The 57671-nt window shown below is 60.4% G+C and carries 43 protein-coding genes and 2 tRNA genes (2 of these 45 running past the window's edge); 32 read left to right on the top strand and 13 right to left on the bottom strand.

What is annotated here, in order from left to right; genetic code table 11:
* Positions 1-381, bottom strand: partial view of a molecular chaperone gene (locus tag DXT77_RS24090; protein ID WP_119429458.1) — the 5' portion only. Its footprint begins 1374 nt before the window's first position; 381 of the gene's 1755 nt are visible here — the first part of the coding sequence; it begins with the start codon at positions 379-381; its stop codon lies beyond the left edge, outside the window.
* A 222-nt stretch (positions 382-603) separates the two neighbouring features.
* Between DXT77_RS24090 and DXT77_RS24085 the strand changes: the two genes are divergently transcribed.
* Positions 604-1005, top strand: a complete 402-nt coding sequence (locus DXT77_RS24085; RefSeq protein ID WP_065258757.1) for a lectin OAA — start codon at positions 604-606, stop codon at positions 1003-1005.
* Positions 1006-1065: 60 nt separating this feature from the next.
* Here the strand turns inward: DXT77_RS24085 and asd are convergent, their stop codons facing one another.
* The 3 genes from asd to DXT77_RS24070 are packed head-to-tail and all read right to left on the bottom strand — an operon-like array spanning position 1066 to position 4338.
* A complete protein-coding gene (gene asd / locus DXT77_RS24080) occupies positions 1066-1926 on the bottom strand; it encodes an archaetidylserine decarboxylase (RefSeq protein ID WP_065258758.1) in 861 nt (286 codons plus the stop codon).
* A gap of 18 nt (positions 1927-1944) precedes the next feature.
* Complete coding sequence (locus DXT77_RS24075) at positions 1945-2760, bottom strand: rhodanese-like domain-containing protein (protein ID WP_119429457.1); 816 nt, start codon at positions 2758-2760, stop codon at positions 1945-1947.
* A 39-nt stretch (positions 2761-2799) separates the two neighbouring features.
* Positions 2800-4338, bottom strand: a complete 1539-nt coding sequence (locus DXT77_RS24070) for an HDOD domain-containing protein (protein WP_119429456.1) — start codon at positions 4336-4338, stop codon at positions 2800-2802.
* 166 nt (positions 4339-4504) lie between these two features.
* On the opposite strand from DXT77_RS24070, the gene motA reads away from it, so the two are divergent.
* Together motA and motB are read left to right on the top strand one after the other, a co-directional pair.
* Entirely contained in the window at positions 4505-5356 is an 852-nt protein-coding gene (gene motA / locus DXT77_RS24065) for a flagellar motor stator protein MotA (protein WP_114881205.1), read from the top strand.
* Positions 5357-5359: 3 nt separating this feature from the next.
* On the top strand, positions 5360-6436 hold the full coding sequence (gene motB / locus DXT77_RS24060) for a flagellar motor protein MotB (RefSeq protein ID WP_114881206.1): 1077 nt from the start codon (positions 5360-5362) through the stop codon (positions 6434-6436).
* 48 nt (positions 6437-6484) lie between these two features.
* Here the strand turns inward: motB and rsgA are convergent, their stop codons facing one another.
* Entirely contained in the window at positions 6485-7516 is a 1032-nt protein-coding gene (rsgA, locus tag DXT77_RS24055) for a small ribosomal subunit biogenesis GTPase RsgA (RefSeq protein ID WP_085711151.1), read from the bottom strand.
* A gap of 107 nt (positions 7517-7623) precedes the next feature.
* On the opposite strand from rsgA, the gene orn reads away from it, so the two are divergent.
* The 6 genes from orn (at position 7624) to DXT77_RS24025 (ending at position 17903) form a co-directional block, all read left to right on the top strand.
* Positions 7624-8166: an oligoribonuclease gene (orn, locus tag DXT77_RS24050; RefSeq protein ID WP_065258764.1), complete on the top strand. Its 543-nt coding sequence runs from the start codon at positions 7624-7626 to the stop codon at positions 8164-8166.
* A 144-nt stretch (positions 8167-8310) separates the two neighbouring features.
* Positions 8311-8922 (top strand): trimeric intracellular cation channel family protein, encoded by a 612-nt coding sequence (locus DXT77_RS24045; RefSeq protein WP_064379088.1) that lies wholly within the window; start codon positions 8311-8313, stop codon positions 8920-8922.
* 124 nt (positions 8923-9046) lie between these two features.
* Positions 9047-10078: a hypothetical protein gene (locus DXT77_RS24040; protein WP_119429455.1), complete on the top strand. Its 1032-nt coding sequence runs from the start codon at positions 9047-9049 to the stop codon at positions 10076-10078.
* A 363-nt stretch (positions 10079-10441) separates the two neighbouring features.
* Positions 10442-11812, top strand: a complete 1371-nt coding sequence (locus DXT77_RS24035; RefSeq protein WP_119429454.1) for a leucine-rich repeat domain-containing protein — start codon at positions 10442-10444, stop codon at positions 11810-11812.
* A gap of 291 nt (positions 11813-12103) precedes the next feature.
* Positions 12104-13051 carry a hypothetical protein gene (locus DXT77_RS24030; protein ID WP_119429453.1) on the top strand — a complete coding sequence of 316 codons (948 nt, stop codon included), beginning with the start codon at positions 12104-12106 and terminating at the stop codon, positions 13049-13051.
* A gap of 118 nt (positions 13052-13169) precedes the next feature.
* Positions 13170-17903: an RHS repeat domain-containing protein gene (locus DXT77_RS24025; RefSeq protein WP_178083489.1), complete on the top strand. Its 4734-nt coding sequence runs from the start codon at positions 13170-13172 to the stop codon at positions 17901-17903.
* Between the two features lie 22 nt (positions 17904-17925).
* Here DXT77_RS24025 and queG read toward each other — a convergent pair whose 3' ends face one another.
* A complete protein-coding gene (queG, locus tag DXT77_RS24020; protein ID WP_119429451.1) occupies positions 17926-19008 on the bottom strand; it encodes a tRNA epoxyqueuosine(34) reductase QueG in 1083 nt (360 codons plus the stop codon).
* A 63-nt stretch (positions 19009-19071) separates the two neighbouring features.
* Between queG and DXT77_RS24015 the strand changes: the two genes are divergently transcribed.
* The 12 genes from DXT77_RS24015 (at position 19072) to DXT77_RS23960 (ending at position 34067) form a co-directional block, all read left to right on the top strand.
* The gene (locus DXT77_RS24015) at positions 19072-20571 is read left to right on the top strand and encodes an NAD(P)H-hydrate dehydratase (RefSeq protein ID WP_119429450.1); all 1500 of its coding nucleotides are present in this window, start codon (positions 19072-19074) and stop codon (positions 20569-20571) included.
* Positions 20559-21029, top strand: coding sequence for a tRNA (adenosine(37)-N6)-threonylcarbamoyltransferase complex ATPase subunit type 1 TsaE (gene tsaE, locus DXT77_RS24010; protein ID WP_119429449.1), 471 nt, complete (start codon positions 20559-20561; stop codon positions 21027-21029). Before DXT77_RS24015 ends, tsaE begins: the two co-directional genes overlap by 13 nt.
* 51 nt (positions 21030-21080) lie before the next feature.
* Positions 21081-22466: an N-acetylmuramoyl-L-alanine amidase gene (locus DXT77_RS24005; protein WP_371320912.1), complete on the top strand. Its 1386-nt coding sequence runs from the start codon at positions 21081-21083 to the stop codon at positions 22464-22466.
* On the top strand, positions 22463-24370 hold the full coding sequence (gene mutL, locus DXT77_RS24000; protein ID WP_119429448.1) for a DNA mismatch repair endonuclease MutL: 1908 nt from the start codon (positions 22463-22465) through the stop codon (positions 24368-24370). Before DXT77_RS24005 ends, mutL begins: the two co-directional genes overlap by 4 nt.
* Complete coding sequence (miaA, locus tag DXT77_RS23995) at positions 24370-25341, top strand: tRNA (adenosine(37)-N6)-dimethylallyltransferase MiaA (protein WP_119429447.1); 972 nt, start codon at positions 24370-24372, stop codon at positions 25339-25341. The genes mutL and miaA overlap by 1 nt, the downstream gene beginning before the upstream one ends.
* 93 nt (positions 25342-25434) lie before the next feature.
* Positions 25435-25695, top strand: coding sequence for an RNA chaperone Hfq (gene hfq / locus DXT77_RS23990; protein ID WP_007902656.1), 261 nt, complete (start codon positions 25435-25437; stop codon positions 25693-25695).
* Between the two features lie 12 nt (positions 25696-25707).
* Positions 25708-27009 carry a ribosome rescue GTPase HflX gene (hflX, locus tag DXT77_RS23985; RefSeq protein WP_064379099.1) on the top strand — a complete coding sequence of 434 codons (1302 nt, stop codon included), beginning with the start codon at positions 25708-25710 and terminating at the stop codon, positions 27007-27009.
* Positions 27010-27105: 96 nt separating this feature from the next.
* Positions 27106-28278, top strand: coding sequence for an FtsH protease activity modulator HflK (gene hflK, locus DXT77_RS23980; RefSeq protein ID WP_085711157.1), 1173 nt, complete (start codon positions 27106-27108; stop codon positions 28276-28278).
* Positions 28278-29147: a protease modulator HflC gene (gene hflC, locus DXT77_RS23975; protein ID WP_027611416.1), complete on the top strand. Its 870-nt coding sequence runs from the start codon at positions 28278-28280 to the stop codon at positions 29145-29147. The genes hflK and hflC overlap by 1 nt, the downstream gene beginning before the upstream one ends.
* Before the next feature lie 313 nt (positions 29148-29460).
* A complete protein-coding gene (locus DXT77_RS23970; protein ID WP_114881212.1) occupies positions 29461-30648 on the top strand; it encodes an ATP phosphoribosyltransferase regulatory subunit in 1188 nt (395 codons plus the stop codon).
* Between the two features lie 54 nt (positions 30649-30702).
* On the top strand, positions 30703-31992 hold the full coding sequence (locus DXT77_RS23965; RefSeq protein ID WP_085711159.1) for an adenylosuccinate synthase: 1290 nt from the start codon (positions 30703-30705) through the stop codon (positions 31990-31992).
* Between the two features lie 140 nt (positions 31993-32132).
* Entirely contained in the window at positions 32133-34067 is a 1935-nt protein-coding gene (locus DXT77_RS23960; RefSeq protein ID WP_119429446.1) for a methyl-accepting chemotaxis protein, read from the top strand.
* A 40-nt stretch (positions 34068-34107) separates the two neighbouring features.
* Here DXT77_RS23960 and DXT77_RS23955 read toward each other — a convergent pair whose 3' ends face one another.
* The 4 genes from DXT77_RS23955 to DXT77_RS23940 form a co-directional block, all read right to left on the bottom strand.
* Positions 34108-35673, bottom strand: a complete 1566-nt coding sequence (locus tag DXT77_RS23955; RefSeq protein ID WP_119429445.1) for an iron ABC transporter permease — start codon at positions 35671-35673, stop codon at positions 34108-34110.
* Entirely contained in the window at positions 35673-36683 is a 1011-nt protein-coding gene (locus DXT77_RS23950) for an extracellular solute-binding protein (protein WP_119429444.1), read from the bottom strand. The genes DXT77_RS23955 and DXT77_RS23950 overlap by 1 nt, the downstream gene beginning before the upstream one ends.
* Before the next feature lie 188 nt (positions 36684-36871).
* Positions 36872-36958 (bottom strand) — tRNA-Leu (locus DXT77_RS23945).
* Between the two features lie 181 nt (positions 36959-37139).
* A tRNA-Leu gene (locus tag DXT77_RS23940) sits at positions 37140-37226 on the bottom strand.
* A gap of 225 nt (positions 37227-37451) precedes the next feature.
* On the opposite strand from DXT77_RS23940, the gene rnr reads away from it, so the two are divergent.
* The 7 genes from rnr to dnaB all read left to right on the top strand — a co-directional run bounded on the left by rnr (position 37452) and on the right by dnaB (position 44751).
* On the top strand, positions 37452-40082 hold the full coding sequence (gene rnr, locus DXT77_RS23935; RefSeq protein ID WP_119429443.1) for a ribonuclease R: 2631 nt from the start codon (positions 37452-37454) through the stop codon (positions 40080-40082).
* The gene (rlmB, locus tag DXT77_RS23930) at positions 40079-40846 is read left to right on the top strand and encodes a 23S rRNA (guanosine(2251)-2'-O)-methyltransferase RlmB (protein ID WP_007950704.1); all 768 of its coding nucleotides are present in this window, start codon (positions 40079-40081) and stop codon (positions 40844-40846) included. Before rnr ends, rlmB begins: the two co-directional genes overlap by 4 nt.
* A gap of 305 nt (positions 40847-41151) precedes the next feature.
* Positions 41152-41580, top strand: coding sequence for a 30S ribosomal protein S6 (gene rpsF / locus DXT77_RS23925; RefSeq protein WP_007950702.1), 429 nt, complete (start codon positions 41152-41154; stop codon positions 41578-41580).
* A 28-nt stretch (positions 41581-41608) separates the two neighbouring features.
* Positions 41609-41839, top strand: a complete 231-nt coding sequence (gene rpsR / locus DXT77_RS23920; RefSeq protein WP_002551829.1) for a 30S ribosomal protein S18 — start codon at positions 41609-41611, stop codon at positions 41837-41839.
* A 37-nt stretch (positions 41840-41876) separates the two neighbouring features.
* Complete coding sequence (locus DXT77_RS23915; protein WP_085711164.1) at positions 41877-42767, top strand: hypothetical protein; 891 nt, start codon at positions 41877-41879, stop codon at positions 42765-42767.
* A 19-nt stretch (positions 42768-42786) separates the two neighbouring features.
* A complete protein-coding gene (gene rplI / locus DXT77_RS23910; RefSeq protein WP_003186385.1) occupies positions 42787-43233 on the top strand; it encodes a 50S ribosomal protein L9 in 447 nt (148 codons plus the stop codon).
* A 120-nt stretch (positions 43234-43353) separates the two neighbouring features.
* The gene (dnaB, locus tag DXT77_RS23905; protein WP_119429442.1) at positions 43354-44751 is read left to right on the top strand and encodes a replicative DNA helicase; all 1398 of its coding nucleotides are present in this window, start codon (positions 43354-43356) and stop codon (positions 44749-44751) included.
* 6 nt (positions 44752-44757) lie between these two features.
* Here dnaB and DXT77_RS23900 read toward each other — a convergent pair whose 3' ends face one another.
* Positions 44758-47337 (bottom strand): hypothetical protein, encoded by a 2580-nt coding sequence (locus tag DXT77_RS23900; RefSeq protein ID WP_147407024.1) that lies wholly within the window; start codon positions 47335-47337, stop codon positions 44758-44760.
* Positions 47338-47498: 161 nt separating this feature from the next.
* On the opposite strand from DXT77_RS23900, the gene DXT77_RS23895 reads away from it, so the two are divergent.
* From DXT77_RS23895 to DXT77_RS23880, 4 genes are all read left to right on the top strand, one after another.
* Positions 47499-49811, top strand: a complete 2313-nt coding sequence (locus DXT77_RS23895; protein WP_119429440.1) for a YgiQ family radical SAM protein — start codon at positions 47499-47501, stop codon at positions 49809-49811.
* A gap of 210 nt (positions 49812-50021) precedes the next feature.
* Complete coding sequence (locus DXT77_RS23890; RefSeq protein ID WP_119429439.1) at positions 50022-53297, top strand: DUF2126 domain-containing protein; 3276 nt, start codon at positions 50022-50024, stop codon at positions 53295-53297.
* A gap of 88 nt (positions 53298-53385) precedes the next feature.
* On the top strand, positions 53386-55872 hold the full coding sequence (locus tag DXT77_RS23885; protein WP_119429438.1) for a circularly permuted type 2 ATP-grasp protein: 2487 nt from the start codon (positions 53386-53388) through the stop codon (positions 55870-55872).
* Positions 55872-56765 (top strand): transglutaminase family protein, encoded by an 894-nt coding sequence (locus tag DXT77_RS23880; protein WP_119429437.1) that lies wholly within the window; start codon positions 55872-55874, stop codon positions 56763-56765. The genes DXT77_RS23885 and DXT77_RS23880 overlap by 1 nt, the downstream gene beginning before the upstream one ends.
* Before the next feature lie 126 nt (positions 56766-56891).
* Here DXT77_RS23880 and DXT77_RS23875 read toward each other — a convergent pair whose 3' ends face one another.
* Entirely contained in the window at positions 56892-57071 is a 180-nt protein-coding gene (locus DXT77_RS23875; RefSeq protein WP_085648078.1) for a hypothetical protein, read from the bottom strand.
* A gap of 68 nt (positions 57072-57139) precedes the next feature.
* On the bottom strand, positions 57140-57671 hold the 3' portion of the coding sequence (locus DXT77_RS23870) for a TIGR00730 family Rossman fold protein (RefSeq protein WP_119429436.1). Its footprint extends 56 nt past the window's final position; only the last 532 of its 588 coding nucleotides appear in the window; the start codon falls outside the window, past its right edge; the stop codon is at positions 57140-57142.

The following is a 57671-nucleotide window of genomic DNA, read 5'->3' as shown; positions in this document are numbered from 1 at the left end:
TTTGGGGGCGATCCGCAGAACGATCTGCTTGTAACCGATGGCCAGATGACTTTGCAGGGCCTGACAGAGGTTGCTGATCTTGCGTGAGCGTTCGTCGAGCATGATCGCCTGATGCAGAAAGTGTCGCTCAAGGTGCTGGCAGACGAAGTACACCTCGGGTCGCAGCAGTTCCAGCAGGTGCAGGCGGTTGTCGCTGGGCGTCAGCAATTGATTGAGTTCACCGAGGCCCTGATAGAGCTGACGTGCGGTTTCGCCGATGTTGGCCTTGGGCAGGCCGGCGATCCAGCGCTTGAGGTCGCGTGGAGTCGCTTCGCAGAAAGACAGGCGCAACTGCGTTGGCGTCGGTGCGCTCAGTTGCGGTTGGAATCGAGGCTCACTCATGCCGTGACCAGCTCCGGCGGCGAATAGGGCAATGCCAGAAACTCTAGCAGTTGTGGTCCGTTTCGCAGGCGCTTGTCGGGCTTTTTTACCGTTGGTCTGCTGGCCTGATGCCATTTCGGCAGGCGCTACTAGGCTCTCTGGCGTGCGATCGGAAACGCACGGTTGCACGGCTTGCCGCCAACTTCGGGCAGGTCTCTGAAAAACTTCAAGGAGATGAGGTTCATGTCTAAATACGCAGTGGCAAACCAATGGGGCGGTAGTTCGGCACCTTGGCATCCGGGTGGAACCTGGGTTCTGGGCGCGCGGGACAACCAGAAAGTCGTCGCCATCGACATCAAGTCCGGCGACGGCGGCAAAACCTTCACCGGCACCATGACCTACGCCGGCGAAGGCCCTATTGGCTTCAAGGCTCAGCGCACTGGCCAGAACCAGTACAACGTCGAGAACCAGTGGGGCGGCAATGATGCTCCATGGCATCCAGGTGGCAAATGGGTGATCGGCGGTCGGGATAACCAGAACGTTATCGCGTTGAATGTCACCTCGAGTGACGGCGGGAAAAACCTCAGCGGCACCAATACCTACGCCAACGAAGGGCCGATCGGCTTCCGTGGGCAGATAGAGTAACGGCGCCGTTCAGGTCGTGTCCGCCCCTTCGCAGACGTGCGCAGGGGCGGATCAGCAGGTTCAGGCGTTCGACAGTGCCAGGGCCTGACCCATCTGTACCGGCGAGCCGGCTTTCAGTTCTTCAACCCATTTCACCTGATCCGGCCCGAACAGCACGATCGCGGTCGAACCCAGCTTGAAGCGACCCAGTTCCGCACCTTTTTCCAGGTGGATCGGCGCACGGGCGGCTTCGTCGTAGCGGAAGGTTTTCAGCTCACGCTTCGGCGGCGTGACCAGACCGGCCCACACGGTTTCGATCGAAGCCACGATCATCGCGCCCACCAGCACCACGGCCATCGGCCCGCGCTCGGTGTCGAAGATGCACGCTACACGCTCGTTGCGGGCGAACAGCTCAGGGACGTTTTCAGCGGTGGTCTGGTTGACCGAGAAGATCCGGCCCGGGATGTAGACCATCTCGCGCAGGGTGCCGGCCAGCGGCATGTGCACGCGGTGGTAGTCCTTCGGCGACAGGTAAACGGTGGCGAATTCACCACCCATGAACGGCGCGGCGTTGGCTGCGTCGCCACCCAGCAGTTCCAGCACGCTGAAGCTGTGGCCCTTGGCCTGGAAGATACGACCGTGCTCGATCGGGCCGAGCTGGCTGATCGCACCGTCGGCCGGGCTGAGGATCGCGCCCGGCGTTTGGTCCAGCGGACGGGCACCGTCTTTCAGCGCACGGGTGAAGAAGGCGTTGAAGTGCTCGTAAGCGGTGACGTCTTCAACCAGCGCCTGGGACATGTCCACCTGATAACGCTTGGCGAACCAGGTGGTAAAGGCATTCTTGAACCAGCGCACGCGGCACTCGGCGATGCAGCCGGCCAGGCGCGACAGCAAGTGGTGAGGCAGCAGGTACTGGCTGATGATAAACAAACGCTCTTTCATGACTGTCCTTAAAAATCCTTAAAGCTCGACGGGGGTGTCGGGGTGGTTGCCCCATTCGCCCCAGGAACCGGCGTAGCCCTTGACCCGCGGATAACCGAGGGCCTTGGCCACCAGATAAGTGAAACCGGACCGGTGATGGGTCTGGCAGTGAGTGATGATTTCTTTGTTCTTGGTGATCCCGAGGTTTTCGAGGATCTGCGGCATGTCGGTACGGATGCGCAGCTGACGCGTCTGATCCATGCCGGCCGTCCATTCGAAATTGACTGCGCCGGGGATGTGCCCACCCTTGGCCGCCAAGACTTTCTCGCCGGAATATTCCAGTGGACCGCGAGCATCCCAGATCGCCAGATCGGCGGCACCGAGTCGGCTTTGCAGGTATTCGCGGGTGGCGGTCGGTTCGTCGTGCAGGGTCAGGGCCACCGGGCCGCCGACCGCTGGTGGAACCCGGATCGACATCGGCGAACCTTCCGCCAGCCACGCCGGCAGGCCGCCGTCGAGGTAGTGGTACTTATCGTGACCGATCACGTCGAGCAGCCAGATGAAGCGCCCGGCCCAGCCGCCGCCTTCGTCGTCATAGACCACGTAGACCGCGTCCTTGTTGTGGCCCAGTTCACCGAACAGTTCCTCGAGTTTTTCTTTTGTCGGCAACAGGCCCGGAGCCGGTGCCTGGCCCAGCTGGGTGCGCTTCGGATCGACGAAGTGTGCGCCGGGAATATGACCCTCGGCATAGCGGGCGGCGCTGGTCAGATCCACCAGAATCAGGTTGCGGGCATCGAGGCGCGGGAGCAGGTCGCTCGGCTCGATCACCAGCGCCAGGCCAGAGAAGTCAGACATGTGAGGTCTCCAGAGCACAAAGGGGAAGGATTGTAGCTGTCATTGGCCGCGCTGGCTAAAGCTGTGCAGGGCTTTCTCGATGCACTGCGCGGTTTTGCCGAAGGCTTGCACGGTGATGTCGGCGAACGGTCCGCCACCCTGGTCGGTGACCACGATCATGATCACCCGGCCGTTATGGACCAGCGAGCGCAGAAACAGATGTTCGCCACGGAACAGCGTACGCAGGGACGGCGGCAGCAGGGCGGAAAACTGGGCGTTGTTGTCCGGGGTGATCCGCACCTGTGCCTGCTGCGCGAGCAAGCGCTGCAACACGGTGCTTTGGCTGACGATGAAGTTCAGCGCGGCGGCTTCTTTCGGCAAGCCGGAAATCTGATGCACACGCAGACTGGACTGGGTGCGGTCGGCCATCAGGATCATCACCCGGCGCATGCCGCTGGCCACCAGCGCGTCGCGGGCGGCGATGGTCAAGTGCATGGCGTTGGTGAAACGGCTCGGCTCGGCCAGCAGCTCGGCGCATTGTCGGCGCCATTTGGCCAGATCTTCGGCGTTGGGTGCGGCGGCCGGCAGCATGCCGGCGGGCAGGCGCCGGGTGCCCCAAGGCCACAGCAGTGAAACCGCCGGGTGCCACAGATCCGGCATCGAATGCCGGCGCGCACTGTTGGCGGCCTGCTGGTGCAGCTGTTGTTGCACTTCGTCCATCGGGATTTGCAGATAGAGGCTGGTCAGGTATTGCCAGCGCTCGCTGTGCGGACTGTCCCAGGCCTGTTGCGCCGACAGCGCCAGACCATTGGCCAGCAGCACGGTATTGGCCGGCTGATTGAGCCAGTTGCGCAGGGTCGGGTCGTCATCCAGGCGATTCTGTTGGCGCAACGGATGATCGACATCGCGAGCGATGCGCAGGACCTTGACCAGTTCGCGCTGCTCGGTGAGCAGCAATCGATATCCCTGCTGCACCCAGATCGGCAGGCGCCAGGCTTCGACCAGTGCCGCACCGATCTTCAGCAGGCGCACGCCGAACAATTGTTTTTCCACGTCGCGGGCCGATTCGCCCTTGTGGATGACCCGAACTTCCCATTCCTCGAGCAGTTTGGGAAAGGTCAGCGCCAACGGCCACAGCGGCGACAGAAACAACAGACTGCCCCAGTGAATGTCCTGCCACAGCCGCGCCAGGCGACTGGCAAAAAAACCGTTGGCCTGCTGCGTGGCGTGCTGACTGATCATCTGTATCTGGCGCAAGGCCTGGGGAATTTGCGCCTGCGGTTCGGCGGGCAGGCGTGCCAGCAGTTCTTCGGTGCGGGCCAGACCCAGGCGATTGATCGCCACCTCAAGGTTTTCCGCCGGTGCGGTCAGGCTGCCCTGTGTATGGCGGTTGGCTTCGCGGATGATGCTCAGGGCCAGCGCCGGGCTGTCCTGCATCAGATCGGCAATGTCGCGCAACGAGCTGCGATTGTCGCGGATCGCCCGGCAGACCTTGTCATGGGCCTCTTGCGGCACCGGCAGGCGCACGCCGTCGAGCAGCTTCACCCAGCCATCGAGTGTGGTCGGTCTTGCGTGTGGGACGTTCGTTTCATTAGCCATGTCTGGACGGGATCTTGATCTGCTGTAGACGCGCCCGGCACGGGCTAAATTGGCTTTTCGCCTGAACTGGCTATAGTCTGGCGCAGTTTTGCCGATAAGTAGAAGAAGAGATTTTTTAACTTCCGAATATGACCTTGAACCCGACTTAAACAAGTACTTTCTACCTATGGCTAAAATTATCGGCATCATCGTCGTATTCGCGAGCGTGCTCGGCGGATACGTGCTCTCCCACGGCAAGATTGCCGCCCTGATCCAGCCCTTCGAGGTGATGATCATCGGCGGTGCGGCACTCGGAGCATTCCTCCAGGCCAACCCCGGTTACATGACCATGCACGTGCTCAAGAAATCCCTGGGCATGTTCAGCTCGCGTTTCAGCCACACGTTCTATCTGGAAGTGCTTGGCCTGATCTATGAAATCCTCAACAAGAGCCGCCGTGAAGGCATGATGGCCATCGAAGGCGACATCGAAGATGCCGCTGCGAGCCCGATCTTCGCCAAGTACCCGGCGGTGCTGAAAGACGAGCGCATGACCGCGTTCATCTGCGATTACCTGCGCATCATGTCGTCCGGCAACATGGCGCCACACGAACTCGAAGGCCTGTTCGACATGGAGTTGTACAGCCTCAAGGAAGAACTGGAGCATCCTTCCCACGCGGTCAACGGCATTGCCGACGGCATGCCCGGTTTCGGTATCGTCGCGGCGGTACTGGGTATCGTGGTGACCATGGCGTCCCTGGGCGAGGGCGACCAGAAGTCCATCGGTCTGCACGTAGGTGCGGCACTGGTCGGTACCTTCTTCGGTATCTTGGCGGCCTACGGCTTCTTCGGCCCGCTGGCGCATTCCCTGGCCCACGATGCCAAGGAAGAACTCAACGTTTATGAAGCCATCAAGGCTTCGCTGGTGGCTTCGGCTTCCGGCATGCCGCCGTCGCTGGCCGTGGAATTCGGGCGCAAGGTTCTGTACCCGGCTCACCGTCCTAGCTTCGCCGAGCTGGAACAAGCGGTTCGCGGTCGCTAAGTCATGGAAAATAACCAGCCGATAATCATCAAGCGCGTCAAGCGCTACGGTGGCGGGCATCACGGCGGGGCGTGGAAGATCGCCTTTGCCGACTTCGCGACGGCGATGATGGCGTTCTTCCTGGTGTTGTGGCTGCTGTCCACCGCAACGCCGGAACAGAAGATCGCTATTGCCGGCTACTTCAAGGACCCGGTCGGCTTCTCCGAGAGCGGCACGCCTTACATCATCGATCTGGGCGGTACGCCGACCCTGGCGCCGGAAAATACCCTCAACCCTGAAGTGAAGTCTCAGCCGCAACCGGACAAGGTCACGGTCGACACCGATCAGGTTGAAGGCATGGCTGAGCAGGTCGAGAAGGAGCGTCTGGAACTGTTGCTGCAGGAACTGCAGAACAAGGTCGACGAGAACCCGCAACTGCAGAAGTTCAAGGACCAGATCCTGTTCGAGATCACGCCGAACGGCTTGCGCATCCAGATCATGGATGCCGAGAACCGGCCAATGTTCGACTCCGGTTCTGCACGCCTGAAGCCGTATTTCGAAGACATCCTGCTGGCCATGGCCGACACCATCAAAGCGGTGCCGAACAAGATCAGCATCAGCGGTCATACCGATGCCAAGCCGTACACCGGCACCGGCGACTTCGGTAACTGGGAACTCTCGGCCAACCGTGCCAACGCCGCCCGGCGTGCATTGGTGGCGGGCAGCTATCCGGACGGCCAAGTGGCGCGGGTGGTGGGTTACGCCTCGTCGGCACTGTTCGACAAGGAAAACCCGTTCAACCCGGTCAACCGCCGTATCGACATCGTGGTGTTGACCAAAAAGGCCCAGGCCGCCATCGAAGGTTCGCAAGGCGCTGAGCCGGCGAAACCGGCCGAAGGGCAGAACGGCGCAGATCCGGCCAAACCGGTCGACCCGAACGCCTTGCCGGCGGATCAGCAGCCAGTGCCGGCCCACGAGTTGCGCGAACGGCTGAACCTGTTCGACGACCCGCTGCCGAAACCGGCCGAGCCGGGCAGCGCGGCGCCAGCCCCGGCGCCTGCCGCACCGGCCACTGCACCGGCACCCGCGCCGAAGCAGTGACCTACAAAAAAGCCGCGAGATGATCGCGGCTTTTTTGTGTCTGGCTGTTTAGTAGCCGTTTTCGGGAAGGCTGGCGATGATCGAGCGGTAGCTGTTCATCCGCTGTTGCTGGATGCGCCCATCCTCAAGGGCCTTGAGCAAGGCGCAACCCGGCTCGCGGTCATGCTTGCAGTCGCGGAAGCGGCAGGTGCCGAGCAGGTCGTCGAACTCGATGAACCCCGCCTCGACATCGGCACGGCTGACGTGGCCCAGGCCGAATTCGCGGATGCCCGGGGAGTCGATCAGTTCACCGCCGCCGGGGAAGTGGAACAGTCGCGCAGTGGTCGTGGTGTGGGTGCCCTGGCCGGACCATTCGGACAGCGGGCCGACACGGGTTTCGACGTCCGGCAGCAGGCTGTTGACCAGCGACGACTTGCCGACACCGGACTGACCGACGAACACGCTGATGCGTCCGTCGAGCAGCGTTTGCAGTTGCTCCATGCCGTTGCCGTGGTGCGCCGACACTTCCAGCACCGGATAACCCAGGGTGCGGTATACCGCCAGCAACGCGTTCAGGGCCGGGGCGTTTTGCTCGTCGATCAGGTCGAATTTGTTCAACAGCAGCAACGGGCGGATGCCGGCGTGCTCGGCCGCGACCAGATAGCGGTCGATCAGGTTCGCATGGGGCTCGGGCAGCGGGGCGAAGACGATGACGATCATGTCGACGTTGGCGGCCACCGGTTTGAGCTGACCACGGCTGTCCGGACGGCACAGTTCGGTGGTGCGCGGCAGTTGCGCGACAATCACACCGATGCCCTGGTTGCCGGCGCGCCAGACCACGCGGTCACCGGTCACCAGCGCTGGCAGGTTGGCCCGCAAGTGGCAACGGAAGACCTGGCCGGCCAGTTCGCCGTCAACGGCCTCGACCTCGACCTGCACACCGAAGTGGGCGATCACCAGGCCGTGCTGTTCCGGGCCCAGGTCGCCGCCTTCGAGCGCCTCGACAGCCGAGGACTCGCGTTTGGCGGCGCGGGCGGCGCGCTCGCCCTGAATCTTTTCGATGCGCCAGTTTTGACGACGATTGAGTTGGCGTTTGGCCATGGGTGTTCCGTCTGAAGAATGCAGCGATTAGGTAAAACGGCCGCGAGTTTAGCACGCCCGGGCACCGCCCTAGGCTAAACTGCGCAGCATTGCCTAGGAGCCGAAATATGCAAAACCCGCAGAACCTGATCTGGATCGACCTGGAAATGACCGGTCTGGATCCGGAAAACGACGTCATCATCGAAATGGCCACCATCGTCACCGACAGTGACCTGAACACCCTGGCCGAAGGCCCGGTGATCGCCATTCACCACAGCGACGAAGTCCTGGCCCGCATGGACGAGTGGAACACCCGCACCCACGGCAACTCCGGTTTGACCCAGCGTGTGCGTGAAAGCCGCGTGAGCATGGCCGAGGCTGAAGCCGAAACCATCGCCTTCCTCGAAAAGTGGGTGCCGAAGGGCAAGTCGCCGATCTGTGGCAACAGCATCTGCCAGGATCGCCGCTTCCTTTATACCCACATGAAGTCGCTGGAAAGCTATTTCCACTACCGCAACCTCGACGTTTCCACCCTCAAGGAACTGGCCGCGCGCTGGGCGCCGGACGTGCGCGACAGCTTCAAGAAGGGCAGCACTCACCTGGCGCTGGATGATATCCGCGAGTCCATCGCCGAGCTGCAGCACTACCGCAAGCATTTCATCAAGTTCTGAGATCGGCGACCTTGTGGCGAGGGAGCTTGCTCCCGCCTGGCTGTGCAGCAGCCAGATCCCCTCGTCACAGACGTTCAGCAAAACGCACTTCTGGTGCCGCCCTGAAATGGCTAGACTGCGCGCCTTCCTGCCAGGACCGCCACCATGTTGCTGATGCTCTACCTCGTCGCCATTACTGCCGAAGCCATGACCGGCGCCCTGTCTGCGGGCCGTCGCGGCATGGACTGGTTCGGTGTGGTGCTGATTGCCTGCGTCACCGCATTGGGCGGCGGTTCGGTGCGCGACGTGCTGCTCGGGCACTACCCGCTGACCTGGGTCAAACACCCGGAATACCTTGTGCTGACCACGGTCGCAGCGATGATCACCGTGTTCACCGCGCGCTGGATGCGCCATCTTCGCTCGCTGTTTCTGGTGCTCGATGCCGTCGGTCTGGTGGCGTTCACCCTGATCGGCTGCATGACCGCCCTGGAAATGGGCCACGGCATGCTGGTGGCCTCGGTCAGCGGCGTGATCACCGGGGTGTTCGGCGGCATCCTGCGCGACATCTTCTGCAACGACATTCCGCTGATCTTCCGCCGCGAGTTGTACGCCAGCGTCTCGTTCGCTGCGGCGTGGTGTTACATGCTTTGTCTGTATCTGAATGTGCCGAGCGAACAGGCGATTCTGATCACCCTGTTCGGTGGCTTTCTGCTGCGGTTGTTGGCGATTCGCTTCCATTGGGAAATGCCGAAGTTCGTTTATAACGACGAGCATTGAGAACTGGCTACAGCTTCTTACACTTGAATTCAAGTTCGCTTTTGAATGACGTGATATTGATATTCGGCTCCGCCCAATAAAGTGCGGGTGCATCGGAACTGATGTCAGTCACAGGAGTGAAAGAATGAGTGAGTTTAATGAGCTGTCTGCAGAGCGCTCGATCAATTCGGCTTCTCTGGAAAGTATTGAATTGAAGGTGAAGTTCGATTCAGGGGGCGCAACGCGAAGCAAGGTGTTGTTTGGCAACGGGCGTATGCAAGTTAAAGTGCAGGTGCTGGTCTCCGGTTTCGATGAGGGCGGTCAACATATTTCTGTACCGGCTGATGTACTGAATACAGTAGAACTTATTCATTACAATACCGGGAGAACATTGCGGGACGGCTGGAAAGCCAGTGCCGAACAGGGACGATATACACTGGAGGCTCCTGTCTCTACAGATTTGATGGACGCATCGGACGATGAGTCGCAATACCATGCCCATCCTCACGTGCGCACCTTCTGGGTTTCATCGGCGGGGGTTGGTACCACACAGATCGCAGCGCGTGTTTTACTCAACGGAACCGTTATTCAAAGCAACGGTACTGGTCTGATCGATCGTCAGGACAGCAGTATCACGCTGGATGCGCAATTGCCGATCAGCTACTCGCTTGAGCAGTTTCACTTGAAAAGCGTAAGGCGCGGGAATGAAGAACCAGGTAACCGGATCTCCAATTACTACCTCGGACTCAATCATCAGGGGCAGCAAATAAAACTGGTGGACTGGGTGGCTTCGCGGGGTACAGGCAATTTGGTTTTTGCTCACGGTAACTGGCTGGGTGCCCCTGCGACCAATTATCTGATCGGTATTCTGGCAAGTCCGGATCAGGCTGATGTGACTGTAAAGTTGCCTGTCAATGACAACAACTTTTTAGACGCCGTATTTTCAGGCCCAGCCAGTGTCTCTTCTGAGATGAGTAAGGAATATCCTGTACGGGTCAGCGACCGTCACGGTGAATTGACTATTGTGCAAGCCATTTCCGAGTACACGTACAGCTACGCCAAGTATACGGTGGATGAGGCGTTTCATTTTTCCGCGATTGATCAATACGGGTCTGAACACAAACTGGCCATTCGAACCGACGCTACGCAAGGTTTGTTCATTCTTGAGCGGGGGTAAATCTGCGTCAGGGCAATAGATATATAAGCTCGCTGTAAAAGAATAAGTCAGTAAGCTGCCATATCGATGATCCCTGCCGGTATTTCGGCAGGGACACTATTGTCCGTCAGTTCCTTACCGTAAAGGGGCTGACTCAATATCGCTCAAGGATGAGAATTGATGCTCAAAAAACCACCAAGGGATTTTGCTCCAGCACCTTCCCCGAACCCACCTGCTTCCCGCACTCCAAGTCATGAAGCACCGCCGCGAGCGGATGTCGACGTGCCAGGTGTGTCACGTCGCGCTGCATTGCCACCTGCGACAACAGACCCTGGCCATTCAGGCAGGCAGGATGCCCCTCCCTCGCCTGTTGTCGAGAACAGCATGATTGTTTCCGAATCTGCATCCCGGGTGCCTGCAACCGCACCGATGCCTCCGGTGTTGGCCGATTTCTGGATCAGCGCTGCAGCTAAACTGCCCGCACCCGATGCTCAGGGATTCAGAATCATCAAGCAGCGCCGGTACATCGAATTGACCGACGGGCATTTTGTCCAGGTTGCCAAGGACCCCGTTACGGGGGATTGGCGAGCAATGCTGGCAAGTGAGCTTGTTCCTTCCGGGCCGTTACTGTTGCCTGATCAGCACCGCCGTTACTGGCACCCGAAAGACAGCAACGGGGCGCATAAGATTACCGGTGTGGACGAAGCCGATGTTGAAACCTTCGCGCCGGGACCTTCCTCGGCACTCTCAAGCCGGCTGATTTCGCAAGCATCTGTCGAGCGTCGAGTGCGAGCGCTTTATCCCGGGCTTGCGGACGACGAAGTGAGTGCTTTCATCGGAGACCGTTTACACAGTGATCCGCACTCCGTTCTTGTACGACTGGAAAAAGAGTCTGTCGCGTTGCGTGAAGAACTGAAGGACTGGTTAGGGAGTGCACGTTCAACTCATCCCGGCGCTGAGTCCGGATTGAGTGCTGAAGCCCTCGCCAGCCAACGACAGAAGCGTGAAAAATTCAGTCAGGATCTTCTGGCAATCTGGCGACGTGAGTCAGTGCCGGGCCAGGGTTCTGCCGATCACAGCTTTTCGACGTTCATCGATTTCTCCGGGGAATTGCCACACTTGTCCGCCCGCTTTGAATGGGTGACAGAGCTGGTGCTGACCGCTCGTAATACAGAAGTATCGTCGGGTCGGTTTTTAGACAGTTTTCCCAATGTTCGCTACCTGATTCTGGAGTCTGTGCGAATGGAGGAGTTTTCTCCGGCGATCTTCCGGATGCGGGATTTGCAGCACCTGATATTGAACGGAAATTCACTTCGTCTCTCCGAGAACAGTGCCGAGGGCCTGTCCCGGATCGAAACCCTCACGTTGCTGGATTTGAGGGAAAACCCTTTGGGCATAGCCCCGCCTGTGGGATTCATGCGGGGGTTGCGAGAGTTGTTTCTGCGTGATTGTGCGATCGACGAGCTTCCGTCCGGTATGGAGCGGTTGCCAGCACTGACTCGCGTGGATTTGCGAGAGAACGACATTTCCATCATCGGCGAAGAGTTGTTCGACATTCCGGACACGCAGAATCTTTACCTGGATTTGAGGGACAACCCGCTCGGCGTGGTGGCGAGGGAGCGAATCACCCACTATCTGGAAAATGCCAGTCTTGATCGTAAAGTGCAGATTCGCTCGGATGAGGACGGTCTTGATGTCGCTGATTCTTCCGAATCAAGCGACAGTTCTGATAGCGGGGTCGAGTCAGACACCTGATAAATACCGAGCAGCCGTTGTCTTGCAATGAGTCTGGTTGTAAAAAAATAGATGGCCCACTTTTCTCTTTGTCTTTTTGGCTTTGAAGGGAGTGGGCTTTTTTTGTTGTGGTTTTTATATTTCAGAGGGCAGGTTTAATAGTTTGTGTTTCAGGTTGGTGCTTTCGGGTGCTCTGCTTACATGTTGTCAGCTATTGCTGCTGTTATAGACTTTTGTGATGTGTTTAATATTTGATCGTGCCCTGAATTGTCTGAAAAGGGGTCAATTGAATATTTATACAGGAAGTTATTGATGTTTGAAGAAGTCGTCAGTATTCAGAGGCTCGAAGTCAAATTTGATTCGGCACCCACACTTCGTCATAAGCAACTTTACGCCAACGGTCGGATGCAAGTACGGGTTCTGGTCTTGATTTCGGGTGGCGATGCCCAGGCCAACGAAGTGTCTCTGCACGGGCATCCGGCCATGCAGACCCTTCGCCTGATCTCCTACAACGGCGCGCGGCCGCTCTCGGGAGACTGGAATGTCGAGACCCGGGAAAATCGCTACGCCCATGACATGGCGGGCGGCATCGCCCGGGCCACTCCACTGGTGCCGGCAGCGCATAACCGCATTACCGACCCTGCCGAACCCGTTCAGGTCTATGAGTTCTGGGTCAGCAGCTCCAGGCCGGGCTCACTGCAAATTGCCGCCGAAATCACCTTGGGCGATGAAGTGTTTCGAAGCAACGGGCAACTGGGGAGCGACAGCAGCGTGACGTTGGAGGCGATATCGACGGTCAAGTATCCAGTGAGCCACTTTTCTCTGGAAAAGGTCAGTGAAAGCGTCATTGATCGTTTCGACGCGATTCATCGATACAGCCTGGGTCTTTATGCTGACCGTCGTTCCATTCATCTTCTGGATTGGACCAGCACGCAAGTACAAAAGGATGACGAGTACGCGACGTTGTTCTTTGCTTCCGGAAATATTGATGATTCCCACCCGGGAGGAAGAACTTATTGCGGCTACATGGCGCCGGTCTATGGTGCCAGTGCGACCATTCGCGGTCCGAAAGGGTATGTCGGGACGCCAGTCAATCAGCAGCCGGGTAATCTGACGCTATTGAGCTATCTCTCTCCCGACTATCAGAGTCAGCCGGTTCGGGATCAGGTTTTTGAACTGACAGTATTCGATGAGTTCGGTACGGCGCACTGGATTCGTATAAAACCGGATTTTTCCGCACGCGCATTCAAGCTGGTTTGAGCGGCGATTTTTTAGCAGATTGTCGCGAGCTTCTTTTGTTCGGTTTCAACGCAGTCGGTTTGAACTTCGAAGTTCATCGAGTGGGTTGGTTATTGTGTGGTGAATAAGGAATTTATATATGGAGAACAAATCTCCGGGCTCCGTGCATTCCAATGCATTCAATTTTGGTGAGTTTGTAACGGGCGGTGTTGATCCTCGGACAGGCTTGTATACCTGTTCCTTGTCTTTGGGGGCTGTTCGATCTGCGGGTCTCAACGGACCTTCGTTCGGACTCGCCCTGGGGTTCAACCCGCTTGATACCCGAAACACCGGATTCGGGCTGGGCTGGTCGCTGGCCACGACCCGATACGACGCGCGCAGCAAGATGATGACCCTGTTCAGCGGTGAGCGTTACAAGGCCGTCGAAACGGTCGCGGGTCTCCAGTTCAGGGAAATGAAGCTGGAAAGCGTCAAGGTCGTGAAAACCGGTGCCGGACGTTTTGATGTTCATTACAAGGACGGGCACCGGGAAGAGTTGACGGTGCAGGCTGGCAGTCCGGTTGCAGTCCCGACGCGGATCGTCGCGGCCAACGGCGCAGGCATCACACTGCTGTACAAAGTGGTCAATCAATACCCGGAGCTGATCGAAGTCAGGGATGACCAGCGGACGCTGCTGAAAATATCCCGCAAGGGCTCTTTGGTTACGTTGAGCCAGAACCCGGACACGGCATCCACGGCTGACTTCACAATGAAGCTCGATAGCAACGACCGGGTCGTGGAGATCGGTTTGCCAGAGGGCCGGGGCTGGGATCTCGAATATTTGCACATCGATGAAGTCGGTTACCTGAAGCGGGTCGTGACACCGTTGGGGGGCGTCGAAATCATTCGCTACAAGGAGCAAGGACATCTGCTGCCCGCCAGCGACGCCGGTGCGACGTTGGCGCTGCCTCATGTCATGGCCCATGACATTTATCCGGGTCACGGTCAGCCGAAAACGAGCAGAACCTACACGTTTTCGGACCGTAATTTTCTTGGGCATGGTTTGTCGGTGGAGCCATCCGACGATGGTGATCCGCTCTACTCGGCACCCTGGACTTACCAGTATGCGTCCGAGGAGCGCCTGGTGGTCGATGGCAAGGTGCACAGTCACATTAAACGGACGTACAACAAATTCCATTTGCTGGTTGCGCAGGTGACGACGTGCGGGGAGGCGGTCACTTCGCAGTTCACCGAGTATCACCTCGCAACAGGAAAGCCTTTCAACGAGCAACCGGCAAACTTTCGTCTGCCCCGGGTCCAGAGACTGAAGTTCGAAAACCGTCTCGGCAAAAAGCAACGGGAGGAGACGACGATCACCGAGTTCGATGCGGTGGGCAACCTGCTCAGGCATGTGGGGCCCGACGGGGTCACGACGCTGTCCGAGTTCTATCCGGCGGTCGAGTCGCCGGACTGTCCGGTGGATCCGCTCGGCTTTGTCCGTTTCGAGAAGCAAAGGACGGTCATCGCCGCACCCGACGGCGGGGCCTCGACCTGTACCCGTTTTCGCCATGCCTTGCACCCGGCATTGCAAGGCTCGACGCTGGCCAGCGTCGTGCTCATCGAAGAGCAGTTTTTCGAAAAGGTGGAAGACACGGAGGTTCTTCGTTCAAAGGTCGAGCACAGTTATTTCGATACACCGGCGGACCGGCTCCGACATGGTGCATTGCAGGAGCAGCGCATTACCCGGAGCGGTCGCGCCACCCGAACGGCGTTTTCCTCTCGGCTGGAAGGTGCTCGCCTTCATCTGACCCACACTGTTCACGGTTTCGATGGTACTTCGCAAAGCACGACGCAAGTCCTGTCGACATACAGCGGATTGACCTTGTCGGAGACCGACAAGGACGGTGGCCGGATCGACTATGAGTACGACGCCATTGGTCGATGCGTGCGCAAGACGCTCTCCCCGGACACCGCCCATGCTGCTTCGACGACCTGGGTTTATCAGGAGGCAAGCAGCACTTCGCCCGCGACAGTGACCGTCACGGATCCGGCGGGAGGTATGCAAACAGTCACTCATGACGGTTTGGGGCGTGTGATCGGCATTAAGGAGCTTGATTGCGACAATACAGATGAGGGAGCGTCGCAAGAAAGTCTTATGCGCACGGTGTACTCCGCACTTCACGACAAGGCGGGGCATCTGGTGGAGCAGACCCGCACAGACTGGTGGGAAGGCATTGCCCGTCCGGCCATTACCCGATGGGTCTATGACAGTTGGGGACAAGTGAAACAGACGCGTCATGCTGACGGGCGCGTAGAGCATCGCGAATTCGATCCGGTCGCTCTCCGGGAAACCCTCTGGCAGGAGGGAATGGGCAAGACAGTCTCGGTCTTCAATGCATTCGGCAAGCCGAAAAGTATTGAGATGCTCGACCGGAAGGGGGAGAGCCTGGGCAAGTCGGTCCTTGAGCATGACGGTTACGGCAGAACCCGCAGCCGGACCGATCAGGAAGGCAACAGGACGCTCTACCACTACGACGTCTTTGATCGATTGGTTCGCAGCGAATTGCCGGACGGGCATGCGGTCGAGACAGAATATGCCGATCACAGCGCCGAAGCATTGCCGACAAGGATCAAGGTCGACACGCTGGAGTTGGGCCGACAGGCATTCGACGGGCTGGATCGCCTGACTGAAAGTACGGCAGGCGGGCGCACATCCACAACGGGGTATGTGTCGGGCTCCAGCCAGGCCGGATGGCAAATGGGGGCTGACGGTAAAAAAGTCGAATTCACCTGGTCGCAGGGAGTGAGCAGGCTGGCTGAGCGCAAGGCTGACGGATTGCTTGCGCGCTTCACCTACGACGCCTTGCATGGCAAGCCTGAAACCTGCATCGAGCAGGGGCGTGAACATAGTTTCGTCTACTATCCTTCCGGACGCTTGAAGTCCGAAACGACCGTGTACGGTGAACATCGCCAGACAACATCCCACACTTGGTCGCTGGGTGGGCGGCCGCTGACTTTCATCGATGGACTTGGCAACGAACACAAGTCTGAATATGACAGTTGGGGGCGCAAATCCGCTTTCACCCAGGGCAGCTTGCGGTTCGAATACACCTATGACGCCGCAGGCTTGCTGGCGCTGATCGATGCCCGGGATACATCGACCGCCCTGCGCATGAAGACCCATCTGAGCTACGACGATATCGGGCGTGAAACGACCCGCCGGTTTGAAGTCGAGGGTCAGGCAAGTCAGACGCTGACCTCGAGTTACACCCCCTCCGGCAAGCTGGCGCAGAAAGTCTTGAAACGCGGCACTCAAGTCCTGCGCGATGAGCGCTTTACCTATGACGTGCGTGGGCGACTGAGCCATTACACCTGTGAGGGCACCCAACGGCCACGGGATCCCTACGGCAAGGAAATCGTCGAACAGACATTCACCTTCGATGCGCTGGACAACCTCCTCACGCTGCAAACCCGTTTCCCCCAGGGCGTCAATCTGACGACTTTCAGCTATAGCAAGGTCGATTTCACCCAGCTCACGGATATCAGTCATTCCCACGCGGATTACCCGCAACCGGTCACTCTGCAATACGACGCCAATGGCCGGATGATCAAGGATGACCAGGGTCGTACGCTGACGTACGACACGCTTGGGCGTCTGACAGGTGTCAGCGATGCGCAAGGGCAGAGGGTGCGGGGCTATCAGTACGACGGCTTTGACCAGTTGATGGCGCTGTCGCAGCCGGGTAGCGCGGACACTCAGCGTTACTATCGCGGTGGACGTGTCATCAACGATGTGCGTGGCAGCGATTCGTGCAGTGTCGTGCGCCACGAAGGCCTGTTGCTGGGGCAGTTCAAGGTCGGAGCTGATGCGGGTGTACGGATGTTCGGCACCGATCAGCAACAAAGCGTGCTGACACAACTGCAGAATGGCCGGGTTACCGATATCACCTACAGCCCGTATGGGCATCGGGAGGCGGAAGGCGGAATATTCAGTCTGCCAGGTTTCAATGGCGAGCAGTTCGATCCCGTCACCGGTCTGTATTTGCTGGGCAATGGCTATCGGGCCTACAGCCCGACCCTGATGCGCTTCATGTCACCCGACAGCATGAGTCCGTTCGGGGCAGGAGGGGTGAATGCCTATGCGTATTGCCTGGGGGATCCGGTCAACCGTGTCGATCCGACCGGGCATTTTTCCTGGCAGTCGATTCTGGGGATTGCGCTGGGGGTCATCGGGGTTGCCGTGAGTATTGTGACCCTTGGAGCGGCTACCCCTCTGGCGCTGCTTGCCATGGGGCTGGGTGTCGCCTCGGGGGTGACGGGTATTGCCAGTGAGCTGGTCAATGAGTGGGCGCCGGAGTCGGAAGCCGCATCAATACTCGGTTGGGTAAGCCTTGGATTGGGCGTGGCTTCGGCGGGCGCAGGGTGGCTGGCAGCCCGGCAAATCATCACGCGGGGCGGACGGATGCTGGGCAAGAACTTCAAGGGGCTTGCCGACGAACCACCCGTCGAGTACTACGCTCGAGGAAAGAAAACCAAGTCATCCGGCGCAAGCGGTCAGGAGCCACCGCCTCCACCGGTACGCTGGACATTGACGGAGGACTTTGCCGCGCATGATTACATTCCCAACGGCAAGCCGGGCAACGTTGCGCGGGCCAAATACGCGGAGTTCAGAGATGACATTGCGGTCAACAACAAATCGCCTTATGACGCTGCCAAGAGTTATCCCGGCAGTAAATTCGATCCTTATCCCAACTATGCGCCGGCTAAGCCGTTTACAGGTTATGAGCATGCACATACCCGTCTCTCGCAAGCGGACCGGGTGTTTTTCCTGACCAACAATGACACCCGGCACGTCATCATCAAACAGGTGGGGAGTCATGATCCTGCCTGGTAGCGGATAACACCCATTCGTCGGGCTATTCGTGATTCTGGAGATCGCGTTCCGAGTGTTGCTTGAGTGCCCACTCCACATGTTCACGAACCAGCTCCGACGGATAATCCCGTCGCGCCTTCAATGCTTCCAGCACCGGAATCGTTGAAGGCGCATTCCCCAGCCCGACCGCCAGATTGCGCAGCCAGCGCTCGTAACCAGCCCGGCGCAGAGGCGAGCCCTCGGTGCTGCTCAAGAACTTTTCTTCATCCCACAAAAACAGCTCGGCCAGCTCGGCGTTATCCAGATTGTGCCGTGGCTTGAAATCGCTTTCGCCGGACGGGCGGGCGAAGCGGTTCCACGGGCAGCAGATCTGGCAATCGTCGCAGCCGAACACGCGGTTGCCGATCAGCGGTCGCAGGTCCTCGGGGATGGCGTTCTTCAGTTCGATGGTCAGGTAGGAAATGCAGCGCCGCGCGTCCAGCACATACGGGCCGACGAAGGCGTTGGTCGGGCAGATGTCGAGGCATGCGGTGCAGCGTCCGCAATGTTCGGTGCTGTGGGGTGCATCCACCGGCAACGGCAGGTCGACGAACAGTTCGCTGAGAAAGAAATAACTGCCGGCCTTGCGGTTCAGCACCAGTGTGTTTTTGCCGATCCAGCCCAGTCCCGCCTGTTCGGCGATGGCTTTTTCCAGCACCGGGGCGCTGTCGACGAAGGCGCGGAAGCCGAACGGGCCGATTTCGGATTGAATCTTGTCCGCCAGTTGTTGCACGCGTTTACGGATCAACTTGTGATAATCGCGGCCCAAGGCATAACGCGAGATGTAGGCTTTTTCCGGTTTCGCCAGCATTTGCGCCATTTGCGTATCGCCTGGCAGGTAGTCCATGCGCAGGGACACCACGCGCAAGGTGCCCGGGACCAACTCCTCGGGGTGCGAGCGTTTGCTGCCGTGGGCGCCCATGTACTCCATTTCGCCGTGGTAGCCGGCCTCGAGCCAGCGTTGCAGGTGCTGCTCGTGCTCGGCCAGGTCCAGACCGCTGATGCCGACTTGCTGGAAGCCCAGCTCGCGGCCCCAGTCCTTGATGGATTGGGCGAGGGCGGGAAGATCTGTGGTAATGGCGGACATGAGGCGAGAGAAACCGGAGCTGAGGTGCGTATAATTCTGCCAGACATCGGAGCCCGAAGACGCATGCCGCACACTAAAGATCAATTACCCGACGCGCTGTACCGCGCCGCGCAGGTGCGGGCACTCGACGCACGGCTGATTGCCGCCGGTACGCCGGGCTTCGAATTGATGCAGCGTGCCGCCCATGCCACCTGGCGCGCACTGGTGCGCAAATGGCCTTCAGCCAGCGCATTGACCGTATTGGCCGGGCACGGCAACAACGCCGGGGACGGCTATCTGGTGGCTGCGCTGGCCCGTCGTGCGGGTTGGACGGTGCAGGTGCTGGCTGTCGGCGATCCGCAACGGTTGCAGGGCGATGCGGCCCTGGCGCATGCCGAAGCGGTGGCCGAAGGCGTTGCGATTGCTGAGTGGACGGTTTCCAGTGAACTGCGCGAAATTCTTGTCGATGCGTTGCTTGGCACCGGTTTGAGCGGCGAAGTGCGCGAGCCGTACGCTTCTTCCATCGCAGCCATCAATGCCAGCGGCCTGCCGGTGGTGGCGGTCGATATCCCTTCCGGTTTGTGTGCCGATACTGGCCATGTGCTGGGGCGGGCGGTGTGTGCCGATCTCACGGTGACCTTCATCGGCCTCAAGCTTGGCCTGTTTACCGGGGACGCGGCGGATCACGTCGGCAACCTGCTGTTCAACGATCTGCAAGCGCCGGCCGAAACTTACAGTGACATTGCCGCCGCCGCGCGCCGGCTCAACGCCGCTAATCTGCCGCGTCTGCCGGCCCGGGCGCCGGCTGCGCACAAGGGGCGTTTTGGCCATGTCCTGTTGATCGGTGGCGATCACGGTTTTGGCGGAGCGATTCTGCTCAGTACCGAAAGCGCCTTGCGTAGCGGGGCGGGGATGGTGTCGCTGGCGACCCGACCGGAACATGTCCCGGCGGCATTGAGTCGGGTGCCGGAAGCCATGGCGTTGGGCACCTCGTCGGCCAATCAACTGATGGGGTTGCTGGAAAAGGTGTCCGTATTGGTGGTCGGGCCAGGACTTGGACAGGCGAGTTGGGGCCGGGCGCTGCTGTCGGCCGCCGCCAATGCGCCGCTGCCGCAAGTATGGGATGCCGATGCATTGAATTTGCTGGCCTCCGGCTTCGTCCGTCTGCCCAAGGATTGCGTGATTACGCCGCATCCGGGGGAGGCGGCGCGACTGTTGGGGATCAGCACTGCCGAGGTGCAGGCGGATCGGCCGGCGGCGGCGCTGGCGTTGAGCAAAAAATACACAGCGGTAGTGGTGCTCAAGGGCGCTGGCAGTCTGATCGCTCATCCCGACGGGCGTCTGGCGTTGTGTCATCAAGGCCATCCGGCCATGGCCACTGCGGGTCTTGGCGATGTGCTGGCCGGTCTGGTCGGCGCGTTGCTGGCTCAGGGCATGAATGCGTTCGACGCGGCGTGCCTGGCGGTCTGGCTGCACGCCAACGCCGGGGCGCAACAAGGTAAATTCGGCCGTGGGCTGGCGGCCAGTGATCTGATTCCAGCCATTCGTCAGTTGTTGGAGGAGCATGCACCGTGTCTGAAGTAACCCTGTACCTGGCCGATGAACAGGCGATGAGCGACTTTGGCGCACGGATCGCCCGGGTGACCGGCGGCCATGGTCTGATTTTTCTCGAAGGCAACCTCGGCATGGGCAAAACCACGCTGTCGCGGGGCATCATTCGCGGGCTGGGGCATGTCGGTGCGGTAAAGAGCCCGACCTTCACCCTGGTTGAGCCCTACGAGATCGGTGACGTCCGCGCCTTCCACTTCGATCTGTACCGCCTGGTGGATCCGGAGGAGCTGGAGTTTCTCGGCATTCGCGACTATTTCGAAGACGACGCCCTGTGCCTGATCGAGTGGCCCGATAAAGGTGCAGGCTTTTTGCCAAAGCCCGACCTGACCATTACCATTAGCCCGCAAGACAGCGGGCGTTCGCTGACTATTTTGTCCCAGGGCTCGCGTGGCGAGGCCTGGTGTGCCGCTTTGGCGTTGGAATCCAAATAAATGATGGGGTTAGGTATGCGCTTTCGCGCGTTGGTGGCTGCCGCTGGACTGATGTTGATGGCAGTAACCGTCAACGCTGTGGCCGAGACGAAGGTCAACAGCGTGCGCCTGTGGCGGGCGCCGGACAACACGCGCCTGGTGTTCGACCTGACCGGTCCGGTGCAGCACAGCGTCTTCACCCTTACGGCACCGGATCGACTGGTGATCGACATCAATGGCGCCACCCTTGGCGCGCCGTTGAAAGTCTCCACCGCCAACACACCGATCACCGCCATGCGCTCGGCCCAGCGCACGCCGACCGACCTGCGGGTGGTCATCGACCTGAAGAAAGCCGTCACCCCGAAAAGCTTCTCGCTGGCGCCGAACGCGCAGTATGGCAACCGTCTGGTGGTCGACCTGTTCGATAACCCGGCCGATGCCGCGCCGCCGCCAACACCGGCTCCGGCACCGACGGTCGCCACTGTTCCGGCCGTTCCGGTAACTCCGGCCGAGCCTGCGATCAAACTGCCTCCGGCCCCGGCCGGCAAGCGCGACATTATTGTGGTGATCGACGCCGGTCACGGTGGCGAAGACCCGGGTGCGTCCGGCTCACGCGGTCAGCGCGAGAAAGACGTGGTGCTGCAGATCGCCCGAGAATTGCAGCGTCAGGTCAACGGCATGAAAGGCTTCCGCGCCGAACTGACCCGTACCGGTGACTACTTCATCCCGCTGCGCGGCCGTACCGAAATCGCCCGCAAAAAGGGCGCCGACCTGTTCGTCTCGATCCACGCCGACGCCGCGCCATCTGCAGCGGCCTTCGGGGCTTCGGTGTTTGCCTTGTCCGACCGTGGCGCAACGTCGGAGACCGCCCGTTGGCTGGCCGACAGCGAAAACCGTTCCGACCTGATCGGCGGTGCCGGCAACGTCAGCCTCGACGACAAGGACCGCATGCTCGCCGGCGTTCTGCTCGACCTGTCGATGACCGCCTCGCTGACCTCCAGCCTCAACGTCGGGCAGAAGGTCCTGACTAACATCGGCCGGGTCACGCCGTTGCACAAGCAGCGCGTGGAGCAGGCCGGGTTCATGGTGTTGAAGTCGCCGGACATCCCGTCGATCCTGGTGGAAACCGGCTTTATCTCCAACGCCAACGAAGCGAACAAACTCTCCGCTTCTAGCCACCAGCAGGCGCTGGCGCGTTCGATCAGCAGCGGCGTGCGTCAGTTCTTCCAGCAGAACCCGCCACCGGGCACTTACATTGCGTGGCTGCGTGATTCGGGCAAGATTGCTCAGGGCCCGCGTGATCATCGGGTCAGCCCCGGCGAAACTCTGGCCATGATCGCGGTGCGTTATCAGGTGTCGGCAGCGACCCTGCGCAGTGCCAACAACCTCAGCAGCGATGAGCTGAAGGTCGGTCAGCACTTGACCATTCCGGGCACCGAACTGGCGTCCAAAGAATGAATCAGGTTCTGAACGCAGCGCGCATCGAACTGCTCAGCCCTCGGCTGGCGAACCAGATTGCCGCCGGCGAGGTGGTTGAGCGCCCGGCCTCGGTGATCAAGGAGTTGCTGGAAAACAGCCTCGACTCCGGCGCCAGACGCATCGACGTCGATGTCGAGCAGGGCGGCGTCAAGCTGCTGCGAGTGCGCGATGACGGCAGCGGCATTTCCGCCGATGACCTGCCGCTAGCGCTGGCCCGTCACGCCACCAGCAAGATCCGCAACCTTGAAGACCTCGAACAGGTGATGAGCCTGGGTTTCCGGGGCGAGGCACTGGCGTCGATCAGCTCCGTGGCGCGCCTGACCCTGACTTCCCGAACCCGCGACGCCGATCAGGCCTGGCAGGTCGAGACCGAAGGCCGCGACATGGCGCCCCGCGTTCAGCCGGCGGCCCATCCGGTCGGCACCTCGGTGGAAGTCCGTGACCTGTTCTTCAACACCCCGGCACGGCGCAAATTTCTCAAGACCGAAAAAACCGAATTCGATCACCTGCAGGAAGTGATCAAGCGTCTGGCGCTGGCGCGTTTCGACGTGGCGTTCCATTTGCGCCACAACGGCAAGACCATCCTCAGCCTGCACGAGGCCCACGATGATGCGGCCCGCGCCCGGCGTGTGGCGGCGATCTGCGGTTCGGGCTTCCTGGAGCAGGCACTGCCGATCGAGATCGAACGCAACGGCCTGCACCTGTGGGGCTGGGTCGGTCTGCCGACGTTCAACCGCAGTCAGGCGGACTTGCAGTACTTCTTCGTCAATGGCCGCGCGGTGCGCGACAAACTGGTAGCCCACGCGGTGCGTCAGGCTTATCGCGATGTGCTGTTCAACGGTCGGCATCCGACGTTCGCGCTGTTTTTCGAGGTCGATCCTGCAGCGGTCGACGTCAACGTGCACCCGACCAAGCACGAAGTGCGCTTCCGTGACGGGCGCATGGTGCATGACTTCCTTTATGGCACGCTGCACCGTGCGCTGGGCGATGTACGACCGGAAGATCAGCTTGCCGGCTCTGTCACTACTGCCATCGTGCGACCAACCGGTCTCGAGGCCGGCGAGTTCGGCCCGCAGGGTGAAATGCGCCTGGCCGCCAATGCGTTGCTGGAGCAACCGCAAGCGCAACCGGCGTTCAATACCTCGTCGGGCGCGAGCGCTGGCGGCGCCTATCAGTATCAATACACGCCACGTCCGCAACCTGCCGTCCCGGCTGCCGAGGCTCAGGCCGCGTATCGCGAGTTTTTCGCGCCGCTGCCCGAGGCAAATGCCAATGCTTTGCCGGCCGGTCAGGAAGACATTCCGCCGCTGGGCTACGCACTGGCGCAGCTCAAGGGCATCTACATTCTGTCCGAGAACGCCCATGGCCTGGTTTTGGTGGACATGCACGCGGCTCACGAACGGATCATGTATGAGCGCCTGAAGATCGCCATGGCCAGCGAAGGTTTGAGCGGCCAGCCGTTGCTGGTGCCAGAGTCGCTGGCGGTCAGTCAGCGCGAGGCCGATTGCGCCGAAGAGCATGCGGCGTGGTTCCAGCGTCTCGGGTTCGAGTTGCAGCGTCTGGGCCCGGAAACCCTGGCGATCCGGCAGATTCCTGCCCTGCTCAAGCAGGCCGAGGCCAACCGTCTGGTGGGCGACGTGCTGTCGGACTTGATGGAATACGGCACCAGCGACCGGATCCAGGCGCACCTGAATGAACTGCTCGGCACCATGGCCTGCCACGGCGCGATCCGCGCCAACCGCCGCCTGGCCTTGCCGGAAATGAACGGCCTGCTGCGCGACATGGAAAACACCGAGCGCAGCGGTCAATGCAACCATGGCCGACCGACCTGGACCCAACTGGGCCTGGACGATCTGGACAAACTGTTCCTGCGCGGTCGTTGATGAGCCAGCTTCCTCCAGCGATTTTCCTGATGGGCCCGACCGCTGCGGGCAAGACCGACCTGGCCATCGAGCTGACCAAGGTGCTGCCGTGTGAGTTGATCAGCGTCGATTCGGCGCTGGTTTATCGCGGCATGGACATCGGCACCGCCAAGCCATCGAAAGAGCTGCTGGCCGAGTATCCACACCGCCTGATCGACATTCTCGACCCGGCCGAGGCTTATTCGGCCGCGGATTTCCGCCGCGATGCCCTGCAAGCCATGGCCGAAATCACCGCACGCGGAAAAATTCCGCTGCTGGTGGGCGGCACGATGCTCTATTACAAGGCTTTGGTCGAAGGTCTGGCAGACATGCCAGCGGCGGATCCCGAGGTTCGCGCACAGATCGAAGAAGAGGCTGCACGCCTTGGCTGGCAAGCCCTGCACGATCAACTGGCAGTGATCGATCCGGAATCGGCGGCGCGTATTCACCCGAACGATCCGCAACGCCTGAGTCGTGCGCTGGAAGTTTATCGGGTCAGCGGTCAGAGCATGACTGAACTGCGGCTGAAACAATCTGTACAAAGTACCGAAGCGGCGGCATCGGGACGGCAACAATTGCCCTATACTGTCGCGAACTTGGCCATTGCTCCGGCAAATCGTCAGGTACTGCATGACCGCATTAAACAAAGATTCACAAATATGCTGGAACAGGGATTCATCGACGAGGTCGTAGCCCTGCGTAATAGAAGTGACCTGCATGCCGGGTTGCCGTCTATACGTGCGGTAGGCTACCGCCAAGTCTGGGATTACCTGGATGGCAAGCTGACGGCGGCCGAAATGCAGGAGCGAGGCATCATCGCCACGCGCCAATTGGCCAAACGCCAGTTTACCTGGCTGCGCAGCTGGGACGATTTGCACTGGCTCGACAGTCTGGATTGCGACAATCTGCCACGCACCTTGAAATACCTTGGGACCATCTCCATATTGAGCTGAGTCCTTGCAATTGCCGTCTATCCTTGGGGGTGTGGCGGCAAAAGCCATCTGATTACCTATTTTTTATATTGAATCCTTAAAGGAGTGCGGCACATGTCAAAAGGGCATTCGCTACAAGACCCTTACTTGAATACTTTACGTAAAGAGAAAGTTGGGGTTTCCATCTACCTGGTCAACGGTATCAAACTGCAAGGCACGATCGAATCGTTCGACCAGTTCGTTATCCTGCTGAAGAACACCGTCAGCCAGATGGTTTACAAACACGCTATCTCTACAGTCGTGCCGGTTCGTCCAATTCGTCTGCCAAGCGCAACCGAATCCGAAGCAGGTGACGCTGAGCCAGGTAACGCCTGATAGGAGTCTCCTTTGTTCTTTGAGCGCCACGGTGGTGGTGAGCGAGTCATCCTCGTTCACTTGGATGGACAGGACCCTGAGGCGCGCGAAGATCCGCAGGAGTTTCAGGAACTGGCAAATTCGGCAGGCGCCGAGACCGTTGCGTTTTTCAACGTGCCGCGTCATCGGCCAACCGCCAAATACCTGATCGGCAGCGGCAAGGTCGAGGAACTTCGCGACCTGGTACACGCCGAAGAAGCCGATCTGGTGATCTTCAATCACACCCTTACGCCGAGTCAGGAACGTAACCTCGAACGTGTGTTCGAGTGTCGCGTGATCGACCGTACCGGTCTGATTCTCGATATTTTCGCCCAACGCGCCCGTACCCATGAGGGCAAGCTCCAGGTAGAGCTGGCCCAGCTTGACCACATGAGCACCCGGCTGGTTCGCGGCTGGACTCACCTTGAGCGACAGGGTGGCGGTATCGGCATGCGCGGCCCGGGTGAAACCCAGCTTGAAACCGACCGACGCCTGCTGCGGGTTCGCCTGCGCCAGATCAAGGGCCGGCTGGAAAAAGTGCGCAGTCAGCGCGAACAGTCGCGTCGCGGCCGTTCACGTGCGGATATCCCTACCGTGTCTCTGGTGGGATATACCAACGCCGGTAAATCCACGCTGTTCAATAACGTGACGAAGTCCGAGGTGTATGCGGCCGACCAGCTGTTCGCCACGCTGGACCCGACCCTGCGCCGTCTGGAACTGGACGACCTCGGGCCGATTGTCCTGGCCGACACCGTGGGTTTCATTCGTCATTTGCCGCACAAGCTGGTCGAGGCATTTCGGTCTACGCTCGAAGAGTCGAGCAATTCCGACCTGCTGTTGCACGTGATCGATGCGGCCGAACCGGATCGCATGTTGCAGATCGAGCAGGTGATGGTGGTGCTGGGCGAGATTGGTGCCCAGGACTTGCCGATCCTCGAGGTCTATAACAAACTCGATTTGCTTGAAGGCGTTGAGCCACAAATCCAGCGCGACGAGAACGGCAAGCCTCAACGGGTCTGGTTGTCGGCGCGTGATGGCACTGGTCTGGAATTGCTTGAGCAAGCCATTGCCGAATTGCTGGGCAGTGATTTGTTTGTCGGAACCTTGCGTCTGCCCCAGCGGTTTGCGCGTCTGCGTGCACAGTTCTTCGAACTGGGCGCGGTACAGAAAGAAGAATACGACGAAGAAGGTGTCAGCTTGCTGGCCATTCGATTGCCGCGCTCGGAGCTCAATCGACTGGTCAGTCGTGAAGGCGTTGTGCCGACGGAGTTCATCGAGCAACACACTTTGCAATAAAAGCCTGAAAAAGCGGTTGTGCCGCAACGGCAGGCATTCTGTAGCATTGGTCGGCGCGCCGTGGGTGCGTCTTTGCTTTATCAGATGGAGAGCGCTATGGCTTGGAATGAGCCGGGTGGCAACTCGAACAATCAGGATCCTTGGGGTGGCAAGCGCCGCAATAACGGCGACCGCAAGGGACCACCAGATCTCGACGAGGCCTTCCGAAAGCTGCAGGAAAGCCTGAACGGGTTGTTCGGTGGTGGCAAGAAACGGGGTGGTGATGACGGTGGCGGTTCGGGCAAGAGTGGCGGCTTCGGCGGCCTGCTCGGCATCGGCCTCGTCGTGCTGGCGGCCGTGTGGCTGTACAGCGCGGTGTACGTGGTGGACGAGCAGGAGCAGGCCGTGGTGCTGCGCTTCGGCAAGTACTACGAGACTGTCGGCCCGGGCCTGAACATCTACTTCCCGCCGATCGACAAGAAGTACATGGAAAACGTCACGCGCGAGCGTGCCTACACCAAGCAGGGCCAGATGCTGACCGAAGACGAGAACATCGTCGAAGTGCCGCTGACCGTGCAGTACAAGATCAGCAACCTGCAGGACTTCGTGCTGAACGTCGACCAGCCGGAAATCAGCCTGCAACACGCGACCGACAGTGCGCTGCGCCATGTGGTGGGTTCCACCGCGATGGATCAGGTGCTGACCGAAGGTCGTGAGCTGATGGCCAGCGAGATCAAGGAACGTCTGCAACGTTTCCTCGATACCTATCGCACCGGTATCACCGTTACCCAGGTCAACGTGCAGAGCGCAGCCGCACCGCGTGAAGTGCAGGAAGCCTTCGATGACGTGATCCGCGCCCGTGAAGACGAGCAGCGTTCGCGCAACCAGGCTGAAACCTACGCCAACGGCGTGGTGCCGGAAGCCCGTGGTCAGGCCCAGCGCATCCTCGAAGATGCCAACGGTTACCGTGACGAAACGGTCTCCCGCGCCAAGGGTGAGGCTGATCGCTTCACCAAGCTGGTTGCCGAGTACCGCAAGGCACCCGAGGTCACTCGTCAGCGTCTGTACCTGGATACCATGCAGGAAGTCTTCAGCAGCACCAGCAAGGTGCTCGTGACCGGCAACAAGAACGGCCAGAGCAACCTGCTTTACCTGCCGCTGGACAAGATGATTCAGAACAGTTCGGGCAGCAGTGCACCGGTCACCGGTTCCGCCGCCGCCAGCAACAACACGGATGTCGTGCCGCATGTCACTGACCTGCCGCAGACACGTACAAGGGAGACCCGCTGATGAGCAATAAATCGCTGATCGCCCTGATCGTTGGCGTTGTTGTGGTACTGGTTGGCTGGAACTGCTTCTACATCGTGGCTCAGACCGAGCGTGCGGTGCTGCTGCAGTTCGGTCGCGTGGTTCAGGCCGATGTTCAGCCGGGCCTGCATGTGAAAGTGCCTTACGTTAACCAGGTGCGTAAATTCGACGCACGTCTGATGACGCTCGATGCACCGACACAACGCTTCCTGACGCTGGAAAAGAAAGCCGTGATGGTCGATGCCTACGCCAAGTGGCGCGTGAAAGATGCCGAGCGCTTCTACACCGCGACTTCCGGCCTCAAGCAGATCGCCGACGAGCGTCTGTCCCGTCGTCTGGAATCGGGCCTGCGTGACCAGTTCGGTAAGCGCACCCTGCACGAGGTGGTGTCCGGTGAGCGCGATGCGCTGATGGCCGACATCACGGCGTCGCTGAACAAGATGGCGGAAAAGGAGCTGGGTATCGAAGTGGTCGATGTCCGGGTCAAGGCCATCGATCTGCCGAAAGAAGTGAACCGCAGCGTGTTCGAACGTATGAGCACCGAGCGTGAGCGTGAAGCTCGCGAGCACCGCGCCAAGGGTAACGAGCTGGCCGAGGGCATCCGTGCCGACGCCGATCGTCAACGCCGCGTGCTGCTGGCTGAAGCCTATCGTGAATCCGAAGAGATTCGCGGTGACGGTGACGCCCAGGCCGCTGCGATCTACTCCAAGGCCTACGGTCAGGACCAGGAGTTCTACGGTTTCTACCGCAGCCTGCGTGCCTACCGTGAAAGCTTCGCGAACAAATCCGACGTCATGGTCCTCGACCCAAGCAGCGACTTCTTCCGTTACCTGGAAAAGTCCAAGCCTTGATACGACGTTGACCTGAATCATTCCGCCCGGCGGCTAAAACCTCGGGCGGGGTGATCCTTTCGGAAAACGTGTGTATGATGCGGCAGCCGGGAAATTCCCGGCTTTTTTGCGTCTGCACGTTTGATTGCTGTTTTTGTTGCAGAAGATCGGGTTGAATGACCCGAACGTTTTTCGAGGAAAGTGATGGGCGAAGCCGGTAACAGGCCTTTCGCCGCGTCGTTCATGCGCGTGCGTTTTGAACGGGCCGGTCATTTTCTGCTTCACTCAAGGCTCGCCCTCGGGCTGGCCGCCCGGATCTAAGGGGAATGGCGTAATGGCAACGGTAGACCGCTGGCTGCTGCCAGATGGCATCGAAGAAGTACTGCCACCGGAAGCGGCGCGCATTGAAGTCGCGCGTCGTCAGGTGTTGGATCTGTTCCAGAGCTGGGGTTACGAGTTTGTCGTGACTCCCCATATCGAGTACCTGGAATCCCTGCTGACCGGCGCGGGCCAGGACCTGGATCTGCGTACCTTCAAGGTCATCGACCCGCAATCGGGCCGGCAGATGGGTTTCCGTGCCGACATCACGCCGCAAGTGGCGCGCATCGATGCGCACACCCTGCGTCGCGAAGGCCCAAGCCGTCTGTGCTACGCCGGCAGCGTGCTGCATGCCCAGCCGCGTGCCTTGTCGTCCTCGCGCAGCCCGATCCAGTTGGGCGCCGAGTTGTACGGCGATGCCAGCCCGAGCAGCGACGTTGAAGTCATCAGCCTGATGCTGGCCATGCTGCAACTGGCCGATGTGCCGGACGTGCACATGGACCTGGGCCACGTTGGCATCTACCGCGGTCTGGCCCAGGCGGCCGGTCTCTCGGGTGAAGTCGAGCAGCAGCTGTTCGATGCGTTGCAACGCAAGGCCATCGACGAGGTCATTACCCTGACCGAAGGCCTGCCGGCCGATCTGTCCGGCATGCTGCGTGCGCTGGTCGACCTGTGCGGCGGCCGTGAAGTGTTGAGCGCTGCCCGTGAGCGTCTGGCCAATGCGCCGGCGCCGGTACTGGCGGCACTGGAAGATTTGCTGGCGATTGCCGAACGACTGTCGGCGCGCTTCCCGGAGCTGCCGCTGTACTTCGATCTGGGCGAGCTGCGCGGTTACCACTACCACACCGGCGTGGTGTTCGCGGTGTTCGTGCCGGGTGTCGGCCAGTCCATCGCTCAGGGCGGTCGCTATGACGACATCGGCGCCGACTTCGGTCGTGCCCGCCCGGCAACCGGCTTTTCCACCGATTTGAAAACCCTGGTGACCCTGGGGCGTGCTGAGGTCGAGTTACCGTCTGGCGGTATCTGGATGCCTGACAGTACGGATGCGGCACTCTGGCAGCAGGTTTGCCAGTTGCGCAGTGAGGGTCAGCGTGTCGTTCAGGCATTGCCTGGACAACCTTTGGCCGCCGCCCGTGATGCGGACTGCGACCGGCAATTGATCCAGCAGAACGGGCTTTGGCAAGTATCGCCACTGGCTTCTTGAGTTTTCCTGCCGGCCACCGCCGGCACCAAGTTTGCGCGAATGAGGACAAGTGTTATGGGTAAGAATGTCGTAGTCCTGGGCACCCAGTGGGGTGATGAGGGCAAAGGCAAGATCGTTGATCTGCTGACCGAACATGCTGCCGCCGTAGTGCGCTACCAAGGTGGCCACAACGCTGGCCACACACTGGTGATCGATGGTGAAAAAACCGTCCTGCACCTGATCCCGTCGGGCGTGCTGCGCGAAGGCGTGCAGTGCCTGATCGGCAACGGCGTGGTGGTTGCACCTGACGCCCTGCTGCGCGAGATCACCAAGCTGGAAGAGAAAGGCGTACCGGTGCGCGAGCGCCTGCGTATCAGCCCGTCCTGCCCGTTGATCCTGTCCTTCCACGTGGCGCTGGACCAGGCCCGTGAAAAGGCCCGTGGCGAGCTGAAGATCGGCACCACCGGTCGCGGCATCGGCCCGGCTTACGAAGACAAGGTTGCACGTCGTGGCCTGCGTGTGGGCGACCTGCTCAACATGCCGCGCTTTGAAGACAAGCTGCGTGAACTGGTGGACTACCACAACTTCATGCTGGTCGGTTACTACAAAGAGCCGGCCATCGAGTTCGAAAAGACCCTGGCCGAGTGCAAGGAATACGCCGAGCTGCTCAAGCCGTTGATGCTGGACGTCACTGCCGAGCTGCACGACCTGCGTCGCGCCGGCAAAGACATCATGTTCGAAGGCGCCCAAGGTTCGTTGCTCGACATCGACCACGGTACCTATCCGTACGTGACCAGCTCCAACACCACCGCCGGTGGCGTGGCGACCGGTTCGGGCGTTGGCCCGATGTTCCTGGACTACATCCTGGGCATCACCAAGGCTTACACCACTCGCGTAGGTTCCGGTCCATTCCCGACCGAGCTGTTCGACGAAGTCGGTGCGCACCTGGCCAAGCAGGGTCACGAGTTCGGTGCGACCACCGGCCGTGCCCGTCGTTGCGGCTGGTTCGACGCCGTTATCCTGCGTCGCGCTATCGATGTGAACAGCATCTCGGGCATCTGCCTGACCAAGCTGGACGTACTCGACGGCCTGGAAACCATCAACATCTGCACCGGCTACAAAGACGCGCAAGGCAACGCTGTTGCGCCGACTGACGCTGACAGCTACGTAGGCCTGCAGCCTGTGTACGAAGAAGTGCCGGGCTGGACCGAATCGACCGTGGGTGCCAAGACCCTGGAAGAGCTGCCAGCCAACGCTCGCGCCTACATCAAACGCGTTGAAGAGTTGATCGGCGCACCGATCGACATTATTTCGACGGGCCCGGACCGCAACGAAACCATCGTTCTGCGTCATCCGTTCGCTTGATAAGTCGTTGATGTAAAAACACAAAGGCCCCTTCATCGGGGCCTTTGTCGTTTATGCCTGTTGGACGGCATGACCTTTGCTGTGAATCTGTCTACAAGAGTGCCATCAAATTAATGGCGTCAGAAGTAGAGGGATTCACAGTGTCGGCCGTTCTCTCACTGTTACAAAGCCGTTTGTTGCGGCCCGTATTCGTTACCCTTGGTATCGCCCTTTTGGTGCAGGTGTTGGTGGCCGTTGCCCTGACGCGGAGCACCGTCACGGCGCTGGAAGCCGACCTCGGCACTCGCCTGGGCGCCGACAGCCAGAAGCTCTCCGGTGAGCTGGAGCAGGCCGGGCGTGAGGTCACGTCGAGCCTCGATACGTTATCCACCAATACTCGCCAGCGTTTGACTGCCGGTCTGTCCTCGCGTCTGAAGGACGAGCAGGCGCAGCTGCGTACGACTCTGGAAAAAGACTTGAAGGACTCGGCCAACGACATGGCCCAGTTGCTCGCCTCCGTAGCGCCTCGCGCCATGTGGGACAGCGACGTGCCGACCCTGTCCGAATTCGCCCGCCGGGCCCAGCGCAATCCCAACGTGCTGTTTGTGGTTTACGACGACGCCACCGGCCAGCATCTGACCCGCTATCTCAACCGTGAAAACCCGATCAACAAGGCCCTTCTGGAAAAAGGCCAGGGCGAGCGGGCGCTGGATAAGGTGCTGGATGCGGCGAAGAACGATCCTTCGGTCTACTACCTCGAAGCCTCGATCAATCCCAACGGCGTGGAGATCGGCAAGGTGCTGATGGGCGTCTCGACGGCCTCGGTGGACACCGATCTGGCGGCACTCGATCAGCGCTTCTCGGCGCTGATCGCCAGCAGTGATCAACTGGTCGGCGACAGCCTCAAGGGCGCCGCCGCCGACAGCGCCACGGCCATGCGTGCGCGCCTGCAGTCGGCGCAGTCCACCGCCGCCGAGATGAAAGCCAACACGACCAACACCGTACAGGACGCCGCTGCCACGCTGCGCTGGCGTATCGGTATGGGACTGGCGCTGGTTGGTGCCGGCGTGCTGTTGCTGTTGGCGGTCGTGCTCGGCCACCGTGTGGTCAATCGCTTGAAGATGCTCAACGCTGCCATGGATGACCTGGCGGCAGGCGAAGGCGATCTGACCAAGCGGGTGCAGATCAACAGCAAGGACGAAATCGGCGACATGGCTTCGGCGGTCAATCGCTTTGTGGATAAGTTGCAACCGATCGTGCGCGAGGCCGGGGATGTGGCTCAGCGAACAGGCTTGGAAATCGGCGCAATGACGCTGCGCAATGCGGGTGCCGATGCGGCTGCCGGGATGCAGCGTGATGAAGTCGCCGAAAGTCTGCGCGCGCTGTCGCAAATGGCTGATGAGGCGCAGTCGGAAAGCCATGCGATGCAGGCGGCGCTGAAGCAGGTGGTGGATATTCGTCAGGCCACCGACGAGAACACCCGCACGTCGGCCAAGGTCGGCAGCCTGATCGAGGCGCTGGCGGGGCAGGTCGACACCGGGGCGAAAGTCATCGAGCGGCTGGCACAGCAGAGCGAACAGATCGAAGTGGTGCTGACCGTGATTCACGGTATCGCCGAGCAGACCAATCTTCTGGCGCTCAACGCCGCCATCGAAGCCGCCCGGGCCGGGGAGACCGGTCGCGGTTTTGCGGTGGTGGCGGACGAAGTCCGGGCGTTGGCGAGCAAGACTCAAAGCTCTACCGGCGACATTCAGGCGCATATCGTGGCCTTGCAGCAGGGCGCCCGTGAGGCGGTTGAGGCGATCGGTCAGGCCGGGCGCCAAGCCAGCGAAGGTTTGCTGGTGCTGCGTGACAGCGCGCGGTTGCAGCAGTCGGTGCAGGCGTCGGTCGAGCAGGTGCATGCGGCGATTGGTCTGGCGACTCAGGCAGCGGCGCATCAGGCGCAGGGGGCGCAGGCCGTGCGCGGTCGGGTCGAGACGATTCATGCCCAGGCGGAGAAAGCCGCTCAGGCGGTGGTCGAGACCACCGCCAGCGGCAAGGTGCTGGATGGTCTGGCGGCGCAGCTCAAGGCGAGTCTGGGGCAGTTCCGGGCCTGATAGTGCGGGCAAAAAAATCGCAGCTTCGGCTGCGATTTTTTTATCGGCTCAAATACATCCGGGTTGTCAGCAGGTAGACGGGTAACCCCGACACCACGATCAACAACGCCGCATAAGGCGCTGCGGCTGCGAACTCGACATTCGAGGTGTGTGCCCAGACTTCGGTCGCCAAGGTGTTGAGACCGGTCGGACTCAGCAGCAGTGTCGCTGTCAGTTCCTTCATGGCATCCAGAAACACCAGCGCAAACGCCGCGCCCAGTGCCGGGAAAATGATCGGCAGGGTCACTCGGCAGAACGCCGTGAACGATGACGCACCCAGCGTGCGGGCGGCTTCTTCCAGTTGGGGTGCCGCTTTGTTCAGCGCTGTGCGGATTGGCGCCTGAGCCAGTGGCAGGAACAGCAGCGCATACGCGATCAGTAACAACATGGAAGTCTGATACAGCGCCGGCACGTAATGCAGAGCGAAATACACCAGCGTCAGCGCGATCACCAGTCCCGGCAACGCATGCAGCAGATACGGCAGGCGCTCGGCCCAGATCGCCAGTTGGCCCTTGTAGCGTACCACCAGCAATCCGACTGGCACCGCCAGTAGCAGGCAAAGTCCCGCGCCACCCAGCGACAGTGCAAGCGACGACAGCAGTGCTTCGGTGATTGCCGCCACCGGGAAGGCTGCTGACGAGCCGACCGCTAGCCAGTACGCCAGCATCCCCAGCGGAATCCCGCTGCCAACAATCGCCAACGTCAGGCAATAAAGCTGACCGGCAATTGCCCAGGGTCCGAGTTGCACCTGCTCGGCCCGACGCGCCGCACCCTGGCCGATACGCACATGGCGTCCCTTGCCGCGCACCCGCAGTTCCAGCCATAGCAACATCAAACACAGCGCCAGCAGCACTGCCGACAGCATTGCGGCATTGGCATTGCTGAATTCCAGTTCGAATTGCTGATAGATCGCCGTGGTGAAAGTTTGCAGGCCGATAATCGACAGTGCGCCGAATTCCACCAGCATGTGCAGGGCAATCAGCAAGGAGCCGGCCAGCAGCGAAGGCCAGAGCAGTGGCAGGGTGACGCGGAAAAACACGCCCCAGCGATTCTGTCCCAGTGTCCTTGCCGACTCTTCAAGGGAAGGGTCGAGATTGCGCAGGGTGGCTGCCACCGGAAGAAAGATCAGGGGATATTTCGACAGGCTCATCACCAGGATCGCCCCGCCGAGTCCTTCGAACTGCGCGCTGAGCGATACCCAGGTAAAACTGCTGACGAATGCCGGTACCGCAAACGGCAAACACAGAATCACGCCCCACAAACGCCGGCCCGGCAGATTGCTGCGCTCCAGCAGCCATGCCAGCGACAGTCCGATCACGCCGCAAGTCACGGTTACGCCAACCATCAGTGCCAATGTGTTGCGCAGCAGGCCGAACACGTAAGGGCGCCACAGCAAATGCAGCGCCTCGGACCAGCCCGCCTGCCAGGCTTTGAGCCCGACGTAGGCAAGAGGCAAGAGGCTCATCACCACCAGCAGCAACACCGGCAGCACCAGCCAGATCGACGGCCGCTTGCGCCGTGGCACGTACCCCCCGCGCGTGGCGGGGGCGGATAACGAGGCGCTCATCAGTTCAGGCCAACTTCGCGTTCCAGTTCCAGCGCTTCTTCGGCATTACCGAGATCGGCCGGCGTAACGTCCGGCGCTTCCAGCTCACTGAAAGGCTTGAGGCCACGATCCGATTCCATGCCGTTGTGCAGCGGATACTCGGCGGTGGTCTGGGTGATGACGCGCTGGCCTTCTTCGCTGGCCATGTACGCGAGGAATTGCTGGGCTTCTTTTGGATGTTTGCTGGACTTCAGCACCGCTGCGCTGGAGACAGTGATCAAGCCACCCACGTCGCCGCCGGTGAAGTAATGCAGTTTCGAATCAAGCTTGCCTTTTTCCCGTTGCAGGGCGAACCAGTAGTAATTGTTCACCAGTACGGTCGCGACTTCGCCGTTTTCCACAGCCTTGAGGGCAACCATGTTGTTGCTGTAGGTCTTGCCGAAGGCACGCAGGCCGGTCAGCCATTCTTCGGCGGCTTCACGACCATGCTTTTTGATGATGGCGACGGCCTGTTCCTGAAAGGCACCGCTGGTGGGCACGAAGCCGACCTTGCCTTGCCACTGCGGATCGGCGAAATCCAGTACCGATTTTGGCAGGTCTTTCTCATCAACCAGCTTCGGGTTGAAGGCGACTACGCGAACCCGTGCGGTGACGCCGATCCAGGTGCCATTGCCGGCGACGTATTTTTTCGGCAGGACTGCCAGAGTGGCATCGTCGGACTTGGCCAGCAGGCCGAGTTCGCCGAGGTTGTTCAGTGGCGGGGACTCTTCGGTGTAGATGACGTCGGCGGGGGAGCGGTCGCCCTCTTCGATAATCTGGCTGGCGAGCTGGTTGCTGCTGCCCTTGCGCACATTGACGTGAATACCGGTCTTGGCTTCGAAAGCCTTGGCGATCGCGTCGCCGACTTCCTTGTGTTGACCGTTGTAGAGAGTCAGGGAAACCGTATCGGCAGCCTGGGTGAGGGGAGTGGCGAGTGCCAGGCCGAGCAGGGTGAAGGTCAAGCCGCGGCGCAGGGTATTTCGAAACATCATTCGCAGGGTTCCTCACTGTCGCATTGCAAAAACTTGCAACAATGATAAACGATATCGTTTCTCAAATGCTCCTTGCGAGCAGGATAAGGGTTTGGTAGGGCGGCTTGAGTTTTTCAGGAAGCCAGAAACGCAAAAACCCGCTTTCGCGGGTTTTTGTGAGATTCAAGATCGTGACCTTGAATTTGAATTGGTGCCCAGAAGAAGACTCGAACTTCCACGACCGTAAGGTCACCAGCACCTGAAGCTGGCGTGTCTACCAATTTCACCATCTGGGCTTCATCTTCAGCGTTGCCGCTGTTGATGTGGCGCACTATACGGAGCGCCTTTTGATCTGTAAACCCCTGATTTGATTTTAATAAATCAATTTCAGAAAAAAGCGGGACGCAGAATGCAAAAAACCCGCTTTCGCGGGTTTTTGTGTGAGTCTTGAAACTGTTCTAGTCTCAAACTCGAAATTGGTGCCCAGGAGAAGACTCGAACTTCCACGACCGTAAGGTCACCAGCACCTGAAGCTGGCGTGTCTACCAATTTCACCACCTGGGCATCTCGACAGCGTCTGTACGTCGTCGATGGCGCGCACTATACGGAGCGCCTTTTTAACTGTAAACCCCTGCCAGCAAAAAAATTGGTTTTTTTTACCAGCGGTGTTCAAAACGCCTTTCAGACGTCGATACAAGGCTCAAGACGCGCCTTATAGAGTCGGAAATTTCCCGTTTGATGGCGCCTATGCCAAACTAACCCGCATATAGACAAGGTGAAAACTCTCTAATGGCCGATTGGCAGTCCCTCGATCCCGAGGCCGCTCGTGAAGCGGAAAAATATGAAAACCCTATTCCCAGCCGCGAACTGATCCTTCAGCACCTTGCTGATCGGGGTTCGCCTGCTGCCCGCGAGCAACTGGTCGAAGAATTTGGTCTGACCACAGAAGACCAGATCGAAGCCCTGCGCCGCCGCCTGCGCGCCATGGAGCGCGACGCTCAACTGATCTACACCCGCCGTGGCACTTATGCGCCGGTAGACAAGCTCGACCTGATCCTCGGCCGCATCAGCGGTCACCGCGACGGCTTCGGCTTCCTGGTGCCGGACGACGGCTCCGACGACCTGTTCATGAGCCCGGCGCAGATGCGTCTGGTGTTCGACGGCGACCGGGCCCTGGCTCGCGTGTCCGGCCTGGACCGTCGCGGCCGTCGCGAAGGCGTGATCGTCGAAGTGGTGTCCCGTGCCCACGAAAGCATCGTTGGCCGTTACTTCGAAGAGGGCGGCATCGGCTTCGTGGTCGCGGACAACCCGAAGATCCAGCAGGAAGTGCTGGTGACCCCGGGTCGCAACGCCAACGCCCAGATCGGTCAGTTCGTCGAGGTGAAAATCACCCACTGGCCGACTCCGCGCTTCCAGCCGCAAGGCGATGTGATCGAAGTCGTCGGCAACTACATGGCGCCGGGCATGGAAATCGATGTCGCCCTGCGCACCTACGACATTCCGCACGTCTGGCCTGAAGCCGTTCTGAAGGAAGCCGGCAAACTCAAGCCGGAAGTCGAAGAAAAAGACAAAGAGAAACGCGTCGACCTGCGCCATCTGCCGTTCGTCACCATCGACGGTGAAGATGCCCGCGACTTCGACGACGCGGTCTACTGCGAATCCAAGCCAGGCAAGCTGCGCCTGTTCTCCGGCGGCTGGAAGTTGTACGTGGCGATTGCCGACGTTTCCAGCTACGTGAAGATCGGTTCGGCCCTGGACAACGAAGCCCAGGTGCGCGGCAACTCGGTGTACTTCCCCGAGCGCGTGGTGCCGATGCTGCCGGAGCAGCTCTCCAACGGCCTGTGCTCGCTGAACCCGCACGTCGATCGTCTGGCCATGGTTTGCGAGATGACCATCTCCAAATCCGGCGAAATGACCGACTACTGCTTCTACGAAGCGGTGATCCACTCCCACGCCCGTCTGACCTACAACAAGGTCAGCGCGATGCTGGAAACGCCGAAAGCCACCGAAGGTCGCAAGCTCCGCGGCGAATACACCGACATTCTGCCGCACCTGAAGCAGCTCTATGCGCTGTACAAAGTGTTGCTGGCTGCCCGTCACGTTCGTGGCGCGATCGATTTCGAAACGCAGGAAACCCGGATCATCTTCGGCTCCGAGCGCAAGATTGCCGAAATCCGACCGACCACCCGTAACGACGCGCACAAGCTGATCGAGGAATGCATGCTGGCGGCCAACGTGGCCACTGCCGAGTTCCTGAAAAAGCACGAAATCCCTGCGCTGTACCGCGTTCACGACGGTCCGCCGCCGGAGCGTCTGGAAAAACTGCGCGCGTTCCTCGGCGAGCTCGGCCTGTCCCTGCATAAAGGCAAGGACGGCCCGACGCCGAAGGACTATCAGGCACTGCTGGCCAGCATCAAGGACCGTCCGGATTTCCACCTGATCCAGACCGTGATGCTGCGCTCCCTGAGCCAGGCGGTGTACAGCGCCCAGAACGAAGGCCACTTCGGCCTGAACTACGAAGCCTACACCCACTTCACCTCGCCGATCCGTCGTTACCCGGACCTGCTCACGCACCGCGCGATCCGCAGCGTGATCCACTCGAAACAGGACACCCCGCACGTTCGCCGTGCCGGTGCCATGACGATTCCGAAGGCGCGCATCTATCCTTACGACGAAGCGGCCCTGGAGCAACTCGGCGAGCAGTGCTCGATGAGCGAGCGCCGTGCCGACGAAGCGACCCGCGACGTGGTGAACTGGCTCAAGTGCGAGTTCATGAAAGATCGCGTGGGCGAATCGTTCCCTGGCGTGATCACTGCCGTGACCGGTTTCGGCCTGTTCGTCGAACTGACCGATATCTACGTCGAAGGTCTGGTGCACGTGACGGCGCTGCCGGGCGACTACTACCACTTCGACCCTGTGCACCACCGCCTGGCGGGCGAGCGCACCGGTCGCAGCTTCCGTCTTGGCGATACCGTTGAAGTGCGCGTCATGCGCGTCGATCTCGACGAGCGCAAGATCGACTTCGAGATGGCCGAGAAAACCATCAGCGCACCAATCGGTCGCAAGAAGCGTGGCACCGAAACCGCCGCTCCAGCGGCCAAGGCTGTGGAAGAAAAGGCTCCGGCAAAAACTGCCAGCCGTCGTCCAGCCAAGGAAAAAGTCGCCGAGGCTTATCGTCCGAGCGACGCCGTGGCGAAAAACGCCGAGCTGCGCAAAAGCCGTGAGATGAAGAAGGCCTTGCTGGCCGACGCCAAAAACGGTGGTAAAGCGGCGTCCGGGGGAAAGACCGGGCGGTCGGCGCCTGAAAAGGCCTCCGGCAGCAAGCCAGGCAAACCGAGCAAACACCGCAAGGGCCCGCCAAAAGCGGGTTCTGCTCCAGCCAAAAACGGCGGAGCACGTAAACCGAAGGCGAAGTCATGAGTCAGTTGGAAAAAATCTACGGCGTTCACGCGGTAGAAGCGTTGCTGCGTCACCATCCTAAACGCGTCAAGCAGATCTGGCTGGCCGAAAGCCGCAACGATCCGCGGGTGCAGACGCTGATCGAGCTGGCCAACGAAAACCGGGTCCAGATCGGTCAGGCCGAGCGCCGCGAAATGGACGCCTGGGTCGAAGGCGTGCACCAGGGCGTGGTGGCGGACGTCAGTCCGAGCCAGGTCTGGGGCGAAGCGATGCTCGACGAGCTGCTCGATCGCACCGAAGGCGCGCCGCTGCTGTTGGTGCTCGACGGCGTGACCGATCCGCACAACCTCGGCGCCTGCCTGCGTTCGGCGGATGCTGCCGGTGCGCTGGCGGTCATCGTGCCGAAAGACAAGTCGGCCACGCTGACGCCGGTCGTGCGGAAAGTGGCCTGCGGCGCGGCGGAAGTGATTCCGCTGGTGGCCGTGACCAACCTTGCGCGCACCCTGGAAAAGCTTCAGCAACGCGGTCTGTGGATTGTCGGCACGGCGGGTGAGGCCGAGGTCAGCATCTACGACCAGGACCTGACCGGCCCGACCATCCTGATCATGGGCGCCGAAGGCAAAGGCATGCGTCGCCTGACCCGTGAGCACTGCGATTACCTGGTGCACCTGCCGATGGCCGGCAGCGTCAGCAGTCTCAACGTGTCGGTTGCGACCGGCGTGTGCCTGTTCGAGGCCCAGCGCCAGCGTGGGGCCAAGGCCAAGGCTGCTGCCAAAAAGGCTTAAGCCTTACGCCGTCCAATGTGGGAGCGAGCCTGCTCGCGAAGCGGAGTTACATTCAGCATTAATGTTGGATGTTAAGCCGCCATCGCGAGCAGGCTCGCTCCCACAGTGCTTTGTGGTGTGGCCCGGATTGGTGGCTGTTCAAATAATCACCAATTGCCTTGCACCTCTTCTGTCCCTTCTCTACAATTGCGCCCCTTGCTGTGACGGCAGGCATCCATGTGCCCCGCGCCGGCAAGTCCATAAGTGTCATTCACTCCTTGTCTGACCGTTTTTGAGCGGCAGGCTACAACCCGTAAGGAGCATTCATGCGTCATTACGAAATCATCTTTCTGGTCCACCCTGACCAGAGCGAGCAAGTCGGCGGCATGGTTGAGCGTTACACCAAGCTGATCGAAGAAGACGGCGGCAAAATCCACCGTCTGGAAGACTGGGGCCGTCGTCAACTGGCCTACGCAATCAACAATGTTCACAAGGCTCACTACGTGATGCTGAACGTTGAGTGCACCGGCAAGGCCCTGGCCGAGCTGGAAGACAACTTCCGCTACAACGATGCTGTGATCCGTAACCTGGTCATCCGTCGCGACGAAGCCGTTACCGGCCAGTCCGAGATGCTCAAGGCTGAAGAAAACCGCAGTGAGCGCCGTGAGCGTCGCGAACGTCCTGAGCACGATGGCAGCGCCGATGGCGATGACAGCGATAGCGACAGCGACAACAGCGATAACGCTGACGAGTAATCCACGGACCTTTTAAGGAGCCTATCAAATGGCACGTTTCTTCCGTCGTCGTAAATTCTGCCGCTTCACCGCTGAAGACGTGAAGGAGATCGACTACAAAGATCTCAACACTCTGAAAGCCTACGTATCCGAGACCGGCAAAATCGTTCCAAGCCGCATCACCGGTACCAAAGCTCGTTATCAGCGTCAGCTGGCCACCGCTATCAAGCGCGCCCGCTTCCTGGCCCTGCTGGCCTACACCGACAGCCACGGCCGCTGAGACCGGGTAGTCGACAAGTAAGTAAGGGATCGAATGCATGCGTGCCTTGGCTGAATTCATCATGCGGGGGCGTATGCAGGCCACGCTGGTCGTGGCCGGATCTGCGGCATTGCCGCTGTTGTTCTGGTTGAGTGCCGCTGCAGGTTGCCTTGTGCTCCTGCGGCGCGGTTCGGACGCCTTGAGCGTCCTGGGTGTGGGAGTGCTGTCAGCGTTGGTGAGCTGGCACTACCTCAAAGACCCGACGGCACTGATAGTGCTGCTCGGGGCTTGCGGTCTGGCGCTGGTTTTACGCGCCGAACACACCTGGAATCGCGTGCTGCTGGTCAGCGTGGCCGTGGGATTGTTGATTGCCGTGAGCCTGGGAACCGTTTTCGGTTCCTTCACCGAAGCGCTGGCGCAGACGTTTGAACAAGTCTTGCCGCTGGCGATGGGTGAGGTCTACGAGAAATTCTCGGCAGACCAGAAGGCGATTCTCACGGGATTGGCGGTCCCACTGTCGATCATTTCGACAGCGGTGTCGTTGCAGGTCTTTAGCGTGCTGTGCCTGATTCTTGGGCGCTACTGGCAGGCGTTGTTGTATAACCCCGGCGGTTTCGGTCGCGAGTTTCGCGCCATCCGACTGCCGAAAGGCGTTGCGCTGTCGCTTCTGGCCGTCATGTGTGTGGCACCGTTCTTCGGTCTGCACGCACTGGTTCTGTTGCCGTTGTGCAGCGTGCCGCTGTTCTTCGCCGGTCTGGCCCTGGTTCACGGGCTGGTGGCGCAGAAACGGCTGGCCGGTTTCTGGCTGGTGGGGATATACGTCACGCTCGTGCCTTTCATGCACTTGCTCGGTCCGTTGCTTGTGGTCTTGGCCATTGTCGACAGCCTGATTGATTTTCGCGGTCGTCACGTGTCGAAAGACACCGATAACGCGAACGGTGAAGGTTAAAAGTTAAGAGGATTTCCACATGCAACTGATCCTTCTGGAAAAAATCGCCAACCTGGGCAACCTGGGCGACAAAGTAAACGTTAAGGCCGGTTACGGCCGTAACTACCTGCTGCCTTTCGGCAAAGCCACCGCTGCGACCGCTGCCAACCTGGCTGCGTTCGAAGAGCGTCGCGCTGAGCTGGAAAAAGCCGCTGCCGACCGTAAAGCATCGGCTGAAAGCCGTGCTGCCCAACTGGCCGAGCTGGAAGTGACCATCACTGCCACCGCTGGCGACGAAGGCAAGCTGTTCGGTTCGATCGGTACTCACGACATCGCTGACGCACTGACCGCCTCTGGCGTTGAAGTTGCGAAAAGCGAAGTTCGTCTGCCGAACGGCACCATCCGCAACGTGGGTGAATTCGACGTGGCTGTGCACCTGCACGCCGAAGTTGAAGCCACCGTACGCGTTGTCGTGGTAGCAGCTTAAGCAACACCCTGATCGACTGGCGGCTTGTCCGTCAGACGGTTAACATCGGGCACGATCCTGTCTACAGGTCGTGCCCTTTGTCTTTCTGCAATCCCTGCTTTTCCTGAATTAAAAGTGGCCATGAACGAAATCTCCGCTCCCGAGCAATACGATCTGCAAACCGCCGCGCTGAAGGTGCCGCCGCATTCCATCGAGGCCGAACAGGCCGTGCTCGGTGGTCTGATGCTGGACAACAACGCCTGGGAACGCGTGCTCGATCAAGTCTCCGACGGCGATTTCTACCGGCATGACCACCGTCTGATTTTCCGCGCGATCGCCAAACTGGCCGATCAGAACTCGCCGATCGACGTCGTGACCCTTGCCGAGCAACTGGACAAGGAAGGTCAGACTTCGCAAGTCGGCGGCCTCGGATACCTCGGTGAACTGGCGAAAAACACGCCGTCCGTCGCCAACATCAAGGCCTATGCGCAGATCGTTCGCCAGCGTGCGACGTTGCGCCAGTTGATCGGCATCAGCAACGATATCGCCGATGCCGCTTTCAACCCGGAAGGCCGCACGGCCGAAGAGATCCTCGACGAAGCCGAACGGCAGATCTTCGCGATTGCCGAGGCCCGGCCAAAAACCGGCGGCCCGGTGGGTGTGAATGACCTGTTGACCAAAGCCATCGACCGCATTGACACCTTGTTCAATACTTCGGACGCGATCACCGGCCTGTCCACCGGTTACACCGACCTCGACGAGAAGACCAGCGGCCTGCAACCGGCCGACCTGATCATCGTCGCCGGCCGTCCGTCGATGGGTAAGACGACTTTTGCGATGAACCTGGTGGAAAACGCCGTACTGCGCAGCGACAAGGCAGTGCTGGTGTACTCCCTCGAGATGCCAGGCGAATCGTTGATCATGCGTATGCTGTCGTCCCTCGGCCGCATCGACCAGACCAAGGTGCGTTCCGGTCAGTTGGAAGACGACGACTGGCCACGCCTGACCTCGGCGGTCAACCTGCTCAACGACCGCAAACTGTTCATCGATGACACCGCCGGCATCAGCCCGTCGGAAATGCGTGCCCGGACCCGGCGTCTGGTGCGCGAGCACGGTGACATCGGCCTGATCATGATCGACTACCTGCAGCTGATGCAGATCCCGGGCTCCAGCGGTGACAACCGGACCAACGAAATTTCAGAGATCTCCCGATCCCTGAAGGCTCTGGCCAAGGAATTCAACTGCCCGGTGGTGGCTCTGTCGCAGCTCAACCGCTCCCTGGAACAACGTCCCAACAAGCGCCCGGTGAACTCCGACTTGCGGGAATCCGGAGCGATCGAGCAGGACGCCGACGTCATCATGTTCGTGTACCGGGACGAGGTGTATCACCCGGAAACCGAGCATAAAGGCATCGCCGAAATCATCATCGGCAAACAGCGGAACGGCCCGATCGGCTTTATCCGCCTGGCCTTCATCGGCAAGTACACGCGCTTCGAGAACCTCGCGCCGGGCAGTTATAACTTCGACGATGACGAGTAGGGCGAGTCATGCCAGGTGATCGAACAGTTTCTGGGCGACCCGCGGACTGATGAATTCCCGCCAGATCCGCTGGTGGGGCCGACCTGCCTGTTCTTCGCGCTGTTGAAACGTGCTGCCGAGCTTGCTTTGTTCCAGGGTTTTCAAGTGTGCACCCTTGAGCGTGTAGTCCAGTGCCGCGCGATCTTGCCTGTCGTAGTGAAAGTGGGCCTCCCACAACGGCGCATTATCTGAACGGTCGTTGATCGAGTAGACATCGAGGAACGACTTGTCCCTTCCCTTGCCCGTTTGGCTGCGATCTACCGTTTTCACTATTTTCAGCTGTGAGTGATCGAGCAGGAAGTTCAGGCGCAGTACATCCAGCACATCCTTGTTTTTGTACATCCGTATCAGAATGGATTGTCCTTCGGCCTCCATTGATGCCGCGGCGTTTCTGAGCCGGCTGATCAATCCGCTTGACTCGGCGTCCTCTGCTACCCGGCCGGTAGCCACCAGACGTTGCGCCAGATCCCTGAAGCGATCCGTTTCTGCGCCCAGAAATTCGACGATATTGGTCGGATTGGCTTTACGGGCTTCCATGAGCCGGGCCTGGGTAACATGTTCATCCACGCGTGCAAGACTTTCAGTCGCGTTGTTCACAAGTTGTGGTCCGGGTGTGAGAGTGGCGGCAGGGCGAATCTGTCGCCACTCACCTTCGATTTTTTCGTAGCGTTGAGGTGGCTCATGTGGCTTGAAAAGATCGGGAACCTTGAGCGTAACGCTGCCATCCGCTGCGGTGTCCTGCACTCCGACCAGAACCCGGTAAGTGCCATGATGGCGTGTCCGGAACAGTTTTCGCGGGGCGGTTGCCTCGGTCTCTCCAGCGGGTTGCTCCGGAAGAAAATCGAAATCGATATCCTGGTCGTAAAGAGGTAACTGGCTGTTGCTGTCGACCTGTTCATGGATTGCGTTCAGGCGGTTGTCGATTTTCGTTTCGAACGTATCCATCAAGGACAGCGCCTGGCTGACGTATCCCGCCTTTACCGGGTCCGCTGAAGTATCCAGGGATTCGAATCCGGCTCTGTCGCTCCTGATGTTTTCCAGCGTCAATTGCAGTGCCAGCGGTTCGGAGTAGCCAGAGACTTCGTTCAAGTCCTTTTTCAGCAAGTGCATGCCCATGGCACTGCGCATACCGAAAGGTGGCGGGTTTTCGGGGTCGTCGGAAATCAGGCGCAGGCAGATGTTGTACTGGCTGGAATGGATCTGGTCTACGGTGGGTACACCATGGTTCAAGTCATCCAGTTCGGATGTTGCACTACGGTCGGCTTTGCGAACCTGATCCATCACAACCTGACGATCATCCATGATCTTCAGCTTTTTGTTGAGATGGGCAAAGTTGTTCTTCAGCGATTCGACCGTTATCGCATTCACGGTCGGATAGACCCTGCGATCCATGACGGCGATCAATTTGTTGAAATAGTCGACTCTGTTCAATTGAAGAGCATGCAGTTCGCTTTTGTAGAGTCCGCCGGCCTTCAGCAGGATCAACCAGTCCTTGTTGTCGATCAGTGACCTGGCGTATTCGGCCTGCATTCTTGTGTGCTTGATGACATGCACTTCAAGCTTGATCAGTGCTTCCTTTTCGGCCTGGCTTCCCTCGGGAAGATATCGGGCGCTGTCCCAGAGTTCTCCATAGCGCTTGTTGGACGCGGCCAACGCCTCGAAGGCGTTTCTGACGGGCTCATACCGTTGAAGCAAATAGGCTTTGTTGTCCTGGGTCTGTGCGGTGCGGCGCATGCCTCCCTTGAGTCCATCCAGACTTGTCGTCCAGATGCCATCGGCATTGCGGGTGATGGCCAGCGTTTCGCCGGATCGGCTTGCGCGATAGATATTTTCGCTGTCAACGGCGACCGGGTCCTTCGGATTGACGACGCGCCAGACATTGCGCTTGGGAGATGAAGCGTCAACGTCGCGCATCACCTGATGGGCATGGTTCTCGATGATGACGTAGCGCTTGCCTTCGAAACCATGCAGACCGTCGCTGTCCGGTTCTGCTCCGGAGAAGTCCAGAGGCGTCCTGAAGGTCTCCAGCCGGCTGGCAGAGAGCGGGAGTGGGCTCTTTTCGAAGTCGATCAGCGGGTGCCATCGGCTGCTGTGGGGATCATGGAAGAGAATCGGCCCGGAGGGCCTTGATTCGCTTCCCAGTCTGGCCCGATAGAGAGCAGTGTCGGGATCCAGGCTGATTTGCAGGATGCTGCCATCGTACATATCGATGAACTGTCGGCCCTTGAACCTTCTGAATCCTGATGCGTCGGCGACCGGCAATCGGGGGTTCGGGGCAACCCTGTAGGCATCAAGTAAAGGCGGTGTGGGTATTGCGGGCGGGTATGAATGAGTTTCGCTGACGCTCACCGATGGCGCTGGAGAGATCATGTCCGGGTCTGTGCTGTCCGGGATTCTGCCCGATGTCCTTCCATTGATGAGACTGTGCTCGACAGGAAGGATGGTTTGCGAGGCGTCGTGCCGTGGCAGATGGTCATGGGTTGATCGCAAAGGCGGGTTATGGACCTCGACGGTGGTTGCGCCTTTTGACGGAGGTTTTGCAGGCATCTGTATTCATCCTTGAATAAGTTGAAGGGCATCTTTTGGAACCGGTGTGTGGCAGGCGGGACAAAGGGGAGAGAAACCGACCACGGCCGTCGGAATTGGTCAAAATTTGTGCTATATTCCGCGCCCGCGAAATTCAATGAAAGCCAACACCGGTTATCGACATGCAAGCAGCCAAGCCGTTATTTGACTATCCAAAATATTGGGCCGAATGTTTCGGGCCAGCGCCATTCCTGCCGATGAGCAGGGAGGAGATGGATCAGCTCGGCTGGGATTCCTGCGACATCATCATTGTCACGGGAGATGCCTACGTCGATCACCCGTCGTTCGGCATGGCGATCATCGGCCGGCTGCTGGAGTCCCAGGGCTTCCGCGTCGGGATCATCGCGCAGCCGAACTGGCAGTCCAAAGACGACTTCATGAAGCTCGGCGAGCCTAACCTGTTCTTCGGCGTCGCGGCCGGCAACATGGACTCGATGATCAACCGCTACACCGCGGACAAGAAAATCCGTTCCGACGACGCCTACACCCCGGGTGGCATGGCCGGCAAGCGTCCGGACCGCGCGAGCCTGGTCTACAGCCAGCGCTGCAAGGAAGCCTACAAGCACGTGCCGATCGTGCTCGGCGGCATCGAAGCCTCCCTGCGCCGCATCGCCCACTACGACTACTGGCAGGATCGTGTGCGCAACTCGATCCTGATCGACGCCAGCGCCGACATCCTGCTGTACGGCAACGCCGAACGCGCGATTGTCGAAGTCGCCCAGCGTCTGTCCTACGGTCACAAGATCGAAGACATCACCGATGTGCGCGGCACCGCGTTCATTCGTCGCGACACGCCTGCGGGCTGGTACGAAGTCGATTCCACGCGCATCGACCGTCCGGGCAAGATCGACAAGATCATCAACCCGTACGTCAACACCCAGGACACCCAGGCTTGCGCGATCGAGCAAGAGAAAGGTCCGGTTGATGATCCGGAAGAAGCCAAGGTCGTACAGATCCTGGCCAGCCCGAAAATGACCCGCGACAAGACCGTGATCCGCCTGCCGTCGATGGAAAAGGTGCGTAACGACCCGGTCCTGTACGCCCACGCCAACCGCGTGCTGCACCTGGAAACCAACCCGGGCAACGCCCGTGCGCTGGTGCAGAAGCATGGCGAGATCGACGTCTGGTTCAACCCGCCGCCGATTCCGATGACCACTGAAGAAATGGACTACGTGTTCGGCATGCCTTACGCACGTGTTCCGCATCCTGCGTACGGCAAGGAAAAGATCCCGGCCTACGACATGATCCGCTTCTCGGTGAACATCATGCGTGGCTGCTTCGGCGGCTGCACCTTCTGCTCGATCACCGAGCACGAAGGCCGGATCATCCAGAACCGTTCCGAAGAGTCGATCATTCGCGAAATCGAAGAGATCCGCGACAAGGTCCCGGGATTCACCGGCGTTATTTCCGACCTCGGCGGCCCGACCGCGAACATGTACCGCATCGCCTGCAAGAGCCCGGAAATCGAATCCGCGTGCCGCAAGCCGTCCTGCGTGTTCCCGGGCATCTGCCCGAACCTGAACACTGACCACTCGTCGCTGATTCAGCTGTATCGCAGCGCCCGTGCGTTGCCGGGTGTGAAGAAGATCCTGATCGCCTCCGGCCTGCGTTACGACCTCGCGGTCGAGTCGCCGGAGTACGTCAAGGAGCTGGTGACCCACCACGTCGGCGGTTACCTGAAGATCGCCCCTGAGCATACCGAGGAAGGTCCGCTCAACCAGATGATGAAACCCGGGATCGGCACCTACGATCGCTTCAAGCGCATGTTCGAGAAGTACACCAAGGAAGCGGGGAAAGAGCAGTACCTGATTCCGTACTTCATCGCCGCGCACCCGGGCACCACCGACGAAGACATGATGAACCTGGCCCTGTGGCTCAAAGGCAACGGCTTCCGTGCCGACCAGGTGCAGGCGTTCTATCCGTCGCCGATGGCCACCGCCACCGCGATGTACCACTCAGGCAAGAACCCGCTGCGCAAGGTCACCTACAAGAGCGACGGTGTGACCATCGTCAAGAGCGAAGAACAGCGTCGTCTGCACAAGGCGTTCCTGCGTTATCACGACCCGAAAGGCTGGCCGATGCTGCGTGAAGCGCTGATCCGCATGGGCCGTGGCGACCTGATTGGGCCGGGCAAGCATCAGTTGATCCCGACGCATCAGCCGGCCACCGACAGCTACCAGAGTGCCCGTCGCAAGAACTCGACGCCGGCCGGCAGCCATAAAGTGGCAAAGGACGTGAAAGAGAAGACCACCAGGATCCTCACCCAGCACAACGGTCTGCCACCGCGCGCCAGCGACGGCGGCAATCCGTGGGACAAGCGTGAACAGGCCAAGGCCGCGGCATTCGCCCGCAACCAGCAGGCCGCCAAGGAGCGCAAGGAAGCGGCGAAAGGCAAAGGGCCGAAGCCGGCTCGCAAGCCGGTCGTACCGCGCTGAAACGCACTTGAGTGAACAGAACGCCAACCTTCGGGTTGGCGTTTTGCGTTGTGCCTCGCAACATTTGCGTGCAACTGTGCCAAACCATTTCACCGCATCGCCCGATTTTGGTGCTGTACTGCCCTGAGCATTCCGGGAAAGCGCCCAAGCCTCTGCATGGCATAAGTCTTGCGCACTTTCGAATACGCTTGGGCTCGCAGGAGGCACGCCGTGTCGATTCATGTCGCATTGCATCACGTCACGCATTACCGCTACGACCGCGCTGTCGAACTCGGCCCGCAGATCGTGCGCCTGCGCCCGGCTGCCCACAGCCGCACGCGGATTCTGTCTTATTCGCTGAAAGTCTCGCCCGAGCAGCACTTCATCAACTGGCAGCAGGATCCCCAGGGCAACTACCTCGCCCGACTGGTGTTTCCCGAGAAAACCGCCGAACTGCGGATCGAGGTCGACCTGTTGGCCGAGATGGCGGTGTTCAATCCGTTCGATTTTTTCCTCGAGCCCTACGCCGAGAAAATCCCCTTCGCCTACGCCGCCGATGAGCGCAAGGAACTGGCGCCGTACCTCGAAACCCTGCCGCTGACGCCGAAATTCAAGGCCTACCTGGACGCCATCGACCGCACGCCGCTGCCGGCAGTGGACTTCCTCGTGGCGCTCAACCAACGCCTGAGCGAGGACATCAATTACCTGATTCGCATGGAACCGGGCGTGCAAATCCCGGAACACACCCTCGAACACGCCTCCGGCTCCTGCCGCGACTCCGCGTGGTTGTTGGTGCAACTGTTGCGCAATCTCGGACTGGCGGCGCGTTTCGTCTCCGGCTACCTGATTCAACTGACCGCCGACGTGAAGAGCCTCGATGGCCCGTCCGGCACGGAAGTGGACTTCACCGATCTGCATGCCTGGTGCGAGGTGTACCTGCCCGGCGCCGGCTGGATCGGCCTCGATGCGACATCGGGGCTGTTCGCCGGTGAAGGGCATATCCCGTTGGCCTGCAGTCCCGATCCGTCCTCGGCGGCGCCGATCAGTGGTCTGGTGGAGCCTTGCGAATGCGAGTTCAGCCACGAAATGTCGGTGGAGCGGATCTGGGAAGCGCCACGGGTGACCAAGCCCTACACCGATGAACAGTGGCTGGCGATCCAGGCGCTGGGCCGGCAGATCGATGCCGACCTGCTGGAAGGCGATGTGCGGCTGACCATGGGCGGCGAACCGACTTTCGTGTCCATCGATGACCCCGACGGCGCCGAATGGAACACCGCCGCGTTGGGCCCGGACAAGCGCCGGCTCTCCGCCGAATTATTCCAACGCATGCGTAAACATTACGCGCCCAAGGGGCTGGTGCATTTCGGCCAGGGCAAGTGGTATCCGGGTGAACAACTGCCGCGCTGGTCGCTGAACTGTTACTGGCGCCCCGACGGTGTGCCGATCTGGCACAACAACGCATTGATCGCCGATGAGCAACAGGATTACGGCGCCGATGGCGCATTGACCGGGCGCTTTCTGGCGAGTGTCGCCGAACGCCTGAAACTGCCGACACGTTTTGTGTTTCCGGCCTACGAAGACAATTTCTATTACCTCTGGCGCGAGGGCGCGTTGCCGAGCAACGTCAGCGCCGAAGATTCGCGTCTGGAGGAACCGCTGGAACGTGCGCGACTGCGCAAGGTATTCAGTCAGGGCCTGGACAAGGTCATTGGTCAGGTGCTGCCACTGGCGCGCACCGCCAAGGGTGATCAATGGCAGAGCGGGCGCTGGTATCTACGCGATGAACATTGCCGGCTGGTGCCGGGAGACTCACCGCTGGGCTATCGCCTGCCGTTGGGTTCGCAGCCCTGGGTGAAGGCGGCGGAGTATCCGTTCATTCATCCGAACGACCCGAATCAGGACTTCCCCGAACTGCCCGATACCGATCAACTCAATCGTCACGACGCGCCGGCTGCGGCGGATGAACGGGTGCCGAAGATCGACGAGTCCGCCGACTGGCTGACCCGCACCGCGTTCTGCGCCGAGGCTCGGGAAGGACGGTTGTATCTGTTCATGCCGCCGCTGGAGCGGGTCGAGGATTATCTGGAGCTGGTGGCCGCCATCGAAGCCACCGCCGAGGAACTGCACTGTCCGGTGCTGCTGGAAGGCTACGAGCCGCCGAGCGATCCGCGTCTGAGCAACTTCCGTATTACGCCGGATCCCGGCGTGATCGAGGTCAACGTCCAGCCGTCCGCAACGTGGGATGAGTTGGTCGAGCGCACCGAGTTCCTGTACGAGGAGGCGCGCCAGACCCGACTGTCCACCGAGAAATTCATGATCGACGGGCGACACACCGGCACCGGTGGCGGTAACCATTTCGTACTCGGCGGAGCAACGCCGGCGGACTCCCCGTTCCTGCGACGCCCGGATCTGCTGCGCAGTCTGATCAGCTATTGGCACAACCATCCCTCGTTGTCCTACCTGTTTTCCGGTCTGTTCATCGGCCCGACTTCTCAGGCGCCACGCGTCGATGAAGCGCGCAACGATGCGCTGTATGAGCTGGAAATCGCCTTCGCGCAAATGCCGGCGCCGGGAGAAGAATGTCCGCCATGGCGGGTGGACCGGCTGCTGCGCAATCTGCTGATCGACGTCACCGGCAACACCCATCGCGCCGAGTTCTGCATCGACAAGCTGTATTCACCGGATGGCGCCACCGGGCGCCTCGGTCTGTTGGAGTTGCGTGCGTTCGAAATGCCGCCCCATGCGCGCATGAGCCTGGCTCAGCAGTTGTTGCTGCGGGCACTGGTGGCGCGGTTCTGGCGCGAGCCTTATGCGCCGCCGAAACTGGCGCGCTGGGGCACCGAACTGCATGACCGTTTCCTGCTGCCGCACTTCATCGAGCAGGACTTTGCCGACGTCATCGTCGAGCTCAACAATGCCGGCTATCCGCTGCGTGCCGAATGGTTTGCGGCGCATCTGGAGTTTCGCTTTCCCAAGGTCGGCGATTACGCCGTCAACGGCATCGAGCTGGAACTGCGTCAGGCCCTTGAACCCTGGCATGTGCTGGGCGAGGAGGGCACGGCGGGCGGTACGGTGCGCTACGTCGACTCATCGCTGGAGCGTTTGCAGGTCAAACTCACAGGGTTGCCGCCGCAGCGTTATCTGCTGACCTGCAATGGCATCCCGGTGCCGCTGCAATCGACCGGGCGGGTCGGCGAGTTTGTCGCCGGAGTGCGTTTCCGTGCCTGGCAACCGGCCAACTGTCTGCAACCGACGATCCCGGTGCACGCGCCGCTGGTGTTCGACCTGCTCGACACCTGGATGCAGCGCTCGCTGGGCGGCTGCCAGTACCACGTCGCCCATCCGGGCGGGCGTAATTACGAGACGTTGCCGGTCAATGCCAATGAAGCGGAGAGCCGGCGCATGGCGCGTTTCTTCCGCGTCGGACACACGCCGGGGAAACTTCCGATACCGAACCTGACAATCTCCGACGAGTTCCCGATAACACTCGATTTACGACGTTTTTGATTCGTACACGACCCCCGGATTTTTCGTATATCCGGGCGTCATGTGCCTGCGTTAGTCTGACCGTTCCTTGCCGGCTGCCGAGCTTTCCATGCCTGACCTGCTTGACCGCTACCCGCTGACGGCGGGCACCTATCACGAACTGCTCGACGACAGCGGAGCGGTGCGTCCGCACTGGCAGCGACTGTTCGACCAATTGCAGCGCAGCACCCCGGCGCAACTGGTGCAGCGTCAGGCGCTGCTGACCCGGCAGATTCAGGAAAACGGTGTCACCTACAACGTCTATGCCGACCCCAAGGGCGCGGATCGTCCGTGGGAGCTGGATCTGCTGCCCCATGTGATCGCCGCCGACGAGTGGCAACAACTGTCGGCCGGGATCGCCCAGCGTGCGCGGTTGCTCAATGCGGTGCTGGCGGATCTGTACGGGCCGCAGCGGCTGATCAGCGAAGGGCTGCTGCCGGCGGAACTGGTATTCGGTCACAACAACTTCCTCTGGCCCTGTCAGGGCATTGCGCCCCCGGACGGGGCCTTTCTGCATCTGTATGCCGTGGATCTGGCGCGCACGCCGGACGGCCGCTGGTGGGTGACGGCGGATCGTACCCAGGCACCGTCGGGCGCCGGTTATGCGTTGGAAAACCGCACCATCGTGTCCCGGGCCTTCCCCGAGCTGTACCGGGACTTGAAAGTGCAGCATCTGGCCGGATTCTTCCGCACCTTGCAGGAAACCCTGGCCCGTCAGGCACCTTGCGATGATGACGCGCCGCTGGTGGTGTTGCTGACCCCGGGGCGTTTCAACGAAAGCTATTTCGAGCATCTCTATCTGGCGCGCCAGCTCGGTTATCCGCTGGTGGAGGGCGGCGACCTGACGGTGCGTGATGCCACGGTCTACCTGAAAACCCTCAGTGGCCTGCGCCGGGTCCACGCGATCATGCGTCGGCTCGACGATGACTTCTGCGATCCGCTGGAGCTGCGTACGGATTCGGCGCTGGGCGTTCCCGGGCTGCTCGAGGCCGTGCGTCAGGGCCGGGTGCTGGTGGCCAATGCGCTGGGCAGCGGCGTGCTGGAGTCGCCGGGGCTGCTGGGCTTTTTGCCGAAGATCAATCAGTACCTGTTCGGTGAAGAGCTGATCCTGCCTTCCATCGCTACCTGGTGGTGCGGTGAGGCGCCGGTGCTGGCGCAGGCGTTGGAGAAGTTGCCGGAGTTGCTGATCAAACCGGCCTTTCCATCTCAGAGCTTCGCCCCCGTTTTCGGGCGTGATCTGAGCGAAAAACAGCGCCAGAGTCTCGCCGAGCGCATGCAGGCCCGGCCTTATGCCTATGTCGCGCAAGAACTCGCTCAACTGTCCCACGCGCCGATCTGGCAACCCGAGGACGGCCAGTTGCAACCGCGAGCCATCGGCATGCGCATGTATGCGGTGGCCAGTCATGACGGTTATCGGGTGTTGCCCGGCGGCCTGACCCGGGTGGCGGCCGAGGCCGATGCCGAAGTGGTATCGATGCAGCGCGGTGGCGCGAGCAAGGACACCTGGGTGCTGGGCGACCGACCGCCAAGCGGCGAGCAATGGAAGACCCAGCGCAATATCGGCGTGCACGATCTGGTACGCCGCGATCCGTACCTGCCGTCGCGGGTGGTGGAAAACCTGTTCTGGTTCGGCCGTTACTGCGAGCGTTGCGACGACAGCGCGCGGCTGCTGCGGATCATGCTGGCGCGCTACGTCGACGGTGATGATCCGCAGGCCCTGCAAGCGGCGGTAGCGCTCGGCGAGCGGCTGATGCTGCTGCCGGACGAAGGCGAGCTGCCGGAGCGCTTGCTCGCGGCCCTGCTCGGTGAGGACTGGTCGTTCAGCCTGCGTTCCAACCTGCAACGCTTGCAGTGGGCGGCGTCGCAGGTGCGCGGCAAGCTCTCGCGGGAAAACTGGCAGGCGCTTGTGGAATTGCAGCGCGAAGCGACGGAGCTGGATACCGACGAGCCGGACTTCGGCGAGTTGCTGGATTTTCTCAACCGGCTGGTGATGTCGCTGGCAGCGTTGTCCGGCTTTGCTCTTGACGACATGACTCGCGACGAAGGCTGGCGCTTTCTGATGATTGGCCGGCGGATCGAACGCCTGCAATTTCTCAGCAGCAGCCTCGCCGGTTTCCTGCGTGGCGCCGGGGCGTTCGATCAAGCGGGGCTGGAATGGTTGCTGGAACTGGGCAACAGCAGCATCACCTATCGCTCGCGTTATCTGGCGGTGGCGCAATTGATCCCGGTGCTCGACCTGTTGTTGCTGGACGAGCAGAACCCCCATGCGGTGCTGTTCCAGTTGAAACTGGTGACGCGCACCCTCAAGCGTCTGAACGATGATTTTGGTGTGCCGAGGGAGGCCGGGTTGCCAGCACTGGTCGAACGTCTGGCGCGCTTCGATCTGGGGTGTCTGGAAAATCCATTGTTCGGCGAATCCAGCGTGCGTGCCGCGCTCGAAGGGCTGGCGGATCTGCTGCAAGACATCGCCGACGCCAGCGGCCAGGTCTCCGATCGTCTGGCCCTGCGCCATTTCGCCCATGTCGATGATGTCAGCCAGCGCACGGTGTCCGTCTGATGAATGCCCATTACCAGATCCTTCACGACACCTGCTATCACTACGACAGCCCGGTCTCCCTGGCACAGCAGCTTGCGCATCTGTGGCCTCGCGAATGCGCCTGGCAGCGCTGCACTGAACAGCAATTGCTGATCAGCCCGGATCCGACCACGCGTCGTGACGAGCAGGACGTGTTCGGCAATCCGCTGACGCGGCTGGCGTTTGAACGGCCTCACGATGAATTGCAGGTCAACGCACGGCTGACGGTCGAGGTGCTGGCGCGGCCGGCGCTGGATTTCAATCTGTCCCCGGCCTGGGAGCAGACCCGCAATGCTCTGACCTACAGCAGTCAGCCGTTGTCCGCCGAATTGCTGGAGGCCTGCCGTTACCGGTTTCAGTCACCCTACGTTCACTTGAAGCGCAGCTTCGTCGAGTTCTCCGAAAGCTGTTTTCCACCCGGGCGACCGTTGCTGCTGGGCGTGCAGGCGTTGATGGAAAAGATCTTCGACGAATTCACCTTCGATGCCGAGGCCACGCAGGTCGCGACGCCGCTGGTCGAGGTGCTGGAGCGCCGGCGCGGGGTCTGTCAGGACTTCGCCCACCTGATGCTGGCCTGCGTGCGTTCCCGAGGGCTGGCGGCGCGCTACATCAGCGGTTATCTGCTGACACGGCCGCCACCGGGGCAACCGCGACTGATCGGCGCCGATGCGTCCCATGCCTGGGTTTCGGTGTTTTGTCCGGTGCTTGGCTGGGTGGATTTCGATCCGACCAACAATGTGCAACCGGCACTGGAGCACATCACCCTGGCCTGGGGCCGGGATTTCTCCGATGTGTCGCCGTTGCGCGGGGTGATTCTGGGAGGGGGGAGCCATGATCCCGAGGTGCGGGTCACGGTGATGCCGTTGGAGGAATAAAAACAAATGTGGGAGCCAGCCTGCTGGCGATTAGGGTGTCACATCTGAAATGGATGCGACTGACCCATTGCAATCGCGAGCAGGCTCGCTCCCACGGGGTTGTGTTCAGTGGCCCTGCGGTGTTGCTCAGGCGTCGGGCGCCGGGTCTTTCGGTGCCTCGACATCATCATCGGTCGCCACTTCACCGTCAGGGTTCAGTGCCGCTTCTTCAGCCATCTGTTTCTTGCGCTGAAGCTTTTCCTCTTTCTTCTGTTCCTTGGCCAGGTCACGTTGACGCTTGGCGAAGGAGTAATTGGGTTTGGCCATGGGCGATCCTCTGGGGTCGAAGGTGAGGTTGAGCGGCGCGTATTCTGCCCTGTATCGGTGCCCGGGGGTTAACCGGGTTTCTGGTCGACCCACTTTGGCGTGACGGTCGGCTGCCACTGGTCGAGGGCATCGAGCAACGATTGCGGCGATTCACTCACTTGCAGCATGTCACGGTGCGGTGCGCGAACGAAGCCTTCGCCGACGATGTGATCGAGAAATGCCGTGAGTTTGCTGTAGAAACCATTCACTTCCAGCAGGCCCAGCGGCTTGCCGTGGTAACCGAGCTGGCCCCAGGTCCAGACTTCGAATAGTTCTTCCAGGGTGCCGAGGCCGCCGGGCAGGGCGATGAACGCATCGCTGAGTTCGGCCATGCGGGCCTTGCGCGCGTGCATGCCGTCGACCACTTCCAGGCGCGTCAGGTTCTTGTGACCGATTTCCTTGTCCATCAGGCTCTGCGGAATGATGCCGATCACTTCGCCGCCGGCCGCCAGCGCGGCGTCCGCGACAATCCCCATCAAACCCACGGCGCCACCGCCGTAGACCAGCTTCAGCTTGCGCTCGGCAATGGCGGTGCCGAGGGCGATGGCGGCTTCGGTGTAC

This window comes from Pseudomonas sp. 91RF (assembly GCF_003576265.1).
Taxonomy (GTDB): Bacteria; Pseudomonadota; Gammaproteobacteria; order Pseudomonadales; family Pseudomonadaceae; genus Aquipseudomonas; species Aquipseudomonas kribbensis.
The sequence above is the reverse complement of the archived record's forward strand: the minus strand, read 5'-3'. Positions and strand labels throughout refer to the sequence as shown.

Excerpts from the sequence above, each read along its gene's own strand:
- hfq (WP_007902656.1), top strand. The coding sequence starts at position 25,435 with ATGTCAAAAGGGCATTCGCTACAAGACCCTTACTTGAATACTTTACGT.
- DXT77_RS23965 (WP_085711159.1), top strand. The coding sequence starts at position 30,703 with ATGGGTAAGAATGTCGTAGTCCTGGGCACCCAGTGGGGTGATGAGGGC.
- DXT77_RS23915 (WP_085711164.1), top strand. The coding sequence starts at position 41,877 with ATGCGTGCCTTGGCTGAATTCATCATGCGGGGGCGTATGCAGGCCACG.
- DXT77_RS23895 (WP_119429440.1), top strand. The coding sequence starts at position 47,499 with ATGCAAGCAGCCAAGCCGTTATTTGACTATCCAAAATATTGGGCCGAA.
- DXT77_RS24075 (WP_119429457.1), bottom strand. The coding sequence starts at position 2,760 with ATGTCTGACTTCTCTGGCCTGGCGCTGGTGATCGAGCCGAGCGACCTG.
- hflK (WP_085711157.1), top strand. The coding sequence starts at position 27,106 with ATGGCTTGGAATGAGCCGGGTGGCAACTCGAACAATCAGGATCCTTGG.
- DXT77_RS24045 (WP_064379088.1), top strand. The coding sequence starts at position 8,311 with ATGTTGCTGATGCTCTACCTCGTCGCCATTACTGCCGAAGCCATGACC.
- DXT77_RS23875 (WP_085648078.1), bottom strand. The coding sequence starts at position 57,071 with ATGGCCAAACCCAATTACTCCTTCGCCAAGCGTCAACGTGACCTGGCC.
- rlmB (WP_007950704.1), top strand. The coding sequence starts at position 40,079 with ATGAGTCAGTTGGAAAAAATCTACGGCGTTCACGCGGTAGAAGCGTTG.
- DXT77_RS23900 (WP_147407024.1), bottom strand. The coding sequence starts at position 47,337 with ATGCCTGCAAAACCTCCGTCAAAAGGCGCAACCACCGTCGAGGTCCAT.
- DXT77_RS24005 (WP_371320912.1), top strand. The coding sequence starts at position 21,081 with ATGTTGATGGCAGTAACCGTCAACGCTGTGGCCGAGACGAAGGTCAAC.
- DXT77_RS23950 (WP_119429444.1), bottom strand. The coding sequence starts at position 36,683 with ATGATGTTTCGAAATACCCTGCGCCGCGGCTTGACCTTCACCCTGCTC.
- mutL (WP_119429448.1), top strand. The coding sequence starts at position 22,463 with ATGAATCAGGTTCTGAACGCAGCGCGCATCGAACTGCTCAGCCCTCGG.
- hflC (WP_027611416.1), top strand. The coding sequence starts at position 28,278 with ATGAGCAATAAATCGCTGATCGCCCTGATCGTTGGCGTTGTTGTGGTA.
- rsgA (WP_085711151.1), bottom strand. The coding sequence starts at position 7,516 with ATGGCCAAACGCCAACTCAATCGTCGTCAAAACTGGCGCATCGAAAAG.
- DXT77_RS24025 (WP_178083489.1), top strand. The coding sequence starts at position 13,170 with ATGGAGAACAAATCTCCGGGCTCCGTGCATTCCAATGCATTCAATTTT.
- queG (WP_119429451.1), bottom strand. The coding sequence starts at position 19,008 with ATGTCCGCCATTACCACAGATCTTCCCGCCCTCGCCCAATCCATCAAG.
- rplI (WP_003186385.1), top strand. The coding sequence starts at position 42,787 with ATGCAACTGATCCTTCTGGAAAAAATCGCCAACCTGGGCAACCTGGGC.
- rpsR (WP_002551829.1), top strand. The coding sequence starts at position 41,609 with ATGGCACGTTTCTTCCGTCGTCGTAAATTCTGCCGCTTCACCGCTGAA.
- DXT77_RS23885 (WP_119429438.1), top strand. The coding sequence starts at position 53,386 with ATGCCTGACCTGCTTGACCGCTACCCGCTGACGGCGGGCACCTATCAC.
- DXT77_RS24070 (WP_119429456.1), bottom strand. The coding sequence starts at position 4,338 with ATGGCTAATGAAACGAACGTCCCACACGCAAGACCGACCACACTCGAT.
- miaA (WP_119429447.1), top strand. The coding sequence starts at position 24,370 with ATGAGCCAGCTTCCTCCAGCGATTTTCCTGATGGGCCCGACCGCTGCG.
- DXT77_RS24015 (WP_119429450.1), top strand. The coding sequence starts at position 19,072 with ATGCCGCACACTAAAGATCAATTACCCGACGCGCTGTACCGCGCCGCG.
- orn (WP_065258764.1), top strand. The coding sequence starts at position 7,624 with ATGCAAAACCCGCAGAACCTGATCTGGATCGACCTGGAAATGACCGGT.
- DXT77_RS23970 (WP_114881212.1), top strand. The coding sequence starts at position 29,461 with ATGGCAACGGTAGACCGCTGGCTGCTGCCAGATGGCATCGAAGAAGTA.
- asd (WP_065258758.1), bottom strand. The coding sequence starts at position 1,926 with ATGAAAGAGCGTTTGTTTATCATCAGCCAGTACCTGCTGCCTCACCAC.
- rnr (WP_119429443.1), top strand. The coding sequence starts at position 37,452 with ATGGCCGATTGGCAGTCCCTCGATCCCGAGGCCGCTCGTGAAGCGGAA.
- dnaB (WP_119429442.1), top strand. The coding sequence starts at position 43,354 with ATGAACGAAATCTCCGCTCCCGAGCAATACGATCTGCAAACCGCCGCG.
- DXT77_RS23955 (WP_119429445.1), bottom strand. The coding sequence starts at position 35,673 with ATGAGCGCCTCGTTATCCGCCCCCGCCACGCGCGGGGGGTACGTGCCA.
- rpsF (WP_007950702.1), top strand. The coding sequence starts at position 41,152 with ATGCGTCATTACGAAATCATCTTTCTGGTCCACCCTGACCAGAGCGAG.
- motA (WP_114881205.1), top strand. The coding sequence starts at position 4,505 with ATGGCTAAAATTATCGGCATCATCGTCGTATTCGCGAGCGTGCTCGGC.
- motB (WP_114881206.1), top strand. The coding sequence starts at position 5,360 with ATGGAAAATAACCAGCCGATAATCATCAAGCGCGTCAAGCGCTACGGT.
- DXT77_RS24035 (WP_119429454.1), top strand. The coding sequence starts at position 10,442 with ATGATTGTTTCCGAATCTGCATCCCGGGTGCCTGCAACCGCACCGATG.
- DXT77_RS23880 (WP_119429437.1), top strand. The coding sequence starts at position 55,872 with ATGAATGCCCATTACCAGATCCTTCACGACACCTGCTATCACTACGAC.
- DXT77_RS24030 (WP_119429453.1), top strand. The coding sequence starts at position 12,104 with ATGTTTGAAGAAGTCGTCAGTATTCAGAGGCTCGAAGTCAAATTTGAT.
- DXT77_RS24040 (WP_119429455.1), top strand. The coding sequence starts at position 9,047 with ATGAGTGAGTTTAATGAGCTGTCTGCAGAGCGCTCGATCAATTCGGCT.
- DXT77_RS24085 (WP_065258757.1), top strand. The coding sequence starts at position 604 with ATGTCTAAATACGCAGTGGCAAACCAATGGGGCGGTAGTTCGGCACCT.